The sequence below is a fragment of the Rhodococcus sp. IEGM 1330 genome, assembly GCF_033142445.1.
Taxonomy (GTDB): domain Bacteria; phylum Actinomycetota; class Actinomycetes; order Mycobacteriales; family Mycobacteriaceae; genus Rhodococcoides.
The window spans coordinates 1-57671 of sequence record NZ_JAWLSB010000006.1 but is presented as its reverse complement, the minus strand read 5'-3'; the positions used below and the strand labels follow the sequence as shown (position 1 = coordinate 57671).

47 protein-coding genes, 1 tRNA gene and 2 pseudogenes (1 of these 50 running past the window's edge) are annotated in these 57671 nt (G+C 63.5%); 16 read left to right on the top strand and 34 right to left on the bottom strand.

Annotation, left to right across the window (positions count from 1 at the left end):
- The 4 genes from R4P57_RS15435 to R4P57_RS15420 form a co-directional block, all read right to left on the bottom strand.
- On the bottom strand, nt 1-923 hold the 5' portion of the coding sequence (locus tag R4P57_RS15435; protein ID WP_317803712.1) for an MFS transporter. The gene continues 349 nt to the left of window position 1, outside the view; the window shows 923 of its 1272 coding nt (coding positions 1-923); its start codon is at nt 921-923; its stop codon lies off the left edge, out of view.
- A gap of 13 nt (nt 924-936) precedes the next feature.
- Entirely contained in the window at nt 937-1569 is a 633-nt protein-coding gene (locus R4P57_RS15430; protein WP_317803711.1) for a GyrI-like domain-containing protein, read from the bottom strand.
- Between the two features lie 78 nt (nt 1570-1647).
- Nucleotides 1648-3168, bottom strand: coding sequence for an amidohydrolase (locus R4P57_RS15425; protein ID WP_317803710.1), 1521 nt, complete (start codon nt 3166-3168; stop codon nt 1648-1650).
- Nucleotides 3169-3209: 41 nt separating this feature from the next.
- Complete coding sequence (locus tag R4P57_RS15420; RefSeq protein WP_317803709.1) at nt 3210-4667, bottom strand: cytosine permease; 1458 nt, start codon at nt 4665-4667, stop codon at nt 3210-3212.
- Between the two features lie 128 nt (nt 4668-4795).
- Here R4P57_RS15420 and R4P57_RS15415 point away from each other — a divergent pair, with 128 nt between their 5' ends.
- Nucleotides 4796-6304: a PucR family transcriptional regulator gene (locus R4P57_RS15415; RefSeq protein ID WP_317803708.1), complete on the top strand. Its 1509-nt coding sequence runs from the start codon at nt 4796-4798 to the stop codon at nt 6302-6304.
- An 18-nt stretch (nt 6305-6322) separates the two neighbouring features.
- Here the strand turns inward: R4P57_RS15415 and R4P57_RS15410 are convergent, their stop codons facing one another.
- Both R4P57_RS15410 and R4P57_RS15405 read right to left on the bottom strand, forming a co-directional pair.
- Nucleotides 6323-7867, bottom strand: a complete 1545-nt coding sequence (locus R4P57_RS15410) for an alanine/glycine:cation symporter family protein (protein ID WP_317803707.1) — start codon at nt 7865-7867, stop codon at nt 6323-6325.
- 92 nt (nt 7868-7959) lie between these two features.
- A complete protein-coding gene (locus R4P57_RS15405) occupies nt 7960-9213 on the bottom strand; it encodes an EAL domain-containing protein (protein WP_317803706.1) in 1254 nt (417 codons plus the stop codon).
- Nucleotides 9214-9364: 151 nt separating this feature from the next.
- Between R4P57_RS15405 and R4P57_RS15400 the strand changes: the two genes are divergently transcribed.
- From R4P57_RS15400 to R4P57_RS15360, 9 genes are all read left to right on the top strand, one after another.
- On the top strand, nt 9365-10711 hold the full coding sequence (locus tag R4P57_RS15400) for a serine/threonine-protein kinase (RefSeq protein ID WP_317803705.1): 1347 nt from the start codon (nt 9365-9367) through the stop codon (nt 10709-10711).
- A gap of 30 nt (nt 10712-10741) precedes the next feature.
- Entirely contained in the window at nt 10742-12076 is a 1335-nt protein-coding gene (locus R4P57_RS15395) for an NAD(P)/FAD-dependent oxidoreductase (protein ID WP_317803704.1), read from the top strand.
- Nucleotides 12077-12388: 312 nt separating this feature from the next.
- Nucleotides 12389-14452 (top strand): AMP-binding protein, encoded by a 2064-nt coding sequence (locus R4P57_RS15390; RefSeq protein ID WP_317803703.1) that lies wholly within the window; start codon nt 12389-12391, stop codon nt 14450-14452.
- 523 nt (nt 14453-14975) lie between these two features.
- Complete coding sequence (locus tag R4P57_RS15385; RefSeq protein ID WP_317803702.1) at nt 14976-15203, top strand: hypothetical protein; 228 nt, start codon at nt 14976-14978, stop codon at nt 15201-15203.
- Between the two features lie 81 nt (nt 15204-15284).
- A complete protein-coding gene (locus R4P57_RS15380; RefSeq protein ID WP_317803701.1) occupies nt 15285-15728 on the top strand; it encodes a carboxymuconolactone decarboxylase family protein in 444 nt (147 codons plus the stop codon).
- 50 nt (nt 15729-15778) lie between these two features.
- Nucleotides 15779-16597 carry an Fpg/Nei family DNA glycosylase gene (locus R4P57_RS15375; RefSeq protein ID WP_317803700.1) on the top strand — a complete coding sequence of 273 codons (819 nt, stop codon included), beginning with the start codon at nt 15779-15781 and terminating at the stop codon, nt 16595-16597.
- 154 nt (nt 16598-16751) lie between these two features.
- Nucleotides 16752-18599 (top strand): DEAD/DEAH box helicase, encoded by a 1848-nt coding sequence (locus tag R4P57_RS15370; RefSeq protein WP_317803699.1) that lies wholly within the window; start codon nt 16752-16754, stop codon nt 18597-18599.
- On the top strand, nt 18599-19171 hold the full coding sequence (locus R4P57_RS15365; protein WP_317803698.1) for a hypothetical protein: 573 nt from the start codon (nt 18599-18601) through the stop codon (nt 19169-19171). Before R4P57_RS15370 ends, R4P57_RS15365 begins: the two co-directional genes overlap by 1 nt.
- Nucleotides 19172-19576: 405 nt before the next feature.
- Entirely contained in the window at nt 19577-20503 is a 927-nt protein-coding gene (locus R4P57_RS15360) for a GGDEF domain-containing protein (RefSeq protein WP_317803697.1), read from the top strand.
- Nucleotides 20504-20558: 55 nt separating this feature from the next.
- Here R4P57_RS15360 and R4P57_RS15355 read toward each other — a convergent pair whose 3' ends face one another.
- From R4P57_RS15355 to R4P57_RS15340, 4 genes and pseudogenes are all read right to left on the bottom strand, one after another.
- Nucleotides 20559-21023, bottom strand: a complete 465-nt coding sequence (locus R4P57_RS15355; RefSeq protein WP_317803696.1) for an SRPBCC family protein — start codon at nt 21021-21023, stop codon at nt 20559-20561.
- Between the two features lie 99 nt (nt 21024-21122).
- Nucleotides 21123-23114 carry a TerD family protein gene (locus R4P57_RS15350; RefSeq protein WP_317803695.1) on the bottom strand — a complete coding sequence of 664 codons (1992 nt, stop codon included), beginning with the start codon at nt 23112-23114 and terminating at the stop codon, nt 21123-21125.
- A 200-nt stretch (nt 23115-23314) separates the two neighbouring features.
- A pseudogene (locus R4P57_RS15345) lies at nt 23315-23455 on the bottom strand (ectoine/hydroxyectoine ABC transporter ATP-binding protein EhuA); the annotation flags it as partial.
- A 63-nt stretch (nt 23456-23518) separates the two neighbouring features.
- Nucleotides 23519-23779: a hypothetical protein gene (locus tag R4P57_RS15340; protein ID WP_317803694.1), complete on the bottom strand. Its 261-nt coding sequence runs from the start codon at nt 23777-23779 to the stop codon at nt 23519-23521.
- 52 nt (nt 23780-23831) lie between these two features.
- Here R4P57_RS15340 and R4P57_RS15335 point away from each other — a divergent pair.
- Both R4P57_RS15335 and R4P57_RS15330 read left to right on the top strand, forming a co-directional pair.
- Nucleotides 23832-23930, top strand: a pseudogene (locus R4P57_RS15335) (hypothetical protein); the annotation flags it as partial.
- 148 nt (nt 23931-24078) lie between these two features.
- A complete protein-coding gene (locus R4P57_RS15330) occupies nt 24079-24798 on the top strand; it encodes a potassium channel family protein (protein WP_317803693.1) in 720 nt (239 codons plus the stop codon).
- Nucleotides 24799-24864: 66 nt separating this feature from the next.
- On the opposite strand, the gene R4P57_RS15325 is transcribed toward R4P57_RS15330, so the two are convergent.
- Nucleotides 24865-25287, bottom strand: coding sequence for a phosphate acetyltransferase (locus tag R4P57_RS15325; protein ID WP_317803692.1), 423 nt, complete (start codon nt 25285-25287; stop codon nt 24865-24867).
- A 997-nt stretch (nt 25288-26284) separates the two neighbouring features.
- Here R4P57_RS15325 and R4P57_RS15320 point away from each other — a divergent pair.
- Nucleotides 26285-26689, top strand: a complete 405-nt coding sequence (locus R4P57_RS15320; RefSeq protein ID WP_317803691.1) for a hypothetical protein — start codon at nt 26285-26287, stop codon at nt 26687-26689.
- Nucleotides 26690-26722: 33 nt separating this feature from the next.
- Here the strand turns inward: R4P57_RS15320 and R4P57_RS15315 are convergent, their stop codons facing one another.
- From R4P57_RS15315 to R4P57_RS15295, 5 genes are read right to left on the bottom strand one after another with little or no spacing between them, the layout of a single operon-like run.
- Nucleotides 26723-28648, bottom strand: a complete 1926-nt coding sequence (locus R4P57_RS15315) for a hypothetical protein (protein WP_317803690.1) — start codon at nt 28646-28648, stop codon at nt 26723-26725.
- Nucleotides 28645-29832, bottom strand: a complete 1188-nt coding sequence (locus R4P57_RS15310; protein ID WP_317803689.1) for a VWA domain-containing protein — start codon at nt 29830-29832, stop codon at nt 28645-28647. Before R4P57_RS15310 ends, R4P57_RS15315 begins: the two co-directional genes overlap by 4 nt.
- Nucleotides 29829-32021: a DUF5682 family protein gene (locus tag R4P57_RS15305; protein ID WP_317803687.1), complete on the bottom strand. Its 2193-nt coding sequence runs from the start codon at nt 32019-32021 to the stop codon at nt 29829-29831. The genes R4P57_RS15310 and R4P57_RS15305 overlap by 4 nt, the downstream gene beginning before the upstream one ends.
- Before the next feature lie 2 nt (nt 32022-32023).
- Nucleotides 32024-33106: an AAA family ATPase gene (locus R4P57_RS15300; RefSeq protein WP_317803686.1), complete on the bottom strand. Its 1083-nt coding sequence runs from the start codon at nt 33104-33106 to the stop codon at nt 32024-32026.
- Nucleotides 33103-36462 (bottom strand): DUF4132 domain-containing protein, encoded by a 3360-nt coding sequence (locus R4P57_RS15295; RefSeq protein ID WP_317803685.1) that lies wholly within the window; start codon nt 36460-36462, stop codon nt 33103-33105. The genes R4P57_RS15300 and R4P57_RS15295 overlap by 4 nt, the downstream gene beginning before the upstream one ends.
- A 192-nt stretch (nt 36463-36654) precedes the next feature.
- Between R4P57_RS15295 and R4P57_RS15290 the strand changes: the two genes are divergently transcribed.
- The 3 genes from R4P57_RS15290 to R4P57_RS15280 all read left to right on the top strand — a co-directional run bounded on the left by R4P57_RS15290 (nt 36655) and on the right by R4P57_RS15280 (nt 39682).
- Nucleotides 36655-37326, top strand: coding sequence for a hypothetical protein (locus tag R4P57_RS15290; protein ID WP_317803684.1), 672 nt, complete (start codon nt 36655-36657; stop codon nt 37324-37326).
- A gap of 229 nt (nt 37327-37555) precedes the next feature.
- A complete protein-coding gene (locus tag R4P57_RS15285) occupies nt 37556-38161 on the top strand; it encodes a hypothetical protein (RefSeq protein WP_317803683.1) in 606 nt (201 codons plus the stop codon).
- 717 nt (nt 38162-38878) lie between these two features.
- Entirely contained in the window at nt 38879-39682 is an 804-nt protein-coding gene (locus R4P57_RS15280; protein WP_317803682.1) for a DUF1942 domain-containing protein, read from the top strand.
- Nucleotides 39683-40024: 342 nt separating this feature from the next.
- Here the strand turns inward: R4P57_RS15280 and R4P57_RS15275 are convergent.
- The 18 genes from R4P57_RS15275 to R4P57_RS15190 all read right to left on the bottom strand — a co-directional run bounded on the left by R4P57_RS15275 (nt 40025) and on the right by R4P57_RS15190 (nt 57524).
- Nucleotides 40025-40098: transfer RNA gene (locus R4P57_RS15275), tRNA-Pro, on the bottom strand.
- 85 nt (nt 40099-40183) lie between these two features.
- On the bottom strand, nt 40184-41632 hold the full coding sequence (gene der / locus R4P57_RS15270; protein WP_037189204.1) for a ribosome biogenesis GTPase Der: 1449 nt from the start codon (nt 41630-41632) through the stop codon (nt 40184-40186).
- A complete protein-coding gene (cmk, locus tag R4P57_RS15265) occupies nt 41629-42312 on the bottom strand; it encodes a (d)CMP kinase (protein ID WP_317803681.1) in 684 nt (227 codons plus the stop codon). The genes der and cmk overlap by 4 nt, the downstream gene beginning before the upstream one ends.
- Nucleotides 42312-43520 (bottom strand): pseudouridine synthase, encoded by a 1209-nt coding sequence (locus R4P57_RS15260; protein ID WP_317803680.1) that lies wholly within the window; start codon nt 43518-43520, stop codon nt 42312-42314. Before R4P57_RS15260 ends, cmk begins: the two co-directional genes overlap by 1 nt.
- Nucleotides 43521-43532: 12 nt before the next feature.
- Nucleotides 43533-44216 (bottom strand): SMC-Scp complex subunit ScpB, encoded by a 684-nt coding sequence (gene scpB, locus R4P57_RS15255; protein WP_317803678.1) that lies wholly within the window; start codon nt 44214-44216, stop codon nt 43533-43535.
- Nucleotides 44213-45049, bottom strand: coding sequence for a segregation and condensation protein A (locus R4P57_RS15250; RefSeq protein WP_317803677.1), 837 nt, complete (start codon nt 45047-45049; stop codon nt 44213-44215). Before R4P57_RS15250 ends, scpB begins: the two co-directional genes overlap by 4 nt.
- Nucleotides 45046-46008: a ParA family protein gene (locus tag R4P57_RS15245; protein WP_317803676.1), complete on the bottom strand. Its 963-nt coding sequence runs from the start codon at nt 46006-46008 to the stop codon at nt 45046-45048. The genes R4P57_RS15250 and R4P57_RS15245 overlap by 4 nt, the downstream gene beginning before the upstream one ends.
- A gap of 110 nt (nt 46009-46118) precedes the next feature.
- Entirely contained in the window at nt 46119-47033 is a 915-nt protein-coding gene (gene xerD / locus R4P57_RS15240) for a site-specific tyrosine recombinase XerD (RefSeq protein ID WP_317803675.1), read from the bottom strand.
- Between the two features lie 5 nt (nt 47034-47038).
- Nucleotides 47039-47671 (bottom strand): NUDIX hydrolase, encoded by a 633-nt coding sequence (locus R4P57_RS15235; RefSeq protein ID WP_317803674.1) that lies wholly within the window; start codon nt 47669-47671, stop codon nt 47039-47041.
- Entirely contained in the window at nt 47668-49416 is a 1749-nt protein-coding gene (locus tag R4P57_RS15230) for a CTP synthase (RefSeq protein ID WP_317803673.1), read from the bottom strand. The genes R4P57_RS15235 and R4P57_RS15230 overlap by 4 nt, the downstream gene beginning before the upstream one ends.
- Nucleotides 49417-49566: 150 nt before the next feature.
- Entirely contained in the window at nt 49567-50514 is a 948-nt protein-coding gene (locus R4P57_RS15225; protein ID WP_317803672.1) for a copper transporter, read from the bottom strand.
- Nucleotides 50511-51695 (bottom strand): putative cytokinetic ring protein SteA, encoded by a 1185-nt coding sequence (gene steA, locus R4P57_RS15220; protein ID WP_121872378.1) that lies wholly within the window; start codon nt 51693-51695, stop codon nt 50511-50513. The genes R4P57_RS15225 and steA overlap by 4 nt, the downstream gene beginning before the upstream one ends.
- Before the next feature lie 84 nt (nt 51696-51779).
- Nucleotides 51780-53549, bottom strand: coding sequence for a DNA repair protein RecN (recN, locus tag R4P57_RS15215; protein WP_317803671.1), 1770 nt, complete (start codon nt 53547-53549; stop codon nt 51780-51782).
- 2 nt (nt 53550-53551) lie between these two features.
- Nucleotides 53552-54517 carry an NAD kinase gene (locus tag R4P57_RS15210; RefSeq protein ID WP_317803670.1) on the bottom strand — a complete coding sequence of 322 codons (966 nt, stop codon included), beginning with the start codon at nt 54515-54517 and terminating at the stop codon, nt 53552-53554.
- Entirely contained in the window at nt 54514-55335 is an 822-nt protein-coding gene (locus R4P57_RS15205; protein ID WP_317803669.1) for a TlyA family RNA methyltransferase, read from the bottom strand. The genes R4P57_RS15210 and R4P57_RS15205 overlap by 4 nt, the downstream gene beginning before the upstream one ends.
- Before the next feature lies 1 nt (nt 55336).
- Nucleotides 55337-55579 (bottom strand): hypothetical protein, encoded by a 243-nt coding sequence (locus R4P57_RS15200; protein ID WP_317803668.1) that lies wholly within the window; start codon nt 55577-55579, stop codon nt 55337-55339.
- A gap of 77 nt (nt 55580-55656) precedes the next feature.
- Entirely contained in the window at nt 55657-56646 is a 990-nt protein-coding gene (locus R4P57_RS15195) for an HAD-IIA family hydrolase (RefSeq protein ID WP_317803667.1), read from the bottom strand.
- Nucleotides 56643-57524 (bottom strand): hypothetical protein, encoded by an 882-nt coding sequence (locus R4P57_RS15190; protein WP_317803666.1) that lies wholly within the window; start codon nt 57522-57524, stop codon nt 56643-56645. Before R4P57_RS15190 ends, R4P57_RS15195 begins: the two co-directional genes overlap by 4 nt.
- Between the last annotated feature and the right edge of the window lie 147 nt (nt 57525-57671).

The window sequence follows — 57671 nt, the reverse complement described above, 5'->3', positions numbered from 1 at the left end:
ACGACATACAGGCCAAGGCTCAGTGTTTGGCTCACTCCGCCCACCAGCAGCGCTAGACGGCGTCCGTGCCGAAACGCCAACCATGCCCCGAGTGCGGCTCCCCCGACCGCAGCCACCGACGACAGACCGCCCTCGACCAACGCTATCTGGGGCAGTGAGAGTCCACTGTCCGACAGAAACGGACCCACGAGGGCCGACCCCATCGAGTTGCCGAACTTGAACCCGATGATCAGCAGAATGAATGCCACCATTCCGGGTCTGCGAAGCCGCGACCACCACGCACCGGCAAGCCGCCCCGGCGTCGGGCGATCGGCGTGCGGATCGGAGTCCGCGTCGGCTGCGTCGAGTTGTCTGCGCATCCACCACACGGGGACCGTCGTCAGCACGATCAGCAGTGCCATTGCGAGGAACAGCACCCGCCATCCGGCAAAGGTGAACAGCCACAACAGCAGTCCGCCACCGCACACCATCCCGATGCGGTAGGCACCGACCTGCAGACCGTTGCCCAACCCGCGCTGCGCCGCGGTGAGCGTACGCACCGCGATGCCGTCGGTCGCGATGTCCTGCGTCGCCGAGAGAGCATTCATGACGAAGATGCCGACGAACAACCAGCGCAACGTCGAGGACAGATCGAGAAACGACAACGCCAGTGCCACCGCCGCGGCCGAACACTGCAGCGACAGCAGCCACCGCCGCCTGGATCCGTACCGATCGACGTACGGTGCCCAGAGAAACTTGAGCGCCCACGGCAGGAACAGCACACCGGTCGCGCTGATCTTCACCAAGGAGAACCCCGACTCCCGGAGTACCACCGGCAGGGCCTGGGTGAAGAATCCGAACGGCAGGCCCTGCGCGAAGTAGAGCGCACCCAGGAGAGTGAGGGTCCCGGCGGTGAACGACGCCGGGCGCACCGCGTTGGTCATGACGGTCATCGTGTCAGAGCGACGCCGACTCCGCTGAATGCGCAACCGGCTGGCGAAGAATTGTCCGTAGCCTCGCGGGTTCGACCCGGCGCGCATCGCTCAGGTAGATCTCGTGATGTCTGCCCGTCATCGCCAATCCGGAACTGGGGATGTATCGATGATGGAGCTCGTCGAGTACCGGCGTCTCGTCGTCGTAGGACCCGATATGCAGCGTCTGCACGCACAGTCCCTCGTCCAGAGTCTCCAACCGAACCCTGCTCGACGCATCCGAGTTGCTCTTCGCGTCGGCGGACGCCAGCGCCACCTCGAACATCGAGCGGTCGATCCAGTCGGGCACCATGATCATGGCGGTCCAATTCCACTCGGCTTTGTTGCGCTCGGTGGTGAACGAGGCCATGTTCTCGGCCCACCACTGAGCCTCGAGCGGCGGGACGACGTAGTCGCGGTCGAGATCGATCTTGCTGGCGAACTTCAACGCATAGGCCACGGGATAGAGCACGGCGATCGCTTCCGCATACTCCGGAGCGGTGTTCGGATCGCCGTGCCCGTCGATCATCAGGTAGGCCATCGGCGGAACGACGAGAGTGCGAAAGGTGTTGTGCCGCGCCGAATATGCGTCGAGCGTCCTCTTGAAATCGATCTTCATGACACCCGTTCCGGTTCGACCGTGGGTAGAGCGTACCGAACGTTCCGAGCCCTTGGGCAGCGGCCCGGAGACGGCCGTTCAGACGAGCCACGCCCGTTCCTCGTCACTGAATCGGTTGACGGCTCCGCGGGTCGACATCGCCTTGTCGTACATTGCGGCCAAAGCGTCGAGCAGCGGCCTGTTCTGCGAATCCAGTTCGTTCTGGCGCGTCACGATCTCGTCGAGGCGCTCGGCGAGTTCGGCCAGTACTGCCGAACGATCGATCGTGGTGACCCGTCCGCCCTCAACCACGATGCGTCCGGCCACGATCACCGTGTCGATCGACGATCCGTTCTCGGAGTACACCAGTTGCCGATCGAGCTTCTGCCGAGGGGTGAACGCCATGGTCTCGAGGTCGAAGATCACCAGATCTGCTTGCATCCCGTCCTCGACCGAACCGACGGTGTCCTGAAGTAGTGCACTGCGGGCACCTCCGGCCGTGGCCGCATGCAGCACCTCGTCCACTCTCGGCCAGGTGGCGAAGTCCGGACTGGTGACCTTATGCAGCAGCGCAGCTGATTTCACGACGTCGAGCATCCGTGGAGAATCACTGCTCGAGCACCCGTCGGTTCCGAGTCCGAGGTTCACGCCGGCGTTACGCAGTGCACGCCACGGGGCGATTCCAGACCCGAGCTTGAGATTCGAGATCGGATTGTGCGAAATCGATGTGCCCGCCGAAGCGATCATCGACATGTCATCCTCGGTCAGCCAAATACCATGCGCCAAAGTGGTATTCGGCGACAGAGCACCGATCCTGTCCATGTACGCCACCAGAGAGCCGCCGTACATCTCGGTTCCTGTAACCAATTGCGTCTTGGTTTCGAGCACGTGTACGTGGCATTCGGCGTCGAATTCCTTCGCCAACTGCGTAGCACCGACCAGAAGATCCTCGCCGCACCGTTGCGGTGCCGAGGGCGCGACCATGTACCGCAGACGTCCGTTGCCTCGACCGTGATACTGCTCGAATGCCTGCCTGCTGAAGGCGAGATACTCCCCCGTCGTGGGAACGGGATGTGACAGGATCTCTGCGGTGATCTCCTTCGGTAGGTAGTCGACGACGAACGGCACGGTGTCGACGAAGGGCTTGCTGATCACGTGTCCGGAAATATTGGCTCTGATGCCGATCTGCTCGTACGCGTCGAACACAGCCGACAGCTGCGCCCAATCCTGAGTCGGGTTCTCCAGAACGTCGTCGACGATCGTGGTCACGCCCGCTTCGAGAGATTCGATCGCGAACAACGTGCTGCGGAGACGAACCAGATCGGGTTCGACGCGACTGTCGCCGAGAATCGGATAGGCCATGGCCATCCACATCTCGAGAGGCAAGTTGTCGTATCTGCCCTTGTAGAACGTCTCCCAGGAATGGGTATGTGCGTTGACGAAACCCGGTGTCACCAGCCGGTCGCGCCCGTCGATGATCGTGTCGCCCTCACGGGGTTCGAGATCACCGGCGATTGCGGTGACGACGTCGTTCTCGATCCGGATGCTGCGAACGATCGGCTCGGATCCGGTGTGCGCGTCCATGGTGATGACGTGCGCGTTTCTGATGAAGATTCCCATGTCTCTTTTCCTTGACTACGCGGTGCGATGACGGCGAGGAGCTATTCGACCGGCTGAGGTGCCGGAGCCTGCTCTTCGGGCTTTTGCTGACGAATCAACCACTGCCGATGTGACTTTCGTGCGAGAAGGTAGTAGGTCAACGCTGCAGCACTACCGCCGACGAGCCACGAGATGTCGAGACCACCGAGGGCCTGCGAGCCGAATCCCTGCAGCGCCGGGACCAGGCCGTTGAGGAACATCCAGGTGCCGAAAAGTCCCACCGCGAACGCCACGAGTGCACGCCAGTTGACGTCCTGGATCCTCTTCGAACCCACGTCGTCGAACAGATGGCCGTAACGAGTGCTGGAGCGCTCGAAGACGTAGTAGTGCACCAGCATGATCGCGCCCCACGTAGCCACCCACCCCACCACACCCACGAGCCAGGCGTCGAGGGTCTGCGCCGCATCTTCCTGGAACACGAAGAACACACTGGCGGCCAAGGCGAGAACACCGACGCACAGGTTCAACGTCCGCCGACTCAGTTTGATGTCGAGGGCCTGCGCCGTGACACCGAAGCTGTAGACGTTGAGGACGTTCGTGGCGATGGGTCCGTGCAGAACCAACAGCAACACCGGAATGGCGAGCGCACCGAAGTTCTCGACGATGAGCTTGCCTGGATCGACGGAGCCGTTGGTGGTGGCCAGCGTCGCGCCGAGCACACCGAGCCAGACGACGGGGATGAACTGTCCCAGCGCACTGACCAGGTACAGCTTGCGTCGCGGAACGCTGGTGCTCACGAACCGGGAGTAGTCCGCAGCATAGGTCAGCCACGTCAGGCCCCAGCCGATTCCGATGGCCGTCATCACGGCCGACATGGCGACGATGCGCTCGGTGCCGGCCAGGGCAACACCGTTCGGGCCGGAGTAACTCCAGTCGATGTCGAGGTAGAACCAGGCCACGATAGACATCAGAACCAGGACGATGACGGTGGGCGGCACCGTCCAGCGCTCGAACGCCGCGATCGCCCGGTACCCGGCCATGGAGATACCGACCTGAATTGCCATGATGGCAGCAGCGACCAGGACCTTCCATCCGACGTTCGCTGCATCCGGGTCGACCCAGCCGAGTTCACCGAACAGAGCCATCACCAGGTCGAGGACGATCCATGTGTTGACCGCGCACCAGCCGACGACCACCACGGCCTGGACGGCGGAGGGAACATAGTTGCCTCGACGACCGAAGACCGAACGGCCCAACAGCATTCCGGTCGTTCCCGTTCGTTGCCCCAGCAGAACGAAGAATCCGAAGATCGCCATTCCGATGACGTTGCCGAGGACGAGCACTGTCAGGGTATCGGCGAGGCCGAGGCCCATGCTGATGCCGAGCGCGCCGAGCACCCAGTTGATCGGTGCGATGTTCGCACCCGCCCAGATCCAGAACTGACCGGACAGCGCGGTGGTTCTCTGGCTCTCGGGAATCGGTTGCAGCGAATCCTCGACGTCGTGGGAATGTGTGGTCACCGTGAGCTCCTCGGGATGCGGTCGACCGGCAGTTCGGTCGGCCTGGTGAGAAGCCTGATGCCCGTGTGTTTCCCGAACCCTTACGTAATGTAAGCCACTCGTAACAGCGGGTGGACAAAATGTCACCTATGAATGTGCTCGACGCCTTCGATGACGTCTATCTGTCCGCGGCGCGACCCGAACTCGTCGCGGGAAGCCGCTCGTCGACGCGGTCTCTGCGGTGGGTTCATGCCAGCGAGCAACTCGACATCGCACCGCTCTTGCGCGGCGGGGAGCTGATTCTGATGGAGGGCGTGTACTTCGGCGCGTGTTCCGACGCCGATCTGGTGACGTACCTCGAGTCGATGAATGCCGCGGGAGTCGTCGGAATCGCGGTGGAGACGGGGGGAACCCTCGACGTCATTCCGCCGCTTCTGATCGAGCATGCCGAACGGATCGGCTTTCCAGTGGTGCATCTCCGACGCCGTGTGCCGTTCGTACAGGTATGCGAGAGCATCAACAGCCAACTCGCCGACTCCGCTCTGCGTCGGCTGCAGATGGCAAACCGTATGTCTCGGTTGCTGTCGGCATCGATCGAAACGGACGGAGCGGTGGACGCCGTTCTCGATGTGCTCGCCGTCGAGACTCGGTCGTCGGTGACGCTGCGTTCGGCCTCGGGAGATCTGATCGGGCAATCCGGACTCGTCACCGAGCCATCGGATTTCACCACATTCGAGGTACCCGTCACCAGTGGCGGTCGGGACGTCGCGGTGTTGACCGTGGCTCCCGGCCCCGATGCCGACATCTACTCGATCAACGCCGGCTTGGAGAGAGCTCCGGAAATCCTGTCGATCGCGTTGCTCAGCGCACGCCCGGCCAGGGTGGAAGACCGACTGCGTACCCGCTTCTTCTCACTGTTGTCAGCGATGAATTACCCTGCCTCCGATGTCACCGACCATCTCGACGGCGTCGCCGAGCGCATGGGTATGCCCGAGCACGACGCTTACCTGACAGTGTCGGTCGAATTCGACGACGACCCGGCCGCGGGCACGTTGCAGCGCACGCTGGGGTCGATGTCACCGAACAACTGGTGTCAGAAGATCGGCGACCGACACGTCGCGGTTCTCGGTTTCGCCGGCCAGGAGATGCTCGACGCTCAACGACCGGTTGTGCTGTCGATGTTGCAGGCGACGCAGCTGCGTATCCGGCGAGCAGGTGTCGGTCCGGGAGCCTCCGACCGCCACGGTCTGCGCCGGTGTTTCAACACGGCCACAGCAGTGCTCGCGCTGGACCTCGGCCCTCACGACCGCATCCGCGATGCACGCAATTTCGCCCTTGCCCTACTGGTGGAGTCGATGTCGGGGGAATCCACTGTGGAGAAGTTCGTCCACGATCAGATCGGACCATTGCTCGCTCACGATCGGGAGCGGCACGGAGAGTTGTTCGCGACCCTGCTGGCGTACATCACCCATTGGGGTAGCAAGACCGAGACCGCGAAAAGCCTTGGGATACAGAGGCAGACGCTCTATCAACGGCTCGACAGGCTGTTCGACGTTCTCGGGCCACTACCGGCAGGCTCCCCTCGATTCCCGGGGATCGCCACTGCGGTGTTTCTCGAACAGGCCCGCCGCCAAGGCAGTACCGGCCCCGGCGGCTGACCCGTCGACCGATCCTTTTCACACCTCGGCGTCGACCTTGTCCGTCTCGCCTCGGCGCATGGCCAGGTACTCGGAGAGTTCGCGCTTGACCACAGGCAACAGCAGGTACAGGCCCGTGATGTTGACCAACGCCAGCAGGAACAGGGTCGCGTCGGCGAAATCGAGCACAGAGCCGAGCGAGAGCACGGTTCCGATGACGGTGAACATGCAGAACATCACGTTGAAGAAGGTGCGCGAGAAGCGGCTGCGTCCGAACAACGACGTCCACGCCTGCAGTCCGTAGTAGGCCCAGGTGATGGCAGTGGACAGCGCGAACAGAGCCACCGCAAGAGTCAGCACGTACGGGAACCACGGCAGCACGGTCTCGAAGGCGTCGGAGGTGAGGGTGACACCTCCGGCGGGTAGCTCGCCGGTCTCGGCGACGATCGCGCGCTGGTCCTGCCAGGTGACGGTATTGGCGATCACGATGGTCAGTGCGGTCGCGGTGCAGATGACGACCGTGTCGATGAAGGGCTCGAGCATGGCCACGAAGCCCTCGGTGACCGGATGCCTGGTCTTGACGGCCGAGTGCGCGATGGCCGCCGAACCCAATCCGGCCTCGTTCGAGAACGCGGCGCGCTGGAATCCGATGATCATGACGCCGAGGACGCCGCCGGCCACACCCTCGGGCGAGAACGCACCCTCGAAGATCGCAGTGAACGCCGTGGGGACCGAACGGAAGTTGACGGCGATGACGACGCCGCACGCGACGATGTAGATCAGCGCCATGGTCGGTACGAGTTTGGCGGTCACCGCCGAGATCGATTTCATTCCGCCGATGATGACCAGTCCGATGATCAGCGCGACGACGATACCGAACACTGCTTTGGCTCCGTCGGAAGCGAGGAATCCATCGTCACCGCCGGTGACCGAACGGACCTGTGCGTACGTCTGATTGGCCTGGAACATGTTGCCGCCGCTGATGGCGAAGAACGTGATGACGATGGCATAGAAGACGGCCATGAACTTGCCGACCTTGGCGAGTCCCCGCTCTGCGAGACCCTTGGTCAGGTATTTCATGGGCCCACCGGAGACGGTGCCGTCCTCGTTGATGTCTCGGTACTTCACACCGAGCGTGCACTCGACGAACTTCGATGCCATGCCCAGCAGGCCTGCGAGGATCATCCAGAGGGTGGCACCCGGTCCGCCGAGCGTCACGGCGACGGCGACACCCGCGATGTTGCCGAGCCCGACGGTTCCGGACACCGCGGCGGTGAGAGCTCGGAAGTGGCTGACTTCACCGGGCGCGTCCGCCTCGTCCTCCTTGCCGCTGACGAGAATCAACGCTCGCTTGATTCCGCGGACCTGAATGAACTTGAACGCCACCGTGAAGACGACGGCACCGACGATGAGCCAGAGGACGATCAACGGAACAGCGGCTCCACCGATATTCACGGTGAAGAAAACGACATTCGACACGGCAGCGGAGATCGGATCGAAGGCGTTGTTGATCGCCGTCTCGATGGAGCTGATCGTGCCTCCGTCCGCGGCCAGTACATCGGTTACGAGGGGGTGAGAGCTCATGACTTCGAGTGAACAGCACGTGGACCGCAGAGGTCGCGATTTACCGAATTTAGAGTAACAATTTACGTGATCTTGACTAAAAGCCCGCAGGCTCACGCCGCAGATCTGGCGGGTATCCGTCTCAAAAGCACTGTTGCAGCATCCAGTACGACATGGCGGTCGTAGGTGAGGCGGTAGTCGTACATCGGGGTGCCGTCCTCGGCCGTGCCTCGCTCTACCGCGATGAGCGCCACGCTCGACATCGGAGCCACGATCACGATCGAACGTTCCAGTGCCAACGGCTCGTCCGCGCCCACGACCACAGTACGGAAGCTGGGTGCAGGAGGAGCGGCATGCGAGTCGAAGACAGCCATCAGCGCGGTACGTGCGGCAAGGTCTTCGAAGATAGCTTCGCGCGCAGGAGTCAGGCCGGTGGACGCGCTGACCGTCGCCAGTACGACGGTCGAGGAACCGGTGCCGTATGCACTGTGCAGCAAACTGTTCTCGATCGCGTCGAGCAGTGTCGAATCCGCGTGCCTGCGGGCACCGAGCGAATGGGTGAGCCCGTAGGGCGTGACCGCCACGGGGGCACGCACGGTCACCGTTCCATCCAGATCGAGCGAATGGACAGGCTTGAGCACCTCACCGAAATCCGGGAGAACGTCCGGCGCGCCGTAGAGGTATCCCTGCCCCAGAACGGCGCCCATCGCGCGCGCACAACTCTCGTGTTGCTCGGTTTCGATCCCCTCGGCCAGGACCAGGGCACCGGTGCGTTCGGCCTCGGCGGCAACGGCAGCAACGATGGCGGCGGTCTCGTTGCTCGAACGCCCCTGCACGAGTGTCATGTCCAGCTTGATCACGTCGGGACGCAGCAGTGGGATCAGCGCCAGGCTGGAAGAATCTGCTCCCACATCGTCGATGGCGACTCGCCACCCCAGGTTTCGAGCGTGCTCGGCCGCCCTCAGCAGACCGGCCGGATCACCCATCAGGTCTCGCTCGGTGATTTCGACGATGACGGACAGCCGCGCCGCGTCCGCGAGTATCGCCAGGTAGTCCCGAGGAGGCGGTGCATCGAGTGCGATGGGTTCGGCATTGACGAACAGTGCGAGCTGGTCGGGATAGCCGGACTCGACGGCACCGAGCAGCGCGCTGAGTCGGCACCGCCAATCGAAATCGGCAGTGACGCCCTGTGCCCGTGCCACGCCCAACAGTTCCGGCGGCGGAATCGGCGGACCGTCTCCGCAGGTCCGCACCAACGCTTCATACCCCACGACGGCGCGTCCGTCCAGCGTGACTATCGGCTGATAGACCGACGTGATGCCGATCGACATCGGCGATATCTCGGCACTCGTCGAACGTCGCTGCATGGGTGGGCCCTCCCTCGAATACTGATCGATCGGTCCCCACCCGGGGCATCATCATGCCCGACCGCACCGCGATGCCGATACCCCACTGCGGTCTGCGCCTCGATTCATTGGCTATAAGGTGCTCGAAGGACTCGACGAACGGCGGTGACCGATGGTGGGAGCGGACTCACGTCCTCGTGCCCCTCACGACCATCTCCTCGCGGGTCGATACCGACTGGGCACAGTGTTGGGGCGCGGCGGTATGGCCGACGTCGTGCACGCCGACGACCACGTTCTCGGCCGATCCGTAGCGGTGAAGATATTCCGCCACGGTGAGCCGCCGGATACTGCCCAGCGCATCGATGCAGAAATTCGGACTCTCGCATCGCTGTCGCACCCGGGTCTGGTGACGCTGTACGACGCGGGCACTGCACCCGATGCCAGCGGGGTGCCGGTGCCGTACCTGGTGATGGAGCTGATCGACGGTCCGACTCTGAGTGCGTATCGCCAGGGCCGAACAATGGACGGCGCCCACGTCGCTCGGATCGGATGCGAGTTGGCGGAGGCTCTCGCTTACATCCACGATCAGGGTGTGGTGCATCGCGACATCAAACCGGCCAACATCCTCGTTGCGCAGGCTCCGGACGTCGGCGTGGGACAGTGCGCCAAACTTGCCGATTTCGGCATCGCTCGTATCGTCGACGCCGAACGACTCACCGAGCACGGCACCACAGTCGGTACTGCGCACTACCTCAGCCCGGAACAGGCGACTGGTACGTCCGCAGGGCCACCGACGGACATCTACACGCTGGGGCTCGTTCTCATCGAATGCCTGACCGGCACAATGGTATTCGAGGGCAGCGCCGTGGCAGCAGCGGTGGCGCGCCTGCACCGCGATCCCGCCGTCCCCGAGGGGCTCGGATCGGACTGGCACGCACTGTTGACGGAGATGACATCCAGACGCCCGGAGGATCGACCGGCCGCAGCTGCGGTCGCCCACCGACTGCGCGGGCTCTCGCGAAGCACGACACCTCTTCCCCGCACTGCCGTGATGCCCGTTGAACCCACCAACATGGTTGCGCCCCCAGCAGTTCCAGCGTCGACCGAAGCAGAATCTCCGCGCCGACGATGGATGATCCCGGCGGCAGCGGCTCTGTTCGTTGCGCTGGGAGCGGCGATCGTCTGGGTCGCAGTCGACACGGGCGAGGAGCCGGAGCCCATGTCGCCGTCGACACCGACTCCGACACTCGTGGAGTCGACGACAGTCGCGCCCACACCACCCGCACCTGCGAGTTCGATTCCGGTCTTCTCGAACCCGCCCGAGCCGGCTCCCGTACCCACGACGAATCCGGTTCCGATCGAGCCCGCTGCGCCTGCACCGCTACCTCCGGGTAACGGAAACGGCAACTCCGGGAGCGGCAACGGCAATTCCGGCAACGGCAACTCGGGAAACGGCAACGGCAACGGCAATTCCGGCAACAGTGGGAACGGCAACGGCAATTCCGGCCGAGGGAACTGACCCGACGGCCGTCAACAGACAGGAGTGACGGTGACACACGTCGATACCCTCGTGGTGGGAGCGGGCATTTCCGGCTTGGTCGTTGCGACACTTCTGCATCGCGCCGGTCAGCGCGTCGTCGTTCTCGAGGCCAGAGATCGTGTGGGGGGTCGGGTGTGGACGATGCGGACCGACGAAAGCACACTCGACGTCGGTGCGTCCTGGATTCACGGAACAGACGACAACCCTCTCGCCGATGCCGTGCACGCTTTCGGAATGCGGACCGTCGAATTCACCGTCGGTAGCTACCAGCCGGACGGCAGGCCCATCGCGTACTACTCCCCCACCGGGGCCAGGTTGAGCGATGAGGCCGCCGCACAGTTCGGCGCCGATGTTCACCACTTCGACGAACTGTTCGCCACGACGATCGCGACGTCGTCCCCGGGAAAGTCGTTCGGTGACGCGGTGGAAGCAACTCTGACGCAGCTGGATTGGAACGACGACCGACTCGAACGAGTTCGCGAGTTTCTCGGACATCGAGCCGAGGAACAGTTGGGGGTGGGAAAAGATCTCCTCGACGTGCATGGTTTGGACGACGACGCCATCGAGGGCGACGAAGTCGTGTTCCCCGACGGTTACGACGAACTGTCCCTTCGCCTGGCCGAGGGACTCGACGTCCGGCTCGAACACGTGGTGACGCAGGTCCGCTGGGGTCGAGACGGAGTTCTGGTCGATACCGGGTCCGGGACGTTCTCGGCCGAGCGCGCTGTGGTGACGGTGCCGATCGGCGTACTGAAGTCTCCGGCGTTCACTGTGGAGCCTCCTCTACCGGAACCTGTTTCGGGTGCACTGGAACGACTGGAGATGAATGCCTTCGAGAAAGTGTTTCTCCAGTTCCCCAGCAAGTTCTGGGACGAGAACGTCTATGCCATACGACAACAGGGCGAAGCCGGGCGCTGGTGGCACTCCTGGTACGACGTGACCATGCCACCGGGACGTCCGACGCTTCTGACGTTCGCAGCGGGCGCGTGCGCGCAGCAGACTCGGCACTGGTCGGACGCACGCATCGCGGACTCGGTTCTCGAGGCACTGCGTGGCCTGTACGGCGACCGCGTCGTTACACCGGACAGCGTGTATGTCACTCGATGGCAGGACGATCCGTTCTCGTACGGTTCGTACTCGTACATGACGGTGGGTTCACGCACGCGCGATCACGACGACCTTGCCACTCCGATCGGAGATGTGCTTCACCTTGCCGGTGAGGCGACCTGGACCGATGATCCGGCAACGGTCACCGCGGCGTTGAAGTCGGGACATCGTGCGGCAGAACGCATTCTGGGGCGTCCGGTTCCGTTCGGCGACATTTGGGGTCCTACGGAGCACTGACAGCATGCACCGATGTCACGATCGGTCAGCTGATGCGAGGTGGTTTATGGCTCGATCTGATCGCCATCTCACAGATCACCATCGCCGCATACACGGTCTTTGCGTGGTCGCTCGGCACTCGGTTCTGACGCTCTCTTCAGAGTAAAAGGCGATTCGAGACCGACTTCCGCCGATTTGGCCCACACAACCGTGCGCCGGGTTTACGATGACGACTTCATCCAGGCGGATGACCCGTTCCTGGTGCGCGCCGCCATCCCCTGGTCGGTGCTTCGTCGGCGTTGCTGTCGACTCGGCAAGGTACGGGGGTGGGGCATGGTCTCGGACGTCATCGACTGCAGCACGGTCTTCGCACACGACATCGAGCAGGTATGCGGGGTCTTGAGCGCGGTCCAGTTGTTCCCACGCTACTTCCCCGGGCTCGACTACTGCATGCTCCGTGAATCCACGGACGGCTACCGATGCGGAGTCAATGGTGTCGAGCACGCCCTCGACCTGGTGGTGAACAGACGCAACCGGCCGATCATCACCATCGAGCATGTCGAGTCCGGCGGATTCATCAGATTCACCCTCACTGCGCGCTCGGCCGGCGAGACGAAGATCGATGTCACCGTGTTCAGAGCGGGGCTCGGCGGGTCCTACTCACCCCAACCCGAGCACAACCGCGCCGTGGTCGATTGGGTGATGGGTGGTCTGCGCCGACTGGACAACTCCCTGTCCGGAACCTCGACGTCGATCGTGTCCAATACCGGGGATTCGCGGTCGCTACCGCTGGCGATCATGAAGACGATGGTGGGAATCGGCGTCATTCGTGCTGCACGTCCGGACCGCGCGTACCGGCAGCTGAACTCGCTGGCGAAATGGGGCTTCACCCTGGGCGGGGGTTTCGCGGCCGCAGCAGCGAAGTCCCCGGACGAGATCGCCTTGATCGACGACCGAGGGACGCGGACCTTTGCGGAGATCCACCTCCGGTCGCACCGGATCGCGGCAGGTCTCGACGCGTCCGGAATCAGTCCGGGAAGCACCGTCGGAATTCTGGCCCGCAACCACTCGGCGATGATCGAGTGCACCGTCGCGTGCGGCATGCTCGGAGTCGAGGTGGTCCTTCTCAACACCGGTCTCGCTGCCCGCCAGATCGAGACGATCGCCGCCCGCCACCAGCTCCGAGTGCTGTTCGTCGACGACGAGTTCGACTCGATGGTGCGCTATCTGCCCGACGATGTGACCCGTGTGAGCCTGTCGTCCCATACCGCCGTTCCGCGTCGGCGCACCCTCGAACACTTCGTCGCAGCGCCGTCCGCCACGTTCACGAGGCCGGATCGACCCGGGTCGGTGGTCGTGTTGACCTCCGGAACCAGCGGGTCACCGAAGGGTGCGGTCCGTCCCACACCGAAGGGCTTCGGAACAGTGGCAGCCATGCTGTCTCGCATGCCCCTTCGGATGAACGAGAGGATGTTGATCGCGGCACCGATGTTCCACAGCTGGGGGCTGGCGGCACTGCAGATCAGCACTCCGCTGCGCGCCACGGTGATTCTCCAGGACCGATTCGATCCGGAGGAATGCCTGCGGGCGATCGAGGCGCATCGTTGTACCTCGTTGATCGCAGTTCCGATAATGCTGCAGCGGATACTCGACCTGCCAGACGAGGTCCGGTCACGCTACGACACGTCGAGCCTGCGAGTAGTCGCGTGCAGTGGGTCGGCATTGACCGGATCGACCGTCAGCCGATTCATGGACGTCTTCGGTGACGTCCTCTACAACTTCTACGGTTCCACCGAGGTCTCGTGGGCCACGATCGCTACCCCCGAAGACCTGCGCGCGGCCCCCGCCACCGCCGGGCGCCCTCCTCTGGGTACGACGGTCGCGGTGCTCGACGCGGACGGTACTGCCGTTCCGGTGGGAACCCTCGGCCGAATTTTCGTCGGCAACGACATGTTGTTCGACGGGTACACCAACGCCGAACCTCCGTCGACGGCATCCGCCCGCGGAGCTGCTCTGATGGATACCGGCGATCTCGGATACATCGACTGCAACGGACGGCTGTTCGTCTGTGGCAGGGACGACGAGATGATCATTTCCGGAGGCGAGAACGTCTTTCCCGGCCCGGTCGAGGATGCGATCGCCAATCTTCCTCAGGTCGGCGAGGTCGCGGTCGTCGGTGTGCCCGACAGTGAGTACGGGCAGCGTTTGGCCGCATTCGTCGTCGGCCGCGGATCGGCCGGCCTCGACGCGGACATGGTGCGTGCCTACATTCGGAATCGGTTGAGCCGCTTCTGCGTTCCCCGCGACATCACGTTCCTCGACGAACTGCCCCGAACGGCGACCGGCAAGGTGATCAAGAGGATGCTGATCGAGCCGCCTACCGCCGCTGGGATGTAACCTTCATTCGCAGGCACGGGCAGCGATGGCCAGACCCTGGTTGCCTATCACGCCGAACCGAACAGCCCCTCTGCCGATGCGTTTCAGCTTGGGCACCCTCGACGCCCACACACCGTGAGGATTTGCTCGATCGCCACCTCCTTCCGATCGTTCACTTAGTGCCGCGCTTTGTATTCACTGTCTCAGTTGCTTAACTATTCAGAATCTGAGACTGTTGTCCGCCGACATGGGAGGAGAGCGAATCGCTATGTCGAAGGCATCGGAAGACCTCCGGGACGGAAGTACGGCGCAGGACCGAGGCGCGCATTCTTCCTTCCTTCAGCTGTTCCTCGAAGCAACTCGCGCAGAACAAGTCTCCGACGACCCACAGCCTTCGCGCGACGACCGTGACGGTGGGCCGGTCTCTCTGCGCTGAGCAGATCGACAGAGACCGTGCATCCTGGTTTCATCACCCGAGCCGGTCCCAGGCCTGATAATCGACCACGACCGGTCGAGTTTTCGACGGTGAGGATCGGAGACTGTCATGGACACATCGTTGGCGCTGGTTGGCGTAGTCGCCGGCTTCGTCGTCGTTCTGGGTGCCTTCGTCGTCATCGCACGCATACTTCGCTCGCGCATGCGGCGCGGACGCTTCCACGGAATCGACAGTGCTGTCGGAGGATCGGCCTTCATGGGCGCGCCACGCGAGCGTGGGATCACTCCACCTGATCACGGTGATCCACGCACGGACACCGAACAGATCGAACCGTAGCCGAGTGCGCCTCCGCCTGCGATTCCGCTGAAACCCCCTGCCATGATCTGTCGACACCGCAGACGAAGGAGACGGAACACCATGATCGACGACGAGGCCACGAATCGGAACAGGGGACCGCGCTTCGAGGACGGGCTCGAGGTCCGTCGGAACGTGATGGGTGACGAGTACGTCGACAAGGCGTTTACCCATGCAGCGAACACCGACTCCGCTGCTTTGCAAGACTTCGTCACCGACACCGTGTGGGGCGGCGTGTGGACGCGGCCCGGACTCGATCACCGCAGCCGCAGCCTGCTCAACCTCGGAATTCTCATCGCGCTGCGCGCCCACGAGGAACTCGCAGGACACGTGCGCGGAGCTCTCCGCAACGGCCTCACCCGAACGGAGATCACCGAAACCGTCGTCCACACGGCCGGGTACTGCGGTGCGCCTGCTGCGCTGGCGGCGATGCGCGTCGTGCAGAAGGTGCTCGACGCCGAACTGGGTCCACTGACGCCTGCAAGGGACGACGAACGAGTCGAATGACTGATGACGGCACCCTCGCATAGTGCCCAAGAATTGGGTACACCGGATGCATGCCGGAACTACCCGAAGTAGAAAACGCCCGACAGGTCGTCGAAAAAGCTCTCGGTCGCGTCATCGTCGACATCGACGACACCGACACGTTCGAGTGCCGACCACACATGCCAGGAGATATTGCCCGTGCACTGACGGGCGGAAGACTCACCGAGGCGCGTCGACGAGGCAAGGCGATGTGGTGCGACACCGTCACGGCCGACGGCTCGAGCGGACCGACCCTGGGCATTCACCTCGGCATGGGTGGACGGGTCATCGTCACCGCTCCCGACGGTGAGCGAACGTCGCAGTACGGAGGTGGCGACCCTCATGTCGGTGAGCGCCCGACCGACAAGCCGGAGTGGACGCGGTTCTCCATGACGTTCGACGACGGTGGTCAGCTCCGACTCTTCGACAAGCGCCGCCTCGGCCGAGTTCGACTCGAACCCGACATCGACGCTCTCGGTCCGGACGCCGCGGAGATCACACGCGACGACTTCCGTCACCGAATCGGCTCCAGCGGTGCACCTCTCAAGGCACGACTGCTCGACCAAGCGGCAATAGCCGGAGTGGGCAATCTACTGGCCGACGAGGTGCTGTGGCAGAGCGAGCAATCCCCGTCCAGGCGGGCCAAGACGCTCACGACGGAGGAGCTCGACGAGCTTCGCGTTGTCCTGCGTCGTGCGATCAGAACAGCGATAAATAAGGGTGGTGTACACACCGGGGAGATCATTCCGTTCCGGAAAACGGATGCGGCGTGTCCTCGATGTGGTGCGCCGATGGCTCGCGGAACGGTGGGTGGCCGCACCACGTGGTGGTGTTCTCGAGAGCAATCCTGATCCGATCCATCACGCGGGAAGGTGCTCGATAGCGCTGTAGGACAGCAATTTTCACAATTGTCAAGCTCGATCGGATTCGGCACAATGCCGCCGGACGGCGTACGGTGATGACAGCTTCGGACGTAGCCGAGGCGCGAATTTCGCCGGAGGGTGCATGCTTTCGACCGCCGACACGGGTACAACGCGACACGTCACCTATCTGCCGCACCGTCATTGTTTCGCCGTCTGGCACAGCACACCGGGGGCGACGCTTGAAGGAGAGTCCACTCCCATCGAGCTCGCGGTTCCCGGCGCGGACGGAACCGTTGTCGTACGCACTGTGGACGCGCAACTCGTGGCAGCGAACGGTGGCGAGCTCCGAACCGCAGCCGGCTCTGCGGAAGGTCCATCGGCACGCGGATGGTTGGCGATCCTGGACCACGTCGAGCACAACCCCGACGTGAATGGGGTTCCTCGGGCGCTCGTCGATGCACTCCCGCCTGCGGCGCACGCGGTTCCCAACGCCGGCGGGTCCAGCGTATTGACGGCACACGGTGCCGCTGACGCACTCCGCGCCAGCCTGCACATTCAGAACCATCTGATCGAGCGTGCGTCGGCCTTCACGCCCAGGCCCTATCAAGTGCACGGTGCGGCCTGGATGCCGACCGTTCAGGAGGTCGGAGGCGGCGGAATCCTCGCCGACGAGATGGGGCTGGGCAAAACGCTCCAGGCCATTTCGCACATGATCGTCGGAGCGCGGAGAGGCGAGGGCAACTATCTGGTCGTGTGCCCGACGTCGTTGATCAGCAACTGGCGACGAGAAATCGAGAACTTCTCCGACGGCGATTTGGTCGTCAACGTATACCGCGGACCATCCCGCACCCTGGAGCACTGCGCCGACGCGGGCTCGGTGACGGTCACCGGGTACCCCACCCTGCGCACCGACATAGACCAATTGAGCGAAATATCCTGGAGCACAGTGTTCTTCGATGAGGCACACGTCATGAAGAACTCTCGGACCAAAATTGCTCGAGCAGCGCGTCGGCTGAATTCCACCACGCGCATCGCCCTGACCGGAACGCCCGTCGAGAACCGCATGGATGAACTCTGGGCCTTGATCGATCTCACCAATCCCGGCTTGCTCGGAACCCGAGCTCGGTTCACCCGACGATTCTCGGCACCCATCGAGCAGGGAGGCTCGGCGGCCGCACTCGCACAATTGTCGAATGCGATCGCGCCGGTCGTCCTCCGCCGGACGAAGGCCGAGGTTGCGGCAGATCTGCCGCCGAAGCACCATATCGATGTACTGTGTCCGATTTCGAACGAGCAAGCGTCGCTGTACAACTCGGCCGTCGACGAAGCATTCGATACCGGTTTCGGCACCAACCGCGGCCGTGGAACAGCAGTGCTGGCACTACTGACCTCGCTCAAACTGATCTGCAACCACCCGGGGCTCGTCAATGGCGACTTGTCCCGGTTGGCCGATCGCTCCGGCAAACTCGACAGGCTTACCGAGATCATCGAAGAACTTGCCGAATCGTCGGAGGCTGCGCTCATCTTCACTCAGTACCGCCGGACCGGAGAGATCCTGGCGGAGCATCTCGCAGGCATCACCGGAGCCCCGATTCCGTTCTTTCACGGCGGGCTCGACGTGGACAAGCGCGACAAGATGGTCGACGAATTCCAGAACAGCGACCGATCCCCCGTCATGGTTCTCAGTCTGAGGGCGGCGGGGTACGGCCTCAATCTCACCCGTGCCAGCACGGTGATTCACTACGACCGATGGTGGAACCCTGCGGTCGAAGCGCAGGCCACCGACCGGGTTCACCGAATCGGACAGAAGTCGAGGGTGACGGTCATGGCACTCACGACGGAGGGAACACTGGAGGAGCACATCGCTTCACTCCATACCCGGAAGAAAGCGATCGCTGGTTTGACCGAGAGCAACAACGAGTTGGCTCTGGCGGCGCTCGACGACTCGACGTTGCGAGAAACGCTGTCGCTGCGGGCGGTGTCGCGCTGATGTCCACAACACCGCAGCCTGCGGCCTTCGGGTCGACGCCGTGGGGTAAGGACTGGGTCCGGCGAGTCGAACCCATTGCCGCCACCCGGCCGAACCCGATGCTGCCGCGGGCACGAAGCCTCGTGCGCAACGATTCAGTAGCCGTGGACCACAGCAAGATCGGCCAGTTCCGGTGCGTCGTGTCCGCGGGCAAGAAGGTCGAGACCGCCGTGATTTCCCTCCCCCGCTACGCAGCAGCCGAGCGGAAGTCGGTGCTGCACGTCCTCGCCCGCCACGCGCGCGGGGGTGCAACCAGCGGTGACCTCCCCGACGAGGTCCACGCCGAACTCGTCGCGAGCAAACTGTCCCCAGTGCCCGACGCCACCGTAACGTCCTGCAGCTGCTCCGGAAGAATCGACCCGTGCCTCCACGTGACGGCCGCTACCTACGCCATCGGTCTGATCGTCGATCAGATGCCGACGTCGGCATTGGCCGTCCGCGGAGTCGATCTGTCGGCGACAACTGGGTCAACGGACTTTCCTCGACGCTGGATGCCGATCGAGAGTGTCGACGCCGGATCGTACTTCGGCTGAGCGGACAACTTCTCACCGTGTGAATCCGGGCTGTGTCGGGTGGCAGGTCAGCCTGTTCACCCGAGCAAGTACGAGCGTCGTGCGTCCCTACCCAGCCACGTGGAAGTTCAGTGTGAAGATTGACTTCAACTCTGAAACTGCGCAGTCCGGCTGCTATTCGCATCGAGGTGGGCGCGTCCTCGTTGTAAGGTGGGCCACGGGTTGTAGGGCCCTTCACGAGGGCGGGTAGAGATTATGAGCACAACCGAGCCACGGTCCTGGTTCGATCGTGCGCGCCGTACCCGCCGCGTCTGGCGTTCGACGGCCTATCAAGGCGATCCAGTGCGGTCCGATGCCGTGATAGTCGAAGGGCTCGCGACGATAAGCGCATTATGCGCGGTGCTTTTCGGTTGCGTCTCCGTGTGGATGACGTCAGGTCAAAATCTGCACTTCGCGTGGTGGTCCAGAGCTTTCACCCTGCTGGTGACCGCGATCGCCTGCGCGACGTATTGCGCGCTCCACACTCGCTGCGCAACCTGGTATTACCGCAACACCGACGTCGTAACTCTGATAGCTGCGTTCTTGTTCGTCACCAGTCCCGCTCTCGGCTACGCCAGTGCGCAGGACGTGTACCCAGCATTCGGACTCGTGTTGGCAGTCGTGGCGTTCGCGGCTGTGCTGCAACGTCGGTCCCACGTCATTGCCCTGACCGCGACCACGATGGTTGCTTGGATTGCGATGGCCGTCGCGTATGGGACGGATGTCGGTGCTCAGACCTTTGCAGTATCGGTGATTCGGACGGTCCTCGTCATCGCGATCATCCATTACATTCGGATCAAGACCATCGATCTGCTGTGGGAAAAGTATCGCTTGGTCGATGAGGCCCGTGCTCGCGCAGACTCCCTGTCTCACCGGGATGATCTGACCGGACTGTTCAATCGCCGAGGTCTCTATCGACGCGCGCTGATCGAGTTGGCGTCGTCTGTCCAGACGTCGGTGCCCGTCGCCGTCCTCTACCTGGACGTCGACGGCCTCAAGAAGGTGAATGATGCGTCAGGGCATGATGCGGGAGACGCGGCACTGATTCGTCTCGCAGCCGCTCTCTCGTCCGCGTTCCGACCTGACGACATCATCGCCCGAGTCGGCGGTGACGAGTTCGTCGTCGTGTTGCCAGGAGCTGACCAGGTAGAAGCAATTGCCTTGGGCAACGACGCCCTGTCGGTGTTGACGACGGCGGACGTCTCGGCGAGCGTGGGTGTTGCAGAGTGGACCCCTGGTCCCGTCGCGCCCGACCTCGACGAGATGATCAAACGCGCAGACGAAGCGATGTACCGCAACAAATCGCGGCACTGACCTCTCCCGTTATCCAGGCCGTACTTCCCCGCCCGACGAGACGTACTTCAATCCGTCAGGACGTCGCTTCGACTGCCAGTCGAGCAAGTGTGTCGTTCAACTGATCCTCGGTGACCAGCGGGAACTTGATCTGCTCGAGCAACTTCTTGTCTGTGACCTTGGACCAGTCGTAGGTGTGGCGGACCAGCGTCTCGTTCGGACCCTGAGATTCGAGTTCCCACAACCACTCCCATCCGGGCGGCTCGTTGCCGGCGGGTGCGGTCTTCCATGCGACCAGCTTGTCCTTGATGTAGCCGGTCACGTGGTTGTCGGTCTGGTACTCGCCGCCCATGTGATCGCCCTGCATGTTCATTGTGAACTTCTCACCGACCTTCTGAATCCGGTCGGCGTGGTCCACGCTGCGTACGAACCCGGATCCATCGAGCGCCTGATGCCGCTCGGGATTGGACAGGACGTCGAAAACAGCGTCGACGGGAGCTTCGATGGTCCGTTCGACTGTGAGCTTTGCGTTGTCGGTCATATCTTCTCTGTGCCCAGTCGACGAGCTCCCCAATCATGGCTACGCCCGAGAGTCGATGCACAGTGCAGCCTGCCCGGTGAGGAACCTCCGATGGCGCGGTCAGTCGGCCAGAGTCTCGACGGATGACGCTTCAGGTGCCGACGGGACCCATGGCTTCAGAGGCTGCACCACATCGCGATAGAAGGCGTCGAGACCGTCGGTCACACTTCCGATGAAGCCGGCCGCGGAGCCCGAGCGCTTGCTGCCCATCTTGGTCGGTGACGTCAGCGTGAAGTACTGCAACTCGCTGACCCGGCCTGCGGTCAACGACTTGGCATCCGCTCGCACGGTCGCCAGGTTCTCGCACGATATTTCGCTTGCGTCCGCGAACACGGCTTCGACCAGGATGTCGGCGGGAGCGTTCTTCAGTTGCTCGAGCAACCATGACGTTCGTCGAAGCGCGGTCCCGTCGGTCGGTGCGTCGATAGCGGTACTGCACTGAATCTTGTTGGTACGCATATCAGCTTCGACAGTGACATCTCCGGCGGCATCCGGGATGCGCAACGTGGCCGAGAGGCACCCGGAGGCAACAAGCTGTTCGACGATGTACTCGTTGCGCGCCTGGGGATCTCCGCTGAACTTCCTCGGGAGGTGATGCTTAACCAGAACGCCGAGATCGGCGGTCATCCGCAACGCCAGGTGCCTGGACAGCGATGCCCATGTGTTCGCCACCGACAAGGCTTTGACATCACTCGAACGGAGGGTTCCGGCGGTGACGGAGTCACGAACTGCCACCCAGTGCCGACCCATGTCGACGAACTCCGTCGCGCCGGATTTCGGGTGCGTCAGATACCGGACGAATTCACTCAGAATCCAGACCTGCAGTGAGTCGGCAAGGTCGCCGTGAGACAACAACATTCGGGCCTCGTGAATCACCTCGGACCACGAGATATGCCGCAGCGATACCTTGTTCAGCTTGATCTTGTTCACCTGGACCGGGAGCTCACCGGCGGACGCCGGTATGTCGTTGGACAAACTCAGAACGGTCTCGTACCTGTGTCGTTTCGCAACATCGAGGTAGTTCTCGAGCTGCTCTTTCTGTAGCTTGCCGGTCCCGGTCTTCACTTCCAGCAACGCGGTCCACACTTGGCCCGCGCGCGACACTCGGAACACACCGTCGGGGATGACCTTGCCCTCGCCCTGGACGAACTGCACTTCGAGGTAGCCCTCGAAGGGACCGGATGGAGCTCCCGCATGCGCGCAGATTGCGCGAGCGAAGGGACGAACCGCCTGCATCGTCGCGATCAGTGCCGAGGTGGCCCTCTTCTCCTGCTCCTCACCGGATCCGACACCGGAAACGGAGAACAGGCGAGCTGTCTGCCACCCGTCTCCCCCAGCCAGGGTGAACTGAGGCGGCGTGACCTTCTTGGCAATCGGCTTCTTGGTGCGAACGCCGCGTTTCGGCGGTTCGACATCGACGACCGAGACGTCGACGATCTCACCGGTCGTATCGACGGCCCGCACATGAGAGTCAGCGACCTCGACAACGACCACATCGTTCACTGACGCTTCGAGCTCGCTGTCGTCCACGTCGACACCGAAGTCCTGTGCCAAACCACCCAATCCGGATTCCCAGCCCTGCCCGACTGCGCGTAGTTTCCACTCGCCGTTTCGCCGGTACACCTCCCCGAACACCAACGCACGTTCCGACGACACATCTGCGGTGAGGAACTCCCCGAGCACCGAACCGGTTTGATCCCGCACCTGCATCGACAGTTTCCCGAAGTCACCCAACGGAACATCGTCGGAGCTGCCCGCGATGACCACCTTGTCGACTTCGGCTGCGAGAGAATCGAGATGGATCGACACTCGCTCCTGTTTGCCTTCGTCCGTGCTACTGCGCCCGCGGTAGCGTACGGTCGCGTCCTCGGACTCCGGCTGGTTGTAGAAGACGAAGTCTGCATCGGACCGAACGTGCCCGCTCGAATTCACCAGCAGCGCAGACGCATCGAGATCTCGCTCCGGGTCGACCCAGGACACGATGACATCCAACTCGGTCACGTCGTCCGGCAGGGAAATGTTCTGTCCTTTGACGAGAATGGGTGAACTCACGCTGACACGCTCCTGTCGGACAAAACGGACTCCAGCTGCTCACCCTATGCATCGCGAGGCAGTGCGAGTCGTCCTCGCTCGACATTCATTCATTCGACCTACTGCACGCAAGGTGGGCACCGCCAACCCGGATCAAGACACTCGGGAGTCTCTGCGCAGGTGAGCGCCTCTCTGGGTTATATTCGCACCGTGTCCGACGGTCAGAGGATGCGACTCAAGAATTGTTGTGTACGAGCAATTTTGGGGTTGTCGAAGAACTCGCCGGGAGGCACCTCTTCCTCGATCTTTCCGTCGCTCATGAAGACGACCCTGTCTGCGGCCGCTTTCGCGAAGCCCATTTCGAGCGGTGCAGAGATTCTCGGATCACCGAATCACACAATGCACCGGTCGATTTCGTGCATTCGTCAAATCTGGCTGCAGTCAGATTGGTTGCGGACGCCCCCAAGCGGGGGCTCGTCGCGTTCACCGAATCGGTCGCCCACCATCTGATCCTCGACGACTCGGCCTACGAGTGTGAGCAGCAGGAACGGTTTGTCTGCTATCCACCGCTGCGCTCGGCCGAGGTGGTCGAGGAACTCGGGCGTCACCTGTTCACCGGACACATCACCACCATCGGTTCCGACCATTGCTGCTACGACACCGCGCAGAAGCAGGTGCACAGCCACGACGTGCGGCATATGCCCCAACGGACTGCCCGGAGTCGAGACGCGTCTTCCGGTGATCTACTCACACTATGTAGACCGATTCGGTCTGACTGCAAGCAGATTCGTCGAGTCGACCTCGGCGAATCCAGCGCGCACCAATGGTCTTTATCCACGCAAGGGATCACTGATGCCAGGATCCGACGCCGCCATCGCAATCGCGGACGCCACCTCGAAGCAACACCACTCGACTTCGGTGGAGCCTTCAGTATGTGAATCTCGTCCACGGACGATCCGATCGACACGCAGTACAGTCCCCGCTCATGAACTATCGGCAGTGGGAGCGAGCAACCGAATGGCCGCTTGCCGGATCGGCTCTGACGTTCCTCGCGATCTACACCTGGACTGTGCTGAGCCAGCCGACCGGCACGGGGGCACACATCGCCGAGTACGCGATCCTCGGGATCTGGGCATTGTTCGGGATCGACTACCTCGTGCGACTCACCCTTGCGGAGCAACGCACGCGCTGGTTTTTTCTGCACCTACACGAGCTTGCGATCGTCGCGCTGCCGGTACTGCGCCCGCTACGACTGCTCCGCCTTCTCACCTTGGTGAGCCTGCTGCAACGCTCGATCGGTGGCGCTCTCCGTGGGCGGGTAGTCACCTATGCCGTCGCCGGAACCCTGATGCTGATTTTTGTCGCGTCACTCGCGATGTTCGACGCCGAACGCGCCGCACCGACCGGGACCATCAAGACCTTCCCGGACGCCTTGTGGTGGGCAATTACGACTGTCACCACAGTCGGCTACGGGGACTACTCGCCCACTACAGCGACTGGCCGACTCATCGCCGTCGGACTGATGGTGGCTGGCATCGCATTGCTCGGTGTCGTGACGGCCACCTTTGCGTCATGGCTCGTCCAGAAGGTCGCCGAACAGGACGACGCGAACCAGTCCGCGACTCAGCAACAGGTGGCCGAGCTTACCTCCCAAATCGCTGCACTACGAACAGAACTCGCGTCGCAGAACACACAACGACAGTGATCGCGTTCTGCGCCGCAGGAGTCACCGTCGGCGAGTTCAGCTGCCTCGCCGTTTTGCTGCTTCGGTCTACTTGTCGGCGAGACCTGTTGCCGCTGCCAAGTATTCACGTGAGTCTCGAAACGTCTGCGCTACACCGCGTCCCGCGATGGCTTGGTACCGACTGATTCGATCGTCATCGAGAGCTTCGAGGACGGTGCTGGAATCCGCGTGCATCCAGCCACCGTCTCGCACCAGTTCGTGGGCGTGTTTGCCGTGCAGGGCAGAAATGCCCTCGACCCTGATCCCGTTCGGATCGGTCGACGCCGCGATGTAATAGGCCTTCTTGCCGGGGTAACCGGCCTTGACCTTCTCGCGCAACCGGAACGTGGCATCGGCCGCGTCGTCGATGGCCGATGTTTGTTCGTCGGAGCCCGATTCGGCGGCAGAGATCCGCGCGATCTCCCCATCGAGCGCAGCAAGCAAAGTGGCGAGGTACTCGAGATCGCTCATAGACCCATGATGCCCTAGAGCAGTGATCTCTCGAACCAGCACCCGACGGAAAAGATATCGACACCAGTACAGCTCGTTGGGTCAACCTGACCAACCGCACAGCAAGATGTCTGCCGACAGGGTCATCGGCCTTCCACGACGCGGAGCTGTCCGAACGGTTCATTGCACCACCTGCAGCTCGCATCGACGTAGTCGTGGCCGTCTTCACGCTCGCATTCGTCCACGGCGCATCCGCTGCCACACGAGAGCATCTGTCCACATCGGCACCGCTCACCGTCACAGCCAGGGTGGTGAAGTGCTCCCGGCGGCGCAGCGCAGTCGTGACACTTTCTCCGCCCATTGGGTATTCGACTGGGCCGCCATGTGCAACCAACCGAATCGAGCATTTCCAGTTCACACGCCATGCAGATCGCCATGCCGTGCAGACTCGCACGAGGCACCGACATCAAAATTTTTCGAAGTTCGCACTTCGTGACGCGTCGCTACGCCTCGGCACGTTCATATCCAACGAGTTCGACGATCACCCAGACAGGCCGGTCACAGTCACGCGGCAGTCAGACGAACGAAGACGGCCCCGGATTTCTCCGAAACCGCCTTCGACCTGCACTGTGTCGGGCTGACAGGAATTGAACCTGCGAGCCCTTGATCCCCAGCTAGATCGACCATATTTCGATAGACCCACCTGCACCTACCGCACAGTCCCTGACCAGCGAGTTCCGTACACGCTCGCACGTCCCGATCCACTCTCGGTTGCACCGAGTAGTGACACTCTCTCGGCACGCTCGAACACCGATCACTCCACGCAGAGTCACCTCGATTCGCCGATGGCCCACGCCATGGGCCCACTAGATCACACGAAGCCGCATGTCCTGGCCTGCAGATACGTTGCACAACAGAAGCGATGCAGCGACACGGCTGACATAATCGGCCTGTGCAGCTGTTCGAGCGTCGAGAGTCAGTGATGACTGCGAATTGGAGGCCCCGGCGGGGCGTCCAAGTGACGCACTCGGATCTTCCTGATGCGTGGCTCGTTGCGCTCGATCGTCTGGTCCAGGATTTACGCGTACGCCAGTACGGCGGCGATGTCGAATACATCGACTGGGTAGCCGAATACGAATCGGACAGCGGCATGGTGTGGCTCCACAGCGCTGTCACGGTCGTTGGAGGCAGCCGAGGAAGACTTGCGTGCAGTGGACTCGGCGCTTCTGTCGACGACGACGTGGAGCTGGCGCTGCTGTCGATGGCTGACCTCGTTCAGAACGAAGTGACCGAAGCGGGTACCGCGTGGCCGTGGGGAGACGACGGCGGATTCATGCGTGCGGAACTCATCGATGGAGTCGCCATGTGGAACGACAAGAACTCTCACGTAACGCGGATCGGGGATCTATCCGAGAAGAACTGATACAGAACACTATCGGACCGAGAGCGTCGACCGTCAAGCAAGTTCGTCGGCGACCAGCAAACGGAGAACCGCACGCACCCATGCGTCTGCGGACGCCTCCAAGTCATCACCGGCGAGTGCGTCGGCAAGGTGACCGAGCGAAAGACCCGTCGACTTCATCCCTACCGATCTCGAGAGGTCAGCACGCCCGCGAATCGCAACCACATCAGCCTCCGAAACGAACCGCAAGCCACGGTGCGAGAGATCCGCCAAGGTCGACAGACATCCTGCAACGACATCGACGACGCGATCCTGATCTACCTCGCCCGCCGAGCGAATCAGACCCGACATACCCACCTGAGGCGCGAGATCGGGCACGACCACACCGAGATCGCACGCAATCGAGTACGGCGTGATGCAGACCTGCCCTGACCGGACACTCATTCGACCTGCCACCGCCCGCGGGCCCGACGACATCGCATGGAGAACAGCGTCGATAGCGTCGGGAGCCTCCGCTCGATGCTCGACCACAATCTGTGCCCGACGCCCCTTACCGTCCTCGACCACCACCGTCGAAGTCTGACCCGCCGGAGAATAGTCGGTGTCGACCACAGCGTCGATGCTCACTATGCCGACCCCGTCCGTCAGCAGCCGATTCCGTGCGAACGACGGCCTGCGTTCGGTCAAACGTAGACGCACATCGTCGTAGTCCGAGGAGAGGACGGCCGAATTCGCCCAAGCGTCGGCCCCGAGTGGAAGGATCGAGGTCTTTCCGATACCTCTGCGTCCCAACCGAATCGACCGGTTCGCGCGCCGAACAGCCGATTCGGTGACGATGGTCGACGCAGCCAAGGCTCCGACAGTGGTCCCCGCAACTCTGCGCCCCGCCACGGCATGACCGGTGAGCAGCTCCCCCAGCCACTGATGCCGCATCAGATAAACGGCATCCGTATCGATTTCGGAGAAGTAGACGTCGACACTCACGTCGTCACCGGTGGCCGTTACGCGTGCACCCAGACCGACCAGACGTGAACGTCTGAGCGGAGTTTCGCCCGCAGTCTCGGTTCCCAATGCCATTCCGGCAAGCGCCGAGTCGGTCGCCCCTCCGAGCTGAACTCGCGCGTGGATCTCTGCGATCAACGACGCCACCCGGACGCGGTCGTGACGGGCATTCCTTGCGGCATAGGCCTCGACCTGATCGGACAGTTCCGCACAGGCGTCGGCGAGCCATACCGTCGACGCTGCCTCGACCGCACGAGCAGCCCGCACTGCGGATGCGTGTTGCACTCCCGACGACCCAGCCAGCCCATCGACGAGAATGGTTCGGGCAACAACCTTTGCTCGCGATATCCCAGCCGAATCATGAATGATCGCAACACTACTGACGAACACCTCGTCGCTACCCGATTCGTCAGCCGCTCGTACGGCCCACACCGCAAGGGCGATCGACTCCGGCGGTGCATGCTCGGACGCCGACGAATGAGTGTGACCCACATCGTGAGGAGTCAAGAACCGAACTGTGCAGTGCGGCAACTCGACACGCACAATCGAGTCGGTGCCCTCGGGGCGATGCACTGTCGCCTGGTAACCCTCTCCGCGGATCCGCTTCGCCCGCCGCATCGCGGCCACACCGACGTGCGATTCGACAAGGTCGTCGTCGAATACGCCTGGTGTCCAGTCCGGTCCGCCGACACCGGTACCGAATCTCGAACGATAGGCGAGCACCAGACCGAGGCGATGCCTGCACGCCGAGCTCGCGCCGCAGGAGCACGACGCGTCGGTGAACGGCAACGAAGCCGGGAGCTCGGTCACGACGCCGTCGGCGAACCGGGCGACGATACGTTCGATTGATGCCGACAAGTCCGGTGGATTCTCCTCGACCATCCGCACTGCTCTTTTGACCAGGCCACGATTGGTGACGAGCACCAGTGCCTCGTCGGTGAGCGCCGCCACGTCCGGTCGCATGGATTCGGCGGTCATCGGATGCACCCGGCAACGAACTCCGCGAGCCCGCCCGGTGTCATCGACCCCACGTGCACCCCCAGCCGGGCGAGACGCTGGGCGATCTCTCGGTCGTAGTCGGGTTCGCCGGACTCGTCGAGTGCTGCCAACGCCAACACTCGCACGCCCTCGTCGGTCAAGCGAGATACGCTGCGCACGAACCGATCCGCTTGACTCTCGTACAGATCGGAGATGATCACCACGATGGTTCGGCGGGGAGTCTCGACCAGCTGCCCGGCATAGTCCACCGCCTTGGCACCATCGTTGCCGCCACCGAGTTGCACGCCCATCAACAGTTCCACCGGATCCAGAACCTCCGACGTGAGGTCGACAACGTTGGTGTCGTACGCGATGAGGTGCGTTCGCAGACCAGGGACGTTCCAGAAGCATGCCGCTGTGACGGCGGAATGGACGACGGAATCGATCATCGATCCTGACTGGTCGACCAGCAGTATGAGTGTCCAGGTGTCGGTGTGTCGCCGGGTGCGCGAAGTGAACAGAGGTTTCTCGATCGCGATGGATCGTGTCTCGGTGCTCCAGTGCTTGAGGTTCGCGAGAACCGTTGCAGGAAAATCGAAATTGCGAGAGTTCCGGAAGGAGGTGCGCTGCCGGCTGCGCGTGCCGTGGAAGGTCTTGCGGACGTCGACGGACAGCTTCTCGATCAGCTCTTTCACAACCTTGTCGACAGCCTTCTTGGCCAGCGCGAGAACCCGCGGGTCCATCAGATGCTTCGTTCGCAATACCGCGCGCAGGAGTGTCACGCTCGGTTCGATTCGCTCGAGAGCTTCGGGATCGGTGACCACCTCGGTGATCTCGTATTTCTCGACTGCGTCTCTTTCGAGGCGGTGAACAGTCTCACGCGGAAATAAGCGGTGGATGTCGTCGAGCCAATCCACTGCGCTCACCACCGTTGTCCCGACCCCGCTCGGCCGTCCGCGACGGTCGCGGTGCAGTGCCGTACCTTCGCCTTCTTGCCCCTTCTCCGGAGCACCGCCTGCTCGAGCACGTGAACCACCCGAGCGCACGCCCTGGGCGGCACGGGCCGCGTCGCGGCCATACAGCCATTCCAGCGCGGAATCCTGTTCTGCAGCAATACCTGTGGGGTCACCGAGTGCACCGGAGCTGGCGTCACCCAAGATCAATCGCCATCGCTCGGAGTTCATTGCAATCCAATGTTCGCGAGCGCCCGATCGACTCGCTCGTCCAGTAGCTCGCCGGACGCTACCGAGGCCGTAATGGCCGGGCCGGCAGGCGTTGGTGCCACGCGTAGAGCGATGACCTCGCGTTCACGCGGAGGAAAGAACTCGAAGGACTGCCTCAGAGCCGGCAACGCCGTCAGAAAATCATGCTCGGTCATCCGTCCTACGACGGCGTCGACGGCCGTCAACACTGCGTCACCGGAACCGGCATCGAGAAAACGTTCACGCGCGACGCCGAAGAGACCGGACAGCCAGTCGCCGAGCCGATCCGAGGGTATGGATCGCACGGCAGCCGCCGCATCTTCCGGCGTGGTTCGAGTCCACGACGCGCCCAGTGCCGATCCCCTCATATCCACTGCGGCACCGCTGTCACGCGCCAGCAGATCCAGTTCTGTTGACGGGTCGTCGCGCAAGAGGTGCCCTGCGTACTGCATGGCATCGGCGATGGCCGCGACGGCCGCGATTCGACGGAAATCTGCGCCCCCTGTTGCTCGGACTCGCCGAGCGAGCGTCAGCACCGTGGGCGACGCGGCTGCCACCACTTCTCCGAGCAGCGCCGAACCTCGACTCCCGAACAGCGAATCGTGTCGCCACAGATCGAGGGCGGTGCGCAGAAGTAGCCCGGTATCGGCGAGATCAACTGCAGTGTCCAGTGATTGGATCGCCGCCGATGCCGACGTGTTCGACACGTCGTCCAATCCGCACAACACTGCGTCGAACATAATCCGTGCGACGCCCGCCATGTCACTGCCCGCCGACCGCAACGAGGATACGAGCACTGCACCCGCCGCGTCCACCAGCGTGTGCCCGTACGCGGCGGCCTCGATGAGTGCCGGAACTCGGCCGCCGTGGTCGGTGATCACCCACTCGTCGATCGACCGCACCTCGGAGCCACCGCTCGGTCCGGCAGCACGCTCGAAGCCAGGAATGCCGAGTAGTCGTAGCTGATGCAGCACGCGACTTCTCGAACGCTCGCGTTCGTCAGTAAGATCCAGAGACAAAGTCCCGGAAATCAATTCGAACTCTTCGAGCAGCATGTCGACGTGATGGACCAGCCCAGGTGCCGGGGCGTCAGGATGCAGTTCCCCTCGCCGCTCTCCCCTCAACGTTCGGATGCATACCTCGATCACCGGGTCAGCTTCGACGCCGAGTGGTTCACCCGCACGCGTCCACGGCAGCGGCGAGGGGATGGCCTCGTCGACGAGTGTGCTCGCGGCACCGTCCAGTACGTCACGACGCGTGGGCACCGAGTGACCTCGCATCGCCGCCAAAACATCGACCTGGGTTCGGAATCCGGCGAAGTCGGTGGTGGAAACCCGGTGTCCGCGGGACCGCAGATTCAGCACGACGGCCTCGATCGCGATGTCCGACGCATGAGCCTGATCTTCCCAAAGCTGCTGGTACCACCACGGTCCTTCGAGTTCGAGGCGACGGTAGGAGTACGGGATCAGATAGCTTCCGACGTCGAGGGCAGAGTCCGGAATCGGAACGGCCGGCCAGCTGTCATCGGCCGGTGGTCCCGTCTCGAGCTCCGACACGATCGCGGCACGGTGGAATCCGCCGCACACGACAACGACCGACCCGCCCTGTTCACGAGCTGCTTTCACCCAGGATGCCATGTACTTCTCGCGTTCGGAGACGACGACATCATCGCCGCGAATCAGGCCGAAGTAGCTGTCGAGGATATCTCGCATCTCTTCGGTCGTCAGCGCGCCTGCCCGCGCTTCGACGACGTGGTCCCACATCGCATCGACGGTGTCGAGCCCCATCCTCTCGACTGCCTCCACAGCCGCTGGGCTGTATTCGATAGGCCCAGAATCGAAGTCGAGATGCCACGACGGAAGGTCGATGAACCGAACTGCCGCATCCGTTCCGGTGGCCGCTCGCAGTGCCACCCACTCCGGCGAAAACTCGGTGTAGACATTCCACGCCACCTGGGTGTGTGTACCCCTGCGGGCGTGCGAGAACAACGCGATCGGAAGTCGATGTCCGAGCGTCAACTCGCCGATGCGGTCTGTGTAATCCACCGGACCTTCGATCAAGACGTGGGCCGGCCGCAATCGCTCGATGGTGTCGGCGACCACGCGCGCGCAGGCAGGACTGTGATGCCGCACGCCGATGACGGCCACCTCGTCGCCATCGGGACGTTCCACCACTAGCTCAGACGTGCGTGAGCTTCGCGCAGCTCTCGCCACGCCTCGCTCGATCGGTAGGACGATCGCTGCTCGATGTAGCGACGCAACCTCGCTGTGTCCTCGGCGTTGTCTTTCGCCGCGGTGCCGGCCAGCGACTCCGCGAGATCGGTGAGCGTGCCTGCATCGCCGCGCATGTACCAGCCGCGAATTCCGGTGGCATGCGCGAGCGAGACCGCCTCGGCCGTGCTCATCACCGACGACAACCGCTCGACGGGAGTACCGGCTTCGGTAAAGCCCGATCGCAAGTCACGGAACAGCGTCACGAGAAGTTCCGAGACCGCCGGATCTTGATCTATCCCCACCCCGGATGCCCGCAACAGCGCTGCCGACTCTGCCCGCACCAGCGCGACCTCGGTGTCGAAATCTGCAATCGGATGTACTGTCTCGAAGTTGAAGCGTCGTTTGAGCGCGGCGCTCATTTCGTTCACTCCTCGGTCTCGGGTATTTGCCGTCGCGATGACGTTGAATCCCTCACGCGCGTAAACCATTGCATCCGTTCCGGCGAGTTCGGGCACCGCGAGCACGCGTTCGGACAACAGCGACAGCATGGTGTCCTGCACTTCGAGTGGGCATCGGGTGATCTCCTCGAAGCGCACGATGCGGCCCTCGGACATGCCACGCAGCATGGGTGCCGGAACCATCGATCGCAGGGAAGGGCCCTCAGCTACCAAGAGCGCGTAATTCCACGAGTACCTGATCTGATCCTCGGTGGTCGCAGCGCCACCTTGGATGGTGAGTGTGGAATCCCTACTGACAGCAGCCGCAATGAGTTCGGACAGCATCGATTTCGCGGTACCGGGCTCACCGACCAACATCAATCCGCGTGTGGTCGCCAAGGTGACGAGCGACCGTTCGACAAGTGACGGGTTTCCGACATATTTCGGGACGATTCCGCGGTGGGCGTCGCCCATCACGAAGGTGCGGGCCGCCTTCAGACTCAATTTCCACCCGGGTGGCCTCGGACCGATGTCCTCGTCGGTCAGTCGCTCGAGCTCATCTGCGTACCGCTCCTCGGCGGGTGGCCGCTGCACTCCCGTCGTCACGACGCGAACCCATCCAGATCGGCGATGAGCTCCGAGACGGTCGCACGGTCGACGTCGTTCAAGGTCCCTCCTCGCAAGTTCACCGAGACGAGTTTCTGGTCCGGGTACCCGTTGTAGGGATCACCTGTCCCCATCCCCGGTTCGAGTCCCAGCAGCACCGAGACATCGTCGCTGAGTTGGTAAAGCAAGCCCTGACCCCAGGACACGGGGTTCTCCCACACCGGTTCCCATCCACGGTAGGTCAATCGCAAGGCCTGGCTCGGGGTCGCAGTCACCCCGGTGAACCTGGCCAGGCCACTGCCGTCGATGTCGCCTGGCAATGGGTCGTGTACCGGTCGGCCCAACTGTGGGAACGGCTGCAGTATCTCGTAATCGGCGAATACGTTCGACCAAGTACCGACCGTGTCCGGTATGTGTGCCGGATGAACCAGACCTATCCGTCCGTCGGGAAGCTCCAGGGCCTCGTCGTCGATGTCTGCGAGGGTGCTGTCTTCCGCGACCCGGAACACCACTGCAGGATTGTTGCTGTCGTCGAACGACGCCCACAGGAGACGACGAGCCACGTGTATCAGCAGCGGATGTCCCAGCACGTATTGGGTGAACTCGTCGGCCGTCCATCGCCGTCCGATCACCATCGACCGATTGAGTCGCTTGATCTGCTCGGTTGCAACAGCTTTGGCTTCGCGCTTGAGTGTGGCGAAGCCCTTCTTGGCTTCCTCCGCGAGGATGGCATCGTCGCGGGTGGTGGCCTTGGGCAGACCCGTCGTCTTCTTCCCATTCTCGTCGAGCGCGAAGGGAACGAGCGCTTCGGTGAAGCCGACAGTGAAGGACCGTTCACCGTAGTCGAACATCATGGTTCCCGACGACGACAGATCGAGGGTGGGGACTATGCGGTCGGCCAACTGCTCACGATCGAGACCGAGGCTTTCCGCGACCTCCGCGACCCGCTGCTGCGCGCCGACCTTGAGGGACTTGAACTTCATCTTCCGCGAGATGTGGTCCAACTCTGTGAGAGCTCGGTTGGAGCCGTGCGCAGCCAGAGCATCCAGCCCCAGTTGGGCTCTGGCAGTGCCGTTCTCGCCTGGCCAACGCCTGATGAGTGGTGCCAGTTTTCCGATTGTCGCGTCGTCGCCCAGCCAACCGAGTGCGAGGATTACCCAGTTGTCTTTCGAGGGCGCACCCGCTCCCCACCATCGCTGAAAGAGCTCCCACGCTGCGTCGGCGAGTGACCCGCGATCGCAGTACTCGGCCACCGTCTCGAGCCCTGCGTACGGTGCATCGATTGTGCTTACAGCGCACATCGTCAAGATATGCGCCGTGGCGGAATCAGGCAGAGCAGCGGACCTGTCCGCGGTCAGTATCGGCGGCAGCGACGGCACGTCGGCCCAGGCCGGTGTTCTCGGAATGCGCTTCGGTAGTACTTCCAGCGGATCGAGATCGACGATGGTCGCGATCGCTGCCGATACGTCTTCCCCGTATCTGTTCGCTCCGGCCAAGACTGTGTCTCGTGAGGTGGCTCGCGCGAGTCCGCGTAATGCTGCTGCAGCGTGATCTTTCTGCGCCCCAGCCTTTCCCACGGCGTCGGGGATCAGTAGCGTTGCCGCGTCCGCCGCGTGTCGGACGAGCCACGCCAATGCCGGCTTACGTAAGTTCTTCCGGGTGGCGAACATCGTCGCGTGCACGCGCGCGACATCGATATCGACGTACGGCATCAGATACGGTGCCGCAGCACCGGGATGAGCTCGAGTGAAGCGGAGCATGAGCGGTAAAGCGTCGAGTTCGTAGCGCGCAACGACGCGCAAGGGATCTTTGAGAGTTGTTCCCGTCCAGTCGGTCAGGAACGGCCGGGCGACCTCGTCCGGCGCGATGAGGAAGATTATCCAGGCATTCCAATCCCGCGCATCGGTCGGCGAGGTATCTGGTATGTACCGCTTGTACTCGTCCCATGTCGTGTACGAATAGTCACTCGGCGTGTTCTTGATGGCTTCGAGTTCGCCTGGCAACCAGGCCATCCTGTGAATGTGCGGAACACCGAGCCCCGTGATGACGGCTGCATCAGGCACCTTCTTACGCGTCGACCACGGCGGACTGACGAGGATCGACGGAAGGTCGGTCGCCATCGGCAACAAGGTGGTCAGTTCTGCGATCCTGCGTTGCGCTCTCTCCGGCAACGTGGAGGCGATCTCGCGCGCCAAGTCCGGATTCTGCCGTACGTGGCGATCGAACAATCCCGAATCAGCCTCTACCAGAACACGGAACGCTCGACGCGGATAGTTCTGCATCGCCCGAAGGACGATAGGCTGCCCGTTCTTCATCCCGCCACGTTGGACCAGAGCCTCGAACGCATCGTCGGTGGGGATAGCCGAAAGGGCGTGCAGTATTCGCAGAAGCCAGGACTCGTCGTGCGCATTTCCGTACGGATTCGGCGTGTCGAAAGCGTCCAGCAACACAGGCAGTATCGGCGGGCCGATACCGTCCACCACCGCTGCTGTCATCGCATCGTCGAGCAGCCACCGCCGGTGCCCGTAAGCGGCGTCGTCGCTTCGATGAAGCTGTTCTGGCGTGTTCGCCGAGACCATCAGCTGCGTGCTCCAGTGGTACGACTGAGGACGCAGCACCATGATCAGCTCCTCGGACCACTCTAGCTCGGTCGGGAAGATGAACGTTGCAGTCAGCTTTCGCACGGTGTTGCCTCGCCGCGTCGACGCCGCGCGGCGGGCCGCCGCGTACTCCTCGGCCGACGCCACCGCGATCAACCCGCGCATCCGATCGAGCATGAACTCGCGCGGAGAGTAAGTCAGTTGCTCGTCGTACCCATCTACCTGCGCGAAACGTTCTCGCGTCGCATATTTCGGCACCTTGAATTCCGCATCGGGCGCGGTATGACCGTAGGAAACGACGCCGAATACGGCACCCTCCGGGAGGTCCGCAACCAGCACCCTTTCGCTCACGAACCGCATGTCGGACAATTCCAGAAGCGCTTCGACCGCGAAGACCAAGCCGTGCCTGGCCACCCAGCCGTCGATGATCGAGATAACTCGCAATTCGTCGCGACTTACGAATCGGTTCAGGAGAAAATACAGAGCGGCGGCACCAAGGGCCGAGACGTCGCCTGCCTGGTACTTCCTGGCGGCGATCGTCAATTCGTCGGGGTTGGTGTCGTTAACGAGGTACCAGGACGCGTACTGGAGGCTGAGTTCGTCTGTCTCGATCTTCGCTAGTTCGACGCCTGCGTCAGGATCGACCGGCGCGACACTGGCGGGATAGCCACCGCGTCGGGGGTATTTCATCGGCAGCCACGAGAACGGCGGCACGGACTCGGACTCGGACTCGGACTCGGACGTACTGTGGCTCACGCATCTCCTCGAGGTCCCGCTCTGTTCGGCGACGTGCCGAGAATGATAGCGGGCAAAACGATCGCCCACCGGTGATCGCATACCGCCCGGTCTGGCAGCGAAGTGCGGGCGGCGCGTGCGAACAGACCGGACGGCATGCCGGAACGACATCTGGCCTTGCGCACCGCATAGGTCCGCGGGAGAGTGACGGTCGTGAACGACACACCCGCATCCGGCCCTCACCCACCGCAGTTTCGGGGCGTGCCCATCAACGAGATCCCGGCCGTAGTACCTCTGAGGTTGGTTCTGGCCGAAACGGAGAGGATCGGTGCGTGGCTCAGCGGTGCACGGATCTACAGCACATGCATGACCTTCACGGTCGAAGCCAATGTCCGAGAATCTGATCGCTTGCTGGGTATGTACGGGTTCGGTAGACCAGAGTCGAATCACACGCCGCCGATGCTCCTCGGTTTCGAAGATGCCGACGGAACCGTCTCCACAAACCTACCCGGCAGGCGAACGGGATTGAGCCCCAGCGGCGGTGGCGGAAACCGTCTGCACAGTCGAAGCGGCCTCATTCTGGCACCCGTTCCGCCCGCCGGTCCTCTGCATGTGTATTTCGCGTGGCCCCACTTCGGGATCGACGAGACACGTCATAGTGTGGATGCGAGCGAATTCTATTCGGCAACATACGAAGTGAGAAAGCTCTGGGACGAGGTCGATCCGGATACGGGCACCCAGTTCGACCTCGATGACAGGACGACTCCCGAGATCGAGATTCCACCAGGCGGGTGGTTCCAGGCGGCCTTCGAACGTCAGAAGCCACCTCCGCGGGACCCCGATGCGCCGCGTCGTATCAACTACGCGATCAGGGGTGATGACTAGGTGGTAAATGGTCGCTCTGAGCCGCTGCGAGCTGGCAGGGTCAACAGCGTGATCGAATCCATTTCCGTCGAGCAACTGCGGTTCTGCTCCGAGTCGAGCGGGCGGTTTCACCGGTTTCGGCACCGTGAATTGGCCTCCTTTCGACGCACATCCAAGCAGTCCGATTGCGGTGCCGACATCGACGCGCGAATATCGACCAACGATGTGCTTATAGGTGGCGAACAGCGGAATGCGTAGATTCTTGGCCTGGTCGGCGGTAGCCGCCGTAGTCATAGGCGCTGCGGTCGTTGTGGTCACAGGTGTATCGGACCACTCTCGGTCGGACGCCACTGCGATTCCCGGCTGCGACGAAGTAGTGGAGCCCGACGACACACACAACATCGACTATTCCTTCATCGAGGACAGGCGCTACGCTGATTCCGATTACGGATGGTTCTCGGATACCAAGGCGGTCAACATGTCCGACGCGTTGCGTGCTGCCTTACCAGCCGACACAGAGGTGTTGCCGTACTCGATAACTCCCCCGCTTCAGTTCCAACCCTTCGGGAGCGAAACCACTGCGCAGGCATTGGTAGCGTTGAGGGGCGAGGAGGGTGACCTGACAGTCGTCGTGCAACGGTCGGACACACCCGCAGGACCGTGCATCACCGGATACGTCCAAGAACGCCGGACACTGGACGACGGCACAATCATCGACACGTCGGACAACGAGAACGGACGCCGTGCGCGCGCATACACCTCTGACGGAAGCTTGATCGACGTCTCCATCACCGGCGCCCTGACCGTCGAACAACTGGCTGACATCGCAGCCGAACCCGGCCTGCGGACCCACTGATCGCGCAGATGCCTTCGGGGTGAACGCGTTACGTTGTTACTTGATGGCTTGCCGGTGGACTGTCTGAGAGGGTGTACGAATGAGTGCGGTCAACTGGTTGCTTGCAGGCCCGCGTGGTCGACGGTTGCTCCTCGAGTACACGCTGCTCGCGGAGCAGGATTCGGCCGTCGAAGCAGCTTTGGCCTGAAACGACGTAGACCGCCATCGGCCACCGACTGGCCGACCTGCCTGGGCTCTGTCGTGGACACGCAGGTAAAACGCCGGCCATGCATCGGATTCACACACAGCGAATTGGCGTGGCCACAACCGATTCGGAGAGTAACGATCGACCCGGGCCGCGGTCAAAGAAGCGAAAGCCGACCGATAGCCGCACATGTCAGTCCCAGCTTGCCCGCAGGCACGTTGACCCGGCGCTGTTAGCGGGTCGCAAAACGGTGAACTTGCGCACAAACTCGATTCCGTCACCTACCATCAGCGGTCCGACGGCAGAGAACTCGATGCCAGCTCCATCACGCCGTCCGGTGCTCAGATGTAACGCCCGACATCGCACGCAGATATGTGATCGGCAATCCATCGACACAGAAACGGGACGCATCAATGACGCGCAAGTACACCGGAGCATCGTGGCTCCTTGTCCCCGCCATAGCCGCGCTAGTGCTGACAGGTTGCAGCAGTACCAACGGCGTCCCAACAGCAGAAAGCAGCACCAGAACCGGGGTGCCTACCGCACCACCGACCGATGCGGCGGTTCCGATCGGAGCCGCACAGGATGTCACCGACGACGACGTGACGACTCGCATCACCGTCCAAACCCTCACCCCTGCACTAGGGTCGAAGTACGGTCTCCCCGCCGCCGGTGAACTGCAGCAGATCACAGTCACATTGGAAGGCATCCGAGGGACCACAAACGTCAATCCCCTCTACTTCACTGCCAGGGCGGCCGACGGCACCTCCTACGACGCAGCCCTCGGGACCGTCGACGGGCAACTATCGACAGCAACCGTCACATCGGGCGACCTCCTCAAAGGAGTTGTCGCCTTCGATGTCACCGGACCGCCGATTGCATCCATTCGCTACAACGGTGCCCTCGGAGACGAGTTGGCGAAGTGGGTCGGACAATCAGCAGCATCCGCGCCATCGGCAGCCCCCTCGTCAGCGACCGCACCTACGCCATCGTCCGGCCCGGCGAGAGGCGACCTCGGCCTTGACTCCACCATGTCAGTCCCGTCGTGTGACGGCACAGGAATCGTCGTGCTGTATTCAGCCACCAATCCCAGTAGCTACGCGCAGGAGGTCGCCGCGCAACTCCTCGCCAACCCAGGTTCGCAGTATCTGCGCACCGACAACGCATGTCCGTCGCTTCGACAAGCCACCACAGACGGAAACGTCATTTACGCGGTCTACCGCATCGCCGGCACGACCGCGGCCCAGGTATGCGCCGCCGTCGCGGCATCCGGCGCCGACTCGTATGGCAAATGGCTCGACACCACCACAGACCCGAACTACATCATCCCGTGCTGACCCGACCGCTGCTCGCAGATGCATCCACCGCGTCAACAGGGGCCTGATCTGAATGGAACCCGATCCGGAGCCACTGATTTCAACCTGCAGTTTCCAAGCCTGCTACGGATCCCTCCGGACTCAGTCGCTACGTGACCGCGAACAAGCCGAATCGAGTGGCTTCGTCCGCTCATATCCAATCGCCCATCCGTTGCCGATTTCCGGCCTTCGCTGGATCTACCTGGACCCGACGGTTTCCGGTTGCCGAGCCTGTAAGAAACGAGTAGTGACACTCCCGCGGCACGCACACGAAAAAGGCGGCCCCGGATTTCTCCGAAACCGCCTCTGACCTGCAACTATCTGTCGGGCTGACAGGAATTGAACCTGCGACCCCTTGACCCCCAGTCAAGTGCGCTACCAAACTGCGCCACAGCCCGCCGCGCCTCGAAAGGCGCTTGCTGAGATTACCCCAGCCCTACCCCTGAGAGGAAATCGCCTGCTGGGGGTCGGGGCCGGGCTACATCAGCGGTTGTTGCCCTTGCCCGGCCGTTCCCGCTTCTCGCGGATACGTACCGAGACGCGCACGGGGCTGCCGTCGAAGTTGAACTCTTCACGCAGACGCCGCTCGATGAAGCGGCGGTAGCCGGCCTCGAGGAAGCCGGTGGTGAACAGAACGAACGTCGGCGGCCGTGTGCTGGCCTGCGTCGCGAACATGATGCGCGGCAGACGTCCGCCACGCATCGGCGGCGGAGTGGCCGCCACGACCTCCTTGAGCCACGTGTTCAATCTGCCGGTGGGCACACGCTTGTCCCAGGACTCGAGAGCCGTCTCGAGCGCAGGCACGAGCTTCTGCACTGCACGGCCCGTCTGCGCCGAGATGTTCACTCGCTGCGCCCACGGCACCCGAGCGAGATCGCGATCGATCTCCTTCTCGAGCTGCTGACGACGATCGTCGTCCACCAGGTCCCACTTGTTGAACGCCAACACCAGCGCGCGGCCGGCATCGGCGACCATGCTGAGCACGCGCATGTCCTGCTCCGAGATCACCTCGGAGGCGTCGAGAAGCAGAATCGCGACCTCGGCGGCCTCGATCGCGGACTTGGTGCGCAGCGACGCGTAGAACTCGGCACCACTGGCATGACTGACGCGCTTACGCAGCCCGGCGGTATCGACGAATCGCCATGTCTTGCCGCCCAATTCGACCAACGAGTCGACGGGGTCGACGGTGGTGCCTGCAACGTCGTGAACCACCGAGCGCTCATCGCCCGAGAGCTTGTTGATCAGCGACGACTTGCCCACGTTCGGCTTGCCGACCAAAGCGACACGCCTGGGTCCCCCACCGGGGATGCCCTCACGCGGAGTCTCGGGCAACGCCTCGAGCACACGATCCAGCAGATCACCGGTACCACGGCCGTGGGTGGCCGAAACCGACAGCGGCTCCCCCAGCCCCAGCGACCACAGTGCGGCAACCTCGGACTCGGTGCGCCCGTCGTCGACCTTGTTGGCCACCAACAGAACCGGAGTCTTCGACCGGCGCAGTACTCGTGCGACAGCCTCGTCCGTCGTCGTCGAGCCGACTCGCGCGTCGACGACCAACAGGATCGCGTCCGCGGTGTGCATGGCCAACTCGGCTTGGCGCGCAACGGATGCCTGCAGACCCTTGGCGTCGGGCTCCCAGCCGCCGGTGTCTTGCACCAGGAAGCGTCGACCACTCCAGTTGGCCTCGTACGACACCCGGTCGCGGGTGACGCCGGGGACGTCCTCGACGACGGCTTCGCGTCGTCCGATGATGCGGTTGACGAGCGTCGACTTACCGACGTTCGGACGCCCCACCACGGCGAGAGTCGGTACGGCAACGGCATCTTCGCCGTCTTCGCCCTCGTTGAGGTCGACGTACTCCCACTCGCCCTCGTCACTCCATATTCCGTCGCCCGCGGTTTCCGCTGCGCCGGAGAAGAATTCTTCGCTCACTGCACTGCTCCAGTTCTGTCGTTCACCACGAGCAGCAAGCGCTCCATCACACCGTCGAGATCCAGCTCGCTGGTATCGACGATCACCGAATCCTCGGCGGGACGAAGCGGTGACACTGCTCTTGTCGAATCTGCATGATCACGGCGTTGCACATCCGCGAGCACGGATTCGTAGTCGTCGCCGCGACCTTGCTCCACGTTCTGCTTGTTGCGACGCTCCGCCCGCGCTTCCGGGGACGCAGTGAGGAACACCTTCACGTTGGCGTCGGGAAGTACGACGGTGCCGATGTCGCGGCCCTCCACCACAATTCGCGTCGACGAGTTCACGAGATCGCGCTGCAGCTGCACCAACAGTTCACGCACTGCAGGCACTGCGGACACGGCCGAGACGGCCTTGGTCACTGCGTCGCCGCGGATTTCACCGCTGACGTCCTCACCGCCCAGCAACACGGTCTCGGACAGTGGGTCTTTGCCGATCTCGAGGGGAAGCGCTGCAACAGCTTTCGCAACGGCGTCGGCGTCGGTGGGCTCGACACCCGACCGCAGCACCCACACCGTCGCGACGCGATACATCGCACCGGTGTCGAGATAGCTGGCGTCGAGCGCCGATGCGAGCCGCCGCGATACCGACGACTTACCGGTGCCTGAGGGCCCGTCCATCGCCACGACGAGCGCACTCATCACAGGCCTACGGATTCGTAGAGCTTGCCGATCTCGCCGCGACCGAGAACACGCAGCGTTCCGGGACGCTGATCGCCGAGCACGATGTTGCCGACATCGGTACGGACGAGGCGACCGACCGGGAATCCGACCTTGTCGAACAACCGACGCACGATGTGCTTGCGGCCCTCGTGCAGGGTCACCTTGACGAGCGACTTGCCGTCCGAGATGTCGAGCAGCTGGAAGCCGTCGACCTTCACCGGGCCGTCGTCGAGGGTGACGCCCTCACGCAGCTGCTTGCCGAGCGTGCGGGGAATGGTGCCCGACAACGTCGCGAGGTAGGTCTTCGACACCTCGAACGACGGGTGCATCAGGCGGTGAGCAAGATCACCGTCGTTGGTGAAGAGCAACAGCCCCTCGGTGTCGGCATCGAGGCGGCCGACATGGAACAGTCGCTGCCCCGCCTGGACCCGCTCGGAGACGATGTCGCCGACGCACGGGCGTCCCAGATCGTCGGACATGGTGCACTGCCATCCACGCGGCTTGTTCATCGCGAGATGAACCAGCTCTTCCTTCACGACCACGCGGGTGCCGTCGACACGGACCACAGCGATGTTGGGATCGATGCGGATGCCTTGCTCGGTGACGATGCGTCCGTCGACCTCGACGCGGCCGTCGGCGATCAGTTCCTCGGCGGCGCGACGTGATGCGACGCCGGCCTGCGCGAGCACCTTCTGCAACCGAACACCTTCACCGGCGGGCACATGCTTGCGCGGTGAGGAATCGGTGTGCTGATGCTTCGCCGGCTTGGCGTTGCTGATCGTGGTCGACGGAACCTGCTTCTTCTGCGGCTTCGGCGGCTTGGGACGCGAGGGCTTCTTGCGAGGAACGGCGTCGTTGCTGCGGTCGTTGACGCCCGTCTCGACGGGCGTGTAATCGGTCGATTCATCCTGCTCGCCACGGCGAGGGGCAGGTCGGGCTCCTGTGCGAGGAGCTCCGGTACGAGGTGCGCCTGCGCGAGGTCCCCCGGTGCGAGGGGCTCCGGTACGAGGGGCTCCGGTACGGGGAGCGCCGTCACGGGGCGCGCCGTCACGGGGCGCAGAGTCGCGGGTGCGATCTCCGCGGCGCGCGTCACGCGGAGCGTCCGACCTACCTGCGGCCGGCTTCCTGCGTGGGTCTTGTCTCTTGTTACGGTCCGGTGTGCCATCACGGCGAGCGGGCTTGTTCACTTGTCTTACCTATCAGTCGTCCGAGTCGAGCTCGGCTGCCGGATCGGGTTTCGATCCGCGGTTCTTGGTGGAGCGGGTCATTCTCGGGTCGGTGTCCATGCTGTCACTGATCTCGTCGATCAGGTCCACACCCGGCAAAAGCGGTGCCAGTTCGGGTAGATCACCGAGCGATGCGAGCCCGAGCCGTTCGAGGAACAACTCGGTGGTGCAGTACATCGTGCCGGTCGTCTCCGGGTCCGTTCCTGCTTCGGAGATCAGTCCACGGGCGAGCAACGTACGCATCACTCCATCGACATTGACTCCACGTACGGCGCTGACTCGTGCGCGGGTCAACGGTTGACGATATGCGATGACGGCCAGGGTTTCCAATGCTGCGCGTGTGAGCTTGGACCGAGCGCCGTCCAGAAGCAGCCGTTCGACGTAGGGCGCATACGCGGTTCGGGTGTAGAAACGCCATCCGTCACCGGCGTAGCGAAGGTCGATTCCGCTGGTTCGTTCGGTCAGTGCAGCGGCCATCGCCGTCAAGGCCGCGCGCACGCGGGTCACCGACGCACCCACGGCCGAGGCGAGCTGCTCGTCCGAGGCCGGTGTGTCGACGATCAGCAACACAGCTTCGAGAGCCGACGCGAGTGTGGCGTCGTCGAGCTCCTCGGAATCGTCGACGTCCTCAAGCTCGAGTTCTGGGTCGGCACTCATGCGTAGTCCTCTTCCGTGACCACGATGGGTCCTTCGTCCTTACCGGTCCAACTCACTCGAAGATCGCCGAGCGGCTCGGGCTGCTCGAAGGCGATCACCTGTTGCCGGAACAGCTCCAGCAACGCCAGGAACCGCGCGATTATTTCGACCTGCACCTCGCAGTCCTGAACCAACTCCGAGAACGACGCCCACTCGTTCAGGCCCCGTTCCTGCAGATTTTCGAGTATCCACGCGGCCTGCTCGGGAATCGATACGGCGTGCTGATGGATGTGATCGAGCCCCACCTGCGGAATCGGCTTGGGACGAAACGCGGCAGCGGCGATGTCGGCGAACGTGGCCGGGTCGACGCCGAGCAACACCTCCGGGATCAGATCGGCGAACCTGTCTTCCACCGAAACCGATCGCGGATAACGCCGCAGCGCAGCAGCTTCCAGCTCACCGAACAGTAGGGCGACCTGCTTGTAGGCGCGGTATTGAAGTAGTCGGGCGAACAGTAGATCTCGCACTTCGAGCAGCGCAAGATCCTCGGCGTCCTCCACATCACCCGAAGGCAGCAACCGCGCCGCCTTGAGATCGAGCAATGTCGCGGCAACGACGAGGAATTCCGTCGTCTGATCGAGGCCGACATCGGCACCGAGCGACTTGGTGAACGAGATGAAATCGTCGGTGACGGTGTGCAGCGCGACTTCGGTGACGTCCATGCGGTGCTGACTGATCAGCGACAGCAGTAGATCGAACGGACCCTCGAAGTTGAGCAACCGCACTCGGAATTTCGACGGATCCGCGTCGGCGGGGACCTCGATCGGAGCCTCGTCGGTGGCGTCGACGGTCACGGACCCGACCGGTAGATCACCTCGCGCGCCAGAGCGCGGTACGCCTGCGCGCCGCCGGATTTCGGAGCCCAAGTGGTGATCGGCTCACCGGCGACGCTGGTTTCCGGGAATCGGACGGTGCGGGTGATCACCGTGTCGTAGACGACGTCGCCGAACACCTCGACCACTCGCGTCATCACCTCACGCGAGTGCAGCGTGCGGGCGTCGAACATCGTCACCACGATGCCGGCCAACTTCAGACGCGGGTTGAGACGATCGCGCACCTTCTCGACGGTGTCGTTGAGCAACGCCAGCCCGCGGAGGCTGAAGTACTCGCACTCCATCGGGATCAGCACTTCGTCGGCACACGTGAGCGCGTTGACCGTCAACAGACCGAGAGACGGCTGGCAATCGATGAGGACGTAGTCGTAGCGATCGAGAATCGGGTGCAGCACTCGCCCGAGTGTCTGCTCCCGGCCGACCTCGGTGACCAACTGAATTTCGGCCGCCGACAGATCGATGTTGCTGGGCATCAGATCGAGGTTCTCGACGCGAGTGCGCATGATGATGTCGTCGGCAGAGACCTTCGCTTCGACGAGGAGGTTGTAGACCGTCAGATCGAGCTCGTGGTGTGCGACGCCCAATCCCGCGGACAGTGCGCCCTGCGGGTCGAGATCCACGAGCAGCACCCGACGGCCGTAGCCGGCCAACGAGGCACCGAGATTGATGGTCGACGTCGTCTTGCCGACGCCACCCTTCTGGTTGCACATCGCGATGATCTTGGCCGGGCCGTGACTGGCCAACGGCTGCGGATCGGGGACGGGCCGAGTCTTACGACCAGTGGGCCCGAGCTCGTTCGGAGCAGGCGTGATGTCGCGTGTCTCCCGACTGGATTCCGGTTGACGCGTCTGGAACAGGGCGCCCTCGAGATGTGGATGATCCAAGCCTGACTCCGCCGCTGGCGGCTGCGGTGTCGACACGTTCCAGCGCTCCCCTGTCCCGTTCGTCTTCGAGTAGTTCACGCAAACGCTACCGCTTGACGCTCGTGCAATGTCATCGGACACGCTGACGCTCGATCTCCGGCCCCGTGCTAGCGAGCCCGCGGATGCGCTCCCGCCCACACTTCACGCAGCGTGTTGACGGTCACGAGGGTGTAGATCTGCGTTGTCGTCACCGACGCATGCCCCAACAACTCCTGCACGACGCGGACGTCGGCACCACCGTCGAGCAGATGAGTGGCGAAGGAATGCCGAAGCACGTGCGGTGAGACCCCCGCGGTGAGCCCGGCCCGCACGGCCGAATCCTGCAACACCTGCCATGCACTCTGCCGAGACAACCTGCCGCCCCGGACGTTGAGGAACAGTGCAGGATTCGAGCGCGAGACCAGCCCCGGCCGGCCGCGCACCAGGTACCCGTCGACTGCCTCGATCGCGGGTCGGCCGACCGGAACGATGCGATGCTTGCCACCTTTGCCGCGCAGCAGCACCGAGCGAGCCTCGGTGTCGATGTCGTCGACGTCGAGCCCGACTGCCTCGGAAATACGAGCCCCGGTGGAATACAGCAGTTCCAGCAAAGCCCGATCCCGCAGTCCTCGCGGGGCATCGGGACCGGCGATCGAGGCCGATTCGAGCAGCGCCACGACCTGGTCGACGGGGAGCGACTTCGGTAGTCTCTTGGCCGGTTGCGGCGGCTTGACCTCGCTCGCGACGTTGCGCTCGACCATGCCCTCCGCGAGCGCGAATCGGTGCAGACCCCGCACCGCAATCAGTGTCCGGGCAGCCGAACTCGCTGCGAGAGCCGGGAATTCGTCATCGCCGCGCCGCAGATAGAGCACGAACTCGGTGATGTCGTTCTCGGCGACCTTCGCCAGATCGGTGATTCCGTAGCCGCTGAGGAACCGCTCGTACCGCACCAGATCGCGACGGTAGGACGACACCGTGTTGGGTGCCGACCCGCGCTCGACCACCAGATGGTCGAGGTACGTCTGAATCTGCTGGCCGATCACGGTGGCTACTTTCGTGAACTCTTCCGGTTCTCGAATGCCGTCGGCAGATCGGGCCACGGGGCGTCGGCCGGGCGCAGTTCGGAACCGGCAGCGCGCGCCGCGGCGAGCGCGAGAACGCCCGCCACAGCGGATGCGTTGACGATCTCGCCCGACAGCGCGCGACGAACAGCCTCGTCCACCGGAACGTAGGAAAGCTCGATGTCGGCTTCCTCGTCGTGAGCCTCGGGCCGATCGACCTCGGTCAGGCCCTGAGCGAGGAAGATCCGCACGGCCTCGTCGGTGAACCCCGGCGAGGCCAGCACATCGACCAGAACCGACCACGTCTCGGCGGCGAGCCCGGTTTCCTCGGCGAGCTCACGCTGAGCCGCCAGCACCGGCTGCTCCCCCGGCTCGTCCAGCAGACCGGCAGGCAACTCCCACAATCGACGACCGACGGGATGCCGGTACTGCTCGATCATCACCACACGATCCTGATCGTCGACGGCCAGAATCCCGACCGCGCCATGATGCTCGATCACCTCACGCTCGGCCTGACGACCGTTCGGCATCGCCACCTGATCGAGCCGGAGCGCAAGAATCGCGCCGGAGTACGGCACCGACGAGTCGAGGATGGTGAACTCGTGCCGGGGCTCGGTCATCCGACGGTCTCGGCGGCCGCCGATTCCCCCGTCTGCGCTGCGTTCCCGTTGACATCGGTATCTCCGTGCACGTCGACCGGCAGACGCTCCGCGGCCTTGTACTTGAGCGCCGCGTTGATCAGCGACGCGAACAGTGGATGCGGACGGGTAGGCCGGCTCTTGAGCTCCGGATGCGCCTGAGTGGCAACGAAGAACGGGTGAACCGACGCAGGCAACTCCACGAACTCGACCAGGTGGCCGTCCGGAGAAGTACCGCTGAACACCAAGCCGCTCTTGGCAATTCGATCCCGGTAGTCGTTGTTGACCTCGTAGCGATGACGGTGACGCTCCGAGACGGTCTCGGTGCCGTACGACGCTGCGACGACCGAACCCTTCTGCAGGGTTGCCGGGTAGGCACCGAGGCGCATCGTGCCGCCGAGATCGGCGTCACCGGCGACGGCATCTTCCTGATCGGCCATCGTGGAGATCACCGGATCCTTGGTGTCCGGGTCGAACTCGGCGGAATTGGCGTCGGTCAGACCGACCGAACGAGCCGCCTCGATGACGACACACTGCAACCCCAGGCACAACCCCAGCAACGGAATCTTGCGCGTACGTGCGAACTCGATGGCCCCGAGCTTGCCCTCGATACCGCGGATGCCGAAACCACCGGGAATGAGCACGGCATCGACATCACCCAACGCGGCCTGCGCCCCCGCAGGCGTCGAGCACTCGTCGGATGGAACCCACTTGATCTCGACCTTCGCGCGATGAGCGAATCCGCCGGCACGCAGCGCCTCGGTGACCGAGAGATACGCATCGGGCAGGTCCACGTACTTGCCGACCAGGCCGACGCGCACGGTTTCGCGTGGCTGGTGGACGCGCTCGAGCAGTCCACCCCAGATGGTCCAGTCGACATCGCGGAACGGGAGACCGAGCTGACGGACGACGTACGCGTCAAGCCCTTCCTTGTGCAGCACCTTGGGAATGTCGTAGATCGACGGCGCGTCGGGCGTGGAGATACAGCCGTCGACGTCGACGTCGCACATGAGCGCGATCTTGTTCTTCAGTCCCGGCGGCACGTCGCGATCGCAACGCAGAATCAACGCGTCGGGCTGAATGCCGATGCTGCGCAGTGCCGCAACGGAGTGCTGGGTGGGCTTGGTCTTGAGTTCACCGGACGGAGCCAGGAACGGAACCAACGACACGTGCAGGAAGAACACGTTGTTGCGGCCGACGTCGTGGCGCACCTGACGCGCTGCTTCGAGGAACGGCTGCGACTCGATATCGCCGACGGTGCCGCCGATTTCGGTAATCACGACGTCCGGCTGGTGACCCTGCAGGTCCGGGCCGTTCATCGCGAGAATGCGACGCTTGATCTCGTCGGTGATGTGCGGGATGACCTGAACGGTGTCGCCCAGGTACTCACCGCGGCGTTCCTTGGCGATGACCGTCGAGTACACCTGGCCGGTGGTGACATTGGCGAAACCGGACAGATCACGGTCGAGGAATCGCTCGTAGTGTCCGACGTCCAGGTCGGTCTCGGAGCCGTCCTCGGTGACGAAGACCTCACCGTGCTGGAACGGGTTCATCGTGCCGGGATCGACATTGAGATACGGATCGAGCTTCTGCATGGTCACGCGCAGTCCGCGTGCGGTCAGTAGCTGGCCGAGGCTGGATGCCGTCAGGCCTTTTCCGAGCGACGACGCGACGCCCCCGCTGACGAAAATGTGCTTGGTGTCGGAACGCGACTGAAGGCGTGACAATGAGGCTCCCGTGACGAGTCTGCAGGGCTTGCTCCTATCAGGGGGCTGATAAGAGAGGTGAAGCGTGGAAATTGGGCCTGCTACCCACGGGACTTCACGGTAACACCAGTACCTACCTCACCGCCAACGACACGCTCGTTCCGACGAAGATCAGCTCGCCGGCGCTCCGACGGTCACGGCGTTCGCGTTGGCTCCGGTGCCGTAGCGGCCCGAGGCCCCGTCCAGCTGCTCCGCCAAGGCGAGAACAGTGGTGATCCGCCCTGCTTCACGGTCCACGTTGTCGACTGTGCTCAGAGCGGACGACAGCGCCGAATCGGCTCGCACGACAGCGATGGAACCGTTGCCCTCTGCTGCACCGGATCGACCTGCCAGTACCGCGCCTGCACCGCGTGAGTCGAGAGCTCCCGCGAACCGCGCGACGATGGCACCGCGATTGCCGTCCTCCACGTCCGAGGTACCGGAACCGGTGACGACCACTGCCAATTGAGCGGGCGCGACCGCACCGTTGTCGTACGCGATGAACCCGCCGCTACGCAGCGTCTCCAGCGCCAGTGAGAGCTCCTCGGGAGTCGACTGCGGCTGGGCGGTCTGTGCGTTGAGCAGCAGGACCGAACCCAGCAGGTCTCCTGCGAGGCTGCCCTGATCCACCGCGCCGGTACGCAACTGCACGCCGGCGGGAATGACGTTGGTCAGGCGAGTACGAAGATCGTCACCGTTCGCAGCGGAGACGAACGAATCGGTCAGCGACACCCGGCCGGTGACGGTGGCACCCGACGCTCCGATCGACCGCGTGACTCCGTCCACGTCGCCGGGATCGGCATCCGGGGTGGTGATGACCACGACGCTGCGATCGACCAATGCGTCTCGCAACACTCGGCCCGATACCGCAGCGTCGAAGCCGTCGGCCGAGTTGAGCTGCTCACCGAGCTGATTGTTGGTCGCCTGCAGATCGTCCACCTGAGTTTCGAGACCGGTCTTGTCGTCTCGAAGACCCGATACCAGTCCGCTCGAGAGCAGACCCGAACCGAGCACGATGCCGATGGCCAGGGCCACGAAGACCGCTGCCAGCGAAATGGCATGTTGGCGAAGCGAAATCACGAAAGCAACCCCTGGAACCACAGAGCGAACCGGTTCCACAGATCGATGGCCCAATCCAACGCTTCACCGCCGATGTTGGACACGGCCAATGCCACGATCACAGCAACGAGCGCCGCCAGAATCAACAGAGCGATCGCACCGCCGGACACGCGGCTGCGATACAGCGTCGCAACAGCTTTGGCGTCGACCAGCTTGGCACCGACCTTCAGACGCGTCATGAATGCGGCCGGGTTGGTGTTGCGTCGACCGCGATCGAAGAACTCGTCCAGGCTGGCCGGGCTACCGACCGACACGATGAGCGAGGCCCCGTGATGATCGGCCAACAACAGTGCGAGATCAGCAGCGGCACCGGTGGCCGGGAACGTCATGGCACCGATACCGAGATCCTGAATGCGTTCGAGACCCTGCGCGTGTCCGTCGGAATCTGCCGGAAGCACCACCTCTGCACCGCATTTGAGCGTCTGCGCAGTGACGTCCTCGGGATCGCCGACGATCAGATCAGGGCGATGACCCGCCTTCATCGCGGTGTCGGCACCCGCGCCGACACCGATGATGACGGGCGAGTACTCCTTGATGAACGGCTTGAGGTTCTTCAGATCCTCGGCGTGACCGGGACCGTCGGCCACGATCACCACATGGCGACCCTTGAGGTCGATGTCGATATCCGGCACACCCACGCCGTCGATGAGCAGCGGACTCTCGGTTCGGATGAACTCGATCGTGTTGCCCGAGAACGCTTCGAGATGGTCGACCAGACCCGTCTTGGCCTCGATCATCTTGTCCGAGATCTCTGCTTCGCTCTGCTCGTCGCCCTTGGCGAGGCGCCGATCACCGGTGTACACACCGCCGTCGTTGAGACGAATCTTGGTGCCGTCCTTGATCTTCTTGAAGATCTCGGTGCCGGCCGAGTCGATCAAGGTGATCCCGTTGGCCACGATGGCCTCGGGACCCAGGTTCGGGTAGCGCCCGGAGATCGAGGGCGACGCGTTGACGACCGCCAGCACCCCTGCCTCGACGAGTGCATCGGCGGTCAAACGGTCCAGGTCGAGCTCGTCGAGCACGACGATGTCACCGGGGCCGACCCGTTTGAGGAGCTTGGCCGTGTTGCGATCGACTCGCGCGATCCCAGTGATTCCGGGCAGCGAATCCTGACTACGTGACAGCAGAGCCGGCATCTTCATGGGGACCATGATGACCCGATCGACACGCCCGGCGACGGAGGCGCGCCGAAACAATTACCACACTGATCACATCAGCACCAAAAGTTACAGCGCGGCTCGATCCGCGTTTGCGGTGGCCAGCAGCTCCTCGGCGTGCGCGCGACCGGTCTCCGTGTCGTCCAGACCCGCGAGCATTCTCGCGAGCTCGACGACGCGCTCCGACGACGACAGCGTTCGAACCCCACTGTTCGCCGCACCCTTCTTCGCATCGGTCTTGTCGACCACCAGGTGCGTATCGGCAAACGCTGCGACCTGCGGCAAGTGGGTGACCACGATGACCTGGTGCGTGCGAGCCAATCGGCCGAGTCGACGCCCGACCTCCACGGCCGCACGGCCACCCACTCCGGCGTCGACCTCGTCGAAGACCATCGTCGCGCCCTTGTCCGAGCCCGCCAGCACCACTTCGAGTGCCAACATCACCCGCGACAGCTCACCGCCCGACGCACTCTTGCTGATCGGAAGAGCCTGGGCACCGTCGTGCGCGGACAGACGAAACTCGACCTCGTCGACGCCATTGCTGCCCGCATGCAGTTCGGCCCCGTCCACGACGATCGGTGCTGTGTCCGACGGCCCGGCAGGAAGTGCGCGAACATCGATCTGCAGCTTGGCTTTTCCCATCGCCAAGCCCGCCAGCTCGACGCTGACCGCCTTCGAGAGCTTCACAGCAGCCTTCGCACGAGCCGCACTGAGCTTCGACGCAGCTGCCGCGACATCGACCGCAGCCGCGTCGACCTTGGCGCTCAGCTCGGCGAGCGCATCGGCCGAGGTGTCGATGTGCGAGAGCCGCTCACGGGCGTCCTCCGCCCAGGCGATGACGCCGTCGACATCGGCGGCGTACTTACGCGTCAACGACTTCAGCTCGGCCTGCCGGTTCAGGATCGCGTCGAGCGCGCCCGGATCGGACGGCAGATCCGTCAGATACGAGGTGAGGTCTGCGCCGATGTCGCCCACGATCGCCATCGCGTCGTTCAGTCGCGGCAGCAGCTCGGTCAGAGCCGCGTCCTCGGCATGTTCGAGGCGAGAGCGAGCCTCGCCCAGCAGATACAGCGCAGACGTCGTGTCCGACGCCTCCTCGGTACTCCCGACGAGTGCCGCTGAGGCACCTTCCGCGGTCTCACGCAGCGAATCGAGGTCCCCCAGCCGACGCACATCCTCGGCCACCGAGCGATCCTCGCCCGGCTCCGGTGCCAGGGAGTCGATCTCCTGCAAGCCGAACTGCAGGCGGTCGGCCTCCTGTGCCAGCTCGCGGCTGCGTTCGGTGCGGTCGATCAACTCGTTGCGAGCGTCGAGCCACGTCTTGCGCGCGGCGCGGTATTTCGAAACCAAGGACGCCACCGGATCCCCGGCAAATCTGTCCAGGGCAGCGAGTTGCTGATCAGGCCGCAGCAGACGCAACTGGTCGTTCTGACCGTGCACCGTCAGCAACGAGTCGGTGAAGTTCGACAGCACCGATGCGGGCACACTGCGCCCACCGAGGTGCGCACGAGAACGACCGTCCGAGTTGACGGTACGCACGGCGATGATCGAATTGTCCTCGTCGCGTTGACCTCCCGAGGACTCGAGCACCTTGTCGACGTCCTCGATCACCTGCTCCGACGCGGTGTCGGTACTGAATCGCCCCTCGACCACAGCACGCTGCGCGCCGAGTCGAACACGGCCTGCGTCGGCGCGGGCACCTGACAACAGGTGCAGACTGGTGACCACCATGGTCTTACCGGCACCGGTCTCGCCGGTGAGTACGGTCAGCCCCTCGTGAAACTGTGCGCTGGCACCGGAGATGACTCCGAGGCTGTCGATCCGAATCTCTTCGAGCATCCCTACCTCGCTCTCCCCCGCCACCCGGTCACGGGCAGTTCGAATTTCTTGACCATGCGATCGGCGAACGGTGCCGAATCGAGTCGAACCCACTTGATCGGTGACGCTCCCCGAACCACCTCGACGCGAGCGCCGGCCGGCAGGCTCAATGTGCGCCTGCCATCGCAGAATACGAATCCCGCGTGTCCGCCGGCGTCGATCTCTACCGCGACGATCGACTCGGGACTGGTCACGAGCGGCCGCGCGAACAATGCATGTGCGTTGCTCGGAATCACCAATATCGCTTCGAGTTCCGGCCACACCACAGGCCCGCCGGCCGAGAACGCATATGCCGTCGAGCCCGTCGGCGTGGAGACCAGCACGCCGTCGCACCCGAATGCCGACACCGGTCGACCGTCGACTTCGAGGACCACCTCAAGCACTCCGAGCCGGGAACCGTTCTCGATGCTGGCTTCGTTCAGTGCCCACCCACGATCGACCACCTGGTCGCCGACGCGAATCGCAATGTCCAACGTCATGCGTTGCTCGATGCGGTAGTCCCCGGCGATGACGCGGGCCAGGGCACCTTCGAGATGGTCGGCTTCGGCCTCCGCCAGGAACCCGACGTGGCCGAGGTTGATGCCGAGCACCGGTATGGAAGCTGCTTGCGCGAGTTCGGCTGCGCGCAGGAAGGTCCCGTCACCGCCGAGAACGAGAACCATCTCGCAGCCGGCGGCCGCGTCCGGTCCGAACTCGACGACGTTGAGCTTCATGTCGGCGACGAACACGTGGTCGTGTTCCTCCGTTTCGGAGGCTTCGATCTTCGATGGCTCGACCTCGTCCACGAGTACACGAAGGCAGATGCCCGCTTCGTCGAACACCTTGCCCACGCGGCGCGCAGTTTCGGCGATGTCCGGTCGACCAGGATGGGCGACGAGAAGAATCTCTCGAGTCGACTCCCGTTCCGGTGCTGCGTGGGACGGAGTCACTGTGGTCCTTCCTCGATCGCGAGCCGGACGAGTTCCGTGATGTCGGTACGCGGCGAGTCCTCGCCTGCACCTGCCCTCAGCCACAAAAAGTACTCGACATTGCCCGACGGCCCCGGCAGTGGGCTTGCCGCGACCGCCTGCACCGTGAGATTCGAGGCGACGGCCGCGTTGGCCACATCCTCGACTGCCTCGGCTCGCAGCGCGGGATCTCGCACCACACCACCGGCACCCACGCGATCCTTGCCGACCTCGAACTGCGGCTTGACCATCAACACCATGTTGGTGCCCGGCTTCGAGCAGGCAACGAATGCGGGAAGAACGAGCTTCAACGAGATGAACGACAGATCTGCGACGATCACGTCCACCGGTCCACCGATCGTCTCGGCGTCGATCGACCGAACGTTGGTGCGGTCGATGACGTGAACGCGGTCGTCGGATTGCAGGCGCCACACCAGCTGCCCGTATCCCACGTCCACGGCAACCACCTCACGCACGCCTCGACTGAGAAGAACGTCGGTGAACCCACCGGTGGATGCACCGGCGTCCAGACAACGAGCATGCTCGACGGTCAAGCCGAGCGGCTCGAAAGCGTCGAGAGCGCCGAGCAACTTGTGGGCACCGCGGGAGGCCCACGAGACCTCATTGTCTTCTTCGGCCACCAACAGCGGTGTGCCCGGCTCCACCGCGGTCGCGGGCTTCGAAGCCACGGTCCCGGCGATCTTCACCCGACCTGCTTCGATCAGCTCCGAAGCGTGCTCCCGAGATCGGGCGAGTCCACGACGAACCAGCTCCGCGTCGACACGTGCGCGACGAGCCACGTCAGGTCTTGTCGACGGTGGTCAGGGCGCGCACGAGTACCTCGTGCGCGCGGTCGAGCAGACTCGCATCGCGCGCAAGGGCGTCGGAGTCCACGGCCTCGGATCCCTCGTCGTCCGTCGACTCGATGGTGAGCTGATTCAGCAGCGAGGAAACTTCGGTGCGAACAGTGTCCGGATCTGCCGACGACTCATCGCCGACACCGCTCGGCCGGTGCTGTCCTGGTAGTGGAATAGACGCGCTCATCGCCTCTCACGCTATCGGATGGGTCCGACGAACGCCCGATCGCCGCCGCTCTCCCGACGCTGCTGTCGAACGCTGTGTCAGCACCCGAGCAGCGAACGCAGATCGCCGAGTCGATCCCCCTCGAAGCGAACGTCCGAGAAGGCCGAGCCGGACCAGGCGACGTGCAGTGTGGCGAGCGCACCCTCGAACGCATCCGGAGCACCGTCCCCGCTGTAGCGCACCGACAGCACCTCGTTCTCGATGTCGACCGTCCAACCGGTCTTGCTGCCGACGCTCGACGCCAGCTCGTCGCTGTTCAGAACTCCGAGATCGGGGCCGATGTGAGTGGGCCGCAAATGCCGAGGAGCACGCAGCAACTCGGCAGCGGTACTGACGCCGGTCAACACCAACAGCGAGGGCAGATCGATTTCGTTCGCTCCAGCGATGTCGGTGTCGAGCCTGTCTCCGACGACCAGTGCCGAACGTGCTCCACTGCGCTCGATGGCGTCGTGCATGATCGGGGCGGCCGGCTTGCCAGCCACGATCGGCTCGATATCGGTGGCGTTGCGCACCGCTGCGACCATCGAGCCGTTCCCCAGAACGAGTCCTCGCTCGGTCGGCAAGGTGGCATCGATGTTGGTTGCCACCCACAGCGCACCCGCACGGATGGCTAGGACTGCCTCGGCCAGCATCTTCCAGCCTGTATCGACCGAGTGACCTTGCACCACTGCGACCGGATCGTCATCGGCAGACCTGACCGGCACGAGTCCGACCTTGGTGATCTCGTTCGCCAATGCGTCGGTGCCGATGACGAGCACGCGCGAACCTGGGTCCAACTTGCCCGCCAAGACACGGGCACCGGCCTCGGAACTGGTGACGACGAACTCTGCCGAGGTGTCGAAGCCGAGACTACGCAGATGTTCGGCAACGTCCTCGGGCGCACGACTGGCATTGTTGGTGACGAAGTACTGCTTCTCCGAACCGCCCGACAGCGCTTCCACTGCACCGGGAATGGGGTCCTTGCCGGCATAGACGGTGCCGTCGAGGTCGAGAAGCAGAACGTCGTGGACATCACGCAGCACGGTCACTGACCGCCTCCGGACAGCTCCTCGACCCGCTCTTCTGCGTCGGTCTCACCATCGACGTCGGCAGCAGCGGCATTGAGGAACCACTTCACACCCTCGTCGACGCGTCCTGCCGCAACCAGCGCATCTGCGTAGACGTAGAACAGGCGAGCAGCAGCGGTTCCGGACCGCGACGCGTCGAGATCAGGGGTCTGCAGCGTGACGACGGCCTGGTCGTACTGGTTCAGATCCATCCGGGCACCTGCCACTACGATCCGAAGCTCCGACGCTTCCTCGCCGGTCAACTCACGAGCCTCGTCGCTGCGACCGAGTTCGATAGCGCGCTCGGGACGTCCGAGTCCGCGCTCGCAGTCGGCCATCACAGCGATCAGACCCGGCCCGCCTGCCATCCGTCGGGCGGCGCGAAGTTCGGACAATGCTTCGGCCCACTCACCGGCGTGGTACGCCGCAATGCCTGCGGTCTCACGCACTACGGCGATGCGGCCGGCTCGCTGACGAGCAGCGCGCGCATGCAGCAGCGCCAACTGCGGATCGTCGTCGAGAAGCTTGCTGGTCATCACGAGGTGACGGGCAACGGCGGTTGCGTTGTTCTTGTCCAAGCTCAACAGGTCTCGACGCACTGCTGGTTCGAGCTCTCCGGCTTCGACCTCATCGGGTAGATCCGGCTCATCGGGGCGCGGCGGTCGACGGTCGGACGATGCGCTGTTTCCGCGCCGGTCTCCGGAGAACCCACCTTCACCGCCACGCCTGCGGGGAGGGCCGTCCGAACGACGCGGGTCTCCGCGGCGGTCCTGAGCGCGGGGGTTGCGGTCTCGGGACTCGCTCGGGCGGTTGCCGCCGTCCCCTCGGGAGGGGCGACGATCGTTGTTGTCTTCCGACACGGGCGTCCTTTCGGATTTCGGTACAAACGCAAAAAGGGGACCCACCAAGTGGGTCCCCTTCTTACAACGGGTGTTCGGCGGTGTCCTACTCTCCCACACCCTGTCGAGTGCAGTACCATCGGCGCTGGAGGGCTTAGCTTCCGGGTT

Coding starts and splice junctions, on each gene's coding strand:
- R4P57_RS15430 (WP_317803711.1), bottom strand. CDS start 1,569: ATGAAGATCGATTTCAAGAGGACGCTCGACGCATATTCGGCGCGGCAC.
- R4P57_RS15425 (WP_317803710.1), bottom strand. CDS start 3,168: ATGGGAATCTTCATCAGAAACGCGCACGTCATCACCATGGACGCGCAC.
- R4P57_RS15415 (WP_317803708.1), top strand. CDS start 4,796: ATGAATGTGCTCGACGCCTTCGATGACGTCTATCTGTCCGCGGCGCGA.
- R4P57_RS15410 (WP_317803707.1), bottom strand. CDS start 7,867: ATGAGCTCTCACCCCCTCGTAACCGATGTACTGGCCGCGGACGGAGGC.
- R4P57_RS15405 (WP_317803706.1), bottom strand. CDS start 9,213: ATGCAGCGACGTTCGACGAGTGCCGAGATATCGCCGATGTCGATCGGC.
- R4P57_RS15400 (WP_317803705.1), top strand. CDS start 9,365: ATGGTGGGAGCGGACTCACGTCCTCGTGCCCCTCACGACCATCTCCTC.
- R4P57_RS15390 (WP_317803703.1), top strand. CDS start 12,389: ATGGTCTCGGACGTCATCGACTGCAGCACGGTCTTCGCACACGACATC.
- R4P57_RS15385 (WP_317803702.1), top strand. CDS start 14,976: ATGGACACATCGTTGGCGCTGGTTGGCGTAGTCGCCGGCTTCGTCGTC.
- R4P57_RS15380 (WP_317803701.1), top strand. CDS start 15,285: ATGATCGACGACGAGGCCACGAATCGGAACAGGGGACCGCGCTTCGAG.
- R4P57_RS15375 (WP_317803700.1), top strand. CDS start 15,779: ATGCCGGAACTACCCGAAGTAGAAAACGCCCGACAGGTCGTCGAAAAA.
- R4P57_RS15370 (WP_317803699.1), top strand. CDS start 16,752: ATGCTTTCGACCGCCGACACGGGTACAACGCGACACGTCACCTATCTG.
- R4P57_RS15365 (WP_317803698.1), top strand. CDS start 18,599: ATGTCCACAACACCGCAGCCTGCGGCCTTCGGGTCGACGCCGTGGGGT.
- R4P57_RS15360 (WP_317803697.1), top strand. CDS start 19,577: ATGACGTCAGGTCAAAATCTGCACTTCGCGTGGTGGTCCAGAGCTTTC.
- R4P57_RS15355 (WP_317803696.1), bottom strand. CDS start 21,023: ATGACCGACAACGCAAAGCTCACAGTCGAACGGACCATCGAAGCTCCC.
- R4P57_RS15330 (WP_317803693.1), top strand. CDS start 24,079: ATGAACTATCGGCAGTGGGAGCGAGCAACCGAATGGCCGCTTGCCGGA.
- R4P57_RS15325 (WP_317803692.1), bottom strand. CDS start 25,287: ATGAGCGATCTCGAGTACCTCGCCACTTTGCTTGCTGCGCTCGATGGG.
- R4P57_RS15315 (WP_317803690.1), bottom strand. CDS start 28,648: ATGACCGCCGAATCCATGCGACCGGACGTGGCGGCGCTCACCGACGAG.
- R4P57_RS15310 (WP_317803689.1), bottom strand. CDS start 29,832: ATGAACTCCGAGCGATGGCGATTGATCTTGGGTGACGCCAGCTCCGGT.
- R4P57_RS15285 (WP_317803683.1), top strand. CDS start 37,556: ATGCGTAGATTCTTGGCCTGGTCGGCGGTAGCCGCCGTAGTCATAGGC.
- cmk (WP_317803681.1), bottom strand. CDS start 42,312: ATGAGTGCGCTCGTCGTGGCGATGGACGGGCCCTCAGGCACCGGTAAG.
- scpB (WP_317803678.1), bottom strand. CDS start 44,216: ATGAGTGCCGACCCAGAACTCGAGCTTGAGGACGTCGACGATTCCGAG.
- R4P57_RS15235 (WP_317803674.1), bottom strand. CDS start 47,671: ATGACCGAGCCCCGGCACGAGTTCACCATCCTCGACTCGTCGGTGCCG.
- steA (WP_121872378.1), bottom strand. CDS start 51,695: ATGAAGATGCCGGCTCTGCTGTCACGTAGTCAGGATTCGCTGCCCGGA.
- recN (WP_317803671.1), bottom strand. CDS start 53,549: ATGCTCGAAGAGATTCGGATCGACAGCCTCGGAGTCATCTCCGGTGCC.
- R4P57_RS15200 (WP_317803668.1), bottom strand. CDS start 55,579: ATGAGCGCGTCTATTCCACTACCAGGACAGCACCGGCCGAGCGGTGTC.